Raw genomic sequence first — 57671 nt, 5'->3', positions numbered from 1 at the left:
CTCCCGCGACACGTCATGGGCGCCAGCCGCCGTGGCCATACGCAGACCGTCGCCATCGTGGCCTTCCACGCCGTTGTTGTGGGACCAGGTCAGATCGTAGCCGCGCTCGGCCATAGTATCCTCATTGTTGGCGTAACCGCCCGAGGTCAGAATGACCGCCTTGGCATTCACCTGCAAGATGCTGCCGTCCTCGCGCTCGGCATACAGACCGCGCACCGCACCATCCTCCACGATGAGATCTACCGCCGGCGTACGTGTCATCACCGTCGCACCCAGCTTTTCCGCTGAGGCCAGCATGGGATCGATGTAACAGCTGCCCGATCCATTGTCGTCGAACCAATGGAAGCAGTCGAACTTTCCCAAGCCATGGTAGTCGTCCACCACGCCGGAGAACTGCACGCCATGGGAGACCATCCAGTCGATGTTGTCGCCAGAAGCGTCCACCATGTCCTTCCACAGCAGGTTGTTGATGCGGTAGTTGAAGAACTCCTGCTCCGCGGCGATGATGTCGCGGAAGGTCACCTCGTCGCCCACGCCCAGATCCTTCTGCATCTGGGAGTTGATGGCGAACATGCCCTCGGTAAGCCGTCCGTTGCCGCCCGTCACGTCGGATTTCTCCAGCAACAGCGTGGTCGCGCCCAGCTCGGCCGCCTGCACTGTGGCCGCCACGCCCGAGGCGCCCGAGCCCACCACGACGATATCCACATCCATAGTCTCAGCCGGGTCGTAGGTACGCGGCGCCGCGCCCGTATCACCCAGCGTTTCGCCGCCGCCAGTCGCCGCGCAACCGGCCATCATACCCGCAGCAGCTACCGAAGCGGCGGCCAGACCCGCCCCCTGCAGAAAGCGGCGGCGGGACAGCCCCTGCTCGTTCGAAATACTCATGATTTCCCTCCATATCTCATGTCGATGTTCATCGATATTTGGGTTCTTGCGCTCGGATGCACCGTCCGCTAACCTCGATATCGCACGACCCACTTTAGGCGGCAAGCAGCCTGGATGCTATCCGCAATGACGGTGGATTTTACGGAGGGACCATAGGGGACACTGTCCTCTATTGCGGGGGACGGAAGTGATCATATGGCAGATTTACCTGCGAAAATACAAGAAAGTACCCGAGGTGGCGCAGCGGCGCGCTTCGAGACCGCAACCACGGCTACCCCCAGGCATCTGGCAACCGAGCATACCGTCGACTGGCTCTTTCTCCACTGCCTCGGTTTCGGCGCATGCTGGGGCTGGGTCCACATCGCCTTCTTCTCGACCGTGCTGTGGGGCGCCGGCGGCGAAGCGCTCAGCCTTGAGGCGTGGCTCGTGAACGCCTTCGCCAACGGTTGCGCCATGGTGGGCCTCGGATTCCTCTCGCTGCGCCTCGCTCCCCTGAGTGCACGGAACGGCCTCGTTGCGGCGCTGGCCCTTCTCACGGCGGCGGGCACTATCGGCCTGTCCTTCGGGCAGGCACTCGGCACCCCCTTCGTATACGTGGGCTCCATCGCATCGGGCATCGGCACTGCGGGCATTCTGCTGCTGTGGGCCGAGGCCTATCGCAGCATTTCCCCCACCATCGCCAAAAAGTACACCATTCCCTGGTCCATGGCGGTAGGCGTCCTGTACTACCTCGTCATCGGCATGCTGCCCACCTTATTGGCCGTCGCCGTTACCACAGCCCTGCCCCTCGCCTCGGTCGTCCTGCTGCGACAATCCAATCGATTGCGCGCCGCACGGACGCAGCGGGAAAGCGATGCCGAAGCGACCGCCGACAACCCCCGTAGCAGTCTTCGGGCCGCCCGCGCCACCGCGTCGGCAGCAGCCAGCGGCAACCCGAACGGCACCGTCAACCCTCCGAACACCACGGGGCAATCCGACCATCGCCATTCTTGGCGCGGGACCCTGCCGTTGCGCTTCGCCGCCTGCGCCGCGGTGTACTGCATTCCTGCGGGATTCATGCGCGGCTATCCCGCCGCTCTCCCCTTCGCCTCAGCCGGAGGCATCGGAGAGGCCGTGTTCGCGGGAGTGGCCGTGATCATGATCGCAGTGGCCGTCGCCAGTATTCTGCTGATGGGAAGCCAGAAGATCGACCTAGCCTACAAGCTAGTCGTACCCCTCATGGCCGCGGGGCTGCTGCTGCTTCCCTTCTTGGCGCCGGGCCAAGAAGCAGTCGCCGGCATCTGCATCATGTCGGGCTATATTCTGTTCGAGATGTACGTATGGGCATCGCTGGCCGACATCGCTGCCAACTTACCCGCCCCGAGCGCTCTCGTGTTCGGCATCGGCAAATCGGGCATGAACCTCGGCCTTCTGATGGGCACGTTCATCGGCATCTGGCTCGGTTCCAGCTCGTCGATGCTGCTCGTAGCCATCTCGCTCCTCATCGTGTACTTGTTCATCGTGGTGGAAAACGTGATCGGACCCAAAGGCGGCGTGGCCCTGCCTCTGCAAGTTCCCTCGAGCAGCCCCGCCGACGAGGCGATTCCTCCTCGCGAGAAAAAGGTCACTATTGCCGAAGCAGCCCAGATGGACCTCGCCGAAGTGTTCTCGACCATGCTGCATCAGCGGTGCAGCGCCCTTTCCGAGCGCTGCGGGCTATCGGCGCGCGAAACGGAGGTGCTCGAGCTATTGGCCAAAGGTCGCAGCCTGCAATCGATCGCCGACACCCTGGGTGTGGCCTACAGCACGGTGAAAACCCACACCGATCGCATCTACGCCAAAACCGACGTCCATTCCCGCCAAGAGCTCATCGAGCTTTTGGAGCACACCGAAAACCACGCCTAGGCAGACTCGGCGAGGGCATACGACTCAGCATTCGGGTGTTGGCGAGGAATGCGACATTGGCCGCGTTGACCGCATCGCCCGTCAGATTGGCTGAATTGAAATAAATATCGCTGAAAGTGGCACTGGATTGCGAAAAGTAGGTAGCGCCCTCCGCAAAATCGTCGGCATCCCCCGCTCGGGCAGTGCCCCACCAGGGAAAATGCCGGCTGCACTTCAGGGAAGTGGCACGGGATTTCGAAAAGTAGGCGGGGCGCGTTTACTTTTCGAAATCCCGTGCCACTTTCAGCGCCAAAAAGATCCGAAAGCTTGCTGCAGGAGCATAGCTCCGCCTTCCCCGCACCCTCCGCGCCCCGCCCTTCCCTGACTGTGCCGCCGCGGGATCGTGAGACCACAAGAAAAGGCGCCCCGGTGGGGCGCCTTGGGTGCTGGGATCAGCGGTAAGGCGTGGGGCTACTCGGCGGCCTGACCGGCATCGTCGGTCGCGCCGGTACCAGCGGCGGCCTCGGCGGGGATGGTGCCCTTCTTGAACTTCAGCGAACTGCCGTCCACGGACAGAACCAGCTCGTCGCCCTCCAGCTTGGCATCAGCGGTATCGCCCTCGAACGTGAGGGCCACGGTGGTGGCGTCCTTGGCCTCCCAGGTGCCGTCGGTGTTGGTGCCGAACAGGCTGATAACGGCCTGGCCGCCCTCGTTCAGCTGGATGTACACGTACAGGCCCATGTCCTCCATGGCCTTGATGGACTCAGCATCCAGCTCCTGGCCGTCCTGCTGGCCGCCGGAGAGCATCCAGTCGCCCTGGAAATTCGCGGCAGCGTCGCCGTTTTTGCCGCCACCCGCGCAGCCGACGAGGGCCACGCAGAGCGCCATAGCGCACACGGCTACCGCAAGAATCTTCGCCTTCAGTTTCATTCCCGCTCCTTTTGTCGATGGTCAAAACAGACCTGTCAATGATAATCCTAAGCCTGGCAATCATCAACAAGCCGCCGCGAGCGTTTACCGATGGGTTGCCAAAGGCTGGCTATAGATGGGTCCGCGCTCCCTTGAGAAAGGGCTCGATGTAGGCCAGCGGCGCCGTGCGGACGAACCCGCAGACAGCTGCGCCCGCAGGCGCAAACAAGCCCGGCTTGGGGACAATCATAGTGAGGGTCGCATCGGCCTGCACCGTGGTAGCGGCCGACTCCCCCGTTTGGGCGGACAGGCCGCTGGGGACATCGGCGGCCAGCACGAAAACACCCTGGCGGCGCGCCTCGTTGATGGCAGCGATCCAACGATCGAAGGGCGCACGCACGGTGCGGTGCGCGAAGCCCGTGCCGAGCAGCGCATCAACTGCGACCGGCGCGCCGCGCAACGCGGCCGCCACCTCCGCATCCGACGGGGACAGCAGCACGCGGCTTGCCGGGCCCAGGCTCGCTTGGGCCCGCAGGGCCGCCGTGCGGGCAGGCTCGGCGACGAGATCGGAGGCGTCTGTGGCAGTTATCAGGCAGACGGGAAAGCCCCACGCATCCAGGTAGCGGGCCGCCACCCATCCATCGCCGCCGTTGTTGCCGTTGCCGCAGAAGATGACCGTCGGGACGCCGGCTGGGGACCGTCTAGGACTCGTCTGCAAGTCGTCCGCGGGCCGCACCGCGACCGTTTCGGCACCGTCAGCCGCCTGCCCCTCCAGCACTTTGCGCACCTCGTAGGCGAGAAAGCGACCAGCGCGCTCCATCAGCTCGTCCAAGCCCGTGCCCGCCGCCGCGATGGCCGCTTCCAGATCCACCACCGCGGGCACGTCCAGCACGGGCGGCTCGAAGGGGGACAGCTCGGCAGCCAGAGGGCGGTAGGCCTCCACCAACCGGGGCAGCGACCAGGCGGCATTGGCGGGACTTGTGGACGGCAGTTTCACGGCGGCCAGCCCCGTAGCGGGCTCGCACAGCTTCCCATATAGGCGCGCCGAGGTAGCTCCGGTGCAGAACACGCGACGAATGGGCGCCGCGCTCAGGATGCGCCCCAGATCGTTGGGCCGTGCATTGGCGATGGAAGCGTCCGAGGCACCACGGATGTCGCAGGAAGCCAGCACGTCCCACAGCGCGATATGGTGGCGCAGCAGCAAGTCGGTGCGCTCGCCGTTGGTGACAGGCGCCGGCTCGTCGAACAGCGCCGCCAACACGCGCCAGAACCGATTCTGCGGATGACCGTAGAAAAACGCCGCCTCCCGAGACGCCGGCGAGGGCATCGTGCCCAGTACCAGCACCTCCGACCGACCGTCGAACACCGGCGCAATGCCGTGCTCGATGCGCTCTCGTTCTTGTGCGCGCTCCCCCATCGCGACCCCTCTCGCCCTAGCCCTCGCGCACCTTGCCCGTCACCGGACAGGTGATGCACCCGCTCCGGTGCGCGTAGTGCACGAGAAAGCCTACGCCCGCCAGGGCCAACGCTATGCCGAGCCCCGTGTAGAAGAACGCGATGAACCAGCCGGGCACCAGGTGGAAACTGCGCAGGGCCACACCGCCGCCCATCATAACGGCCATGATGATATAGCCCTTCACGTCGAAGAACTTCAGCACATGCATCTTCTCCTCCCCGTAGCTGCGGATGCGGGCGGCATGCTTGCCCACCAGCTTCGAGAACATCATATGGAAGACGAGGAACGTGGCGGGAATGCCGAGAAGCAGCAGCCACAAATTGCCCTGGCCCGCGGCTATGGCCTCGATGCCCATGCGGGCCACCTGGCTTCCGGCGATGAGCCACACCGCGGCCGCGATGAGCAGCAGGTACTTGGAACGGACTTTGAACATAACGAACCTTTCGGGGAAAGTGGCGCCGAGCACCGCGTGGTTTTCTCAGCGCACGATACCACCGCGCGCCCTCGGGAACCAGAAAATGCGCTATGCTGACAGCAAAACTTCAACGGGCGTCCACGGAAGGTCGGTCATGGGAGATTTCGCCAATCGGGTATTTGCGGTGGTGCGACGCATCCCCGCGGGGAAGGTGGCCACCTACGGCCAGGTGGGGCGTATGATCGGGGCGCCGCGGGCGGCCCGCTACGTGGGCTATGCCCTGCACGGCAACCCGGAGCCGGGCACCGATCCGGGATGCATCCCCTGCCACCGCGTGGTGTTCAAGGACGGCCGCATGGCCACGGGCTTCGCCTTCGGCGGCCCTGACGAGCAGCGCAAGATGCTAGCCGCGGAAGGGGTGGCCTTCGACGAGGAGGGCCGAGTGCTCATGGACGCCCACCAGTGGGACGGCCATCCCGAAGGCGCGACGGCCGGCGGCGACGGCGCGGCCGACGGGCCGCTTGGGCCGCCGCCCGACTTCGACTGGGAAGCCGAGCTAGCGGAACACCCCCTGCACCGCTGCGAGACCTGCGAGCGCCCCCGCGCCGACTGCCGCAAGAACGGCGCTTGAGCACCCGAGGAGCGCGCTCGAACGCCGTGAAACGACGCATGCCTACGTGAGCAGCAGCGTGGCCGCTACGAAGGCCGCGGTCACGAGCACAAAGCCGGCCGTGAGCGCCCATGCGGCCGGGCGGCCCCAGTTGATCGTCCAGCCGATGCCGAAGCGCTCGGGCAAAAAGAGACTCGCGTCGCCGCGGTTCACGTAGAGGATGCCGAGCTTCCAGAAACGGTCGTCGTCGCGGGCCATGACATCGCTCGCCTCCATGCGCGCGATGAGACGGCTGCCGTTCTGACCGTACACGACACTCACCGCGAGCGTTGTCACGAGGATGATCGCGACGATGGCGACAAGCGGCACGAGCGTCTGGGCCAAGGTGAGCACGCCGACGAACGCGAGCTGCATGAGCGGGCCGATCAGGCTCGCAAGCAGCCCCATTCCCAAGATGAGGATGCTCTGGGCGTGGGCGAACATGCCGTAGGCCCAGGTGCTGGCCGCCGGACATGTCGGATCGCTCCCCTTCTTCGAGCGCAGGATAGACCACTGCCCCAAGGTGAAGCAGGCGGCCATGAACATGGCGAAGATGACCGGAAACGCCACGACACCCGGGGACTTGTCAGCCCAGCGGGTCACAGCACCGTCGAGGCTCACCTGCATGGGGATGCGCTCGGGCATAGCGCCGTAGCCGGCAAGGCCGATGGCGAGCGTGAGCAGAATGACGGGCACGTACAGCAGGCACCACCACAGCGAGAGGGGCTTGGGAAACGACTCGTCCGCCACGAGCGCGGTCATCTGCTCCCCGGCCGCCTTCCAACCGCGCTCGCGCTTGTAGGTGCGCACCTTCGCACGGGAACGCAGCATGAGGGCGTAGCCTGCCACCATGAGCACGAGAAGCGCCGGGCAGAGCACCGCGAGGAAAGCCTGGGGCGAGGCGAAGGCCAGCGAGAGCGCGGAGAGCAGGGTGAGCGCCGCCGTGAGCCCGAGCACCTTCGCGGTAAAGGCGCGCTTGAGGCGACGCAGATACGGGTCGGCCTGGGCGGCATCGGGCACGGTGACGGCGAAGCACTCGCGCTTGGGCATCAGGTAGGGCGTGAACGCGAACAGGGCGCCGGTCAGGGGAAGGGCGATCACGATCACCCCCAGCAAAAGCATCATGGTCGGTTCGATGGATATCATGGTTTTCCTTTCGCTCAGTAGCACCCGGTGCAGATACAACGAGGCGTCACGGATCGAGTGGCGGACGGAATGCCCTCAGATGGCGCATTTTTTCGGTTTTGGTGCATCTCGAGTCGCCCCTAAACGTCGAATCGAGCCAAACTGCACCAAAAACGAAACCATGCGCCACGACTCGAGGGGTTCCCGCTTTTGAGAGGCCTTCAGAGCCGGGGCTTGCACCATTTCCGCAATTTTGCGCCCGATTACACGCTCGCTCCCTGCAGAGGCATTCCGCACGCCCCTGTTGCGAGGCGGTCCGCCGCGGAGGCGCCGGGCGTGGCGCTTTCGACGGAGGCGCCCATCACGCCGTAGGCGCGGGCGGCTTGGGCGGCCGCCGCCTCCAGGAAGGCGCCGCGCGCGCCCCCGCGGGCGCGGTGGGCCAGGGCGAGCTTGAACAACTCGTCTTCCATCTTCACCTGGGCACGCTCGTCCGCATCGGCGCGATCGGCCGCGGCGGGGTCGGCAACGACGGCGCCCGCGCGGCCCCGCATGCGCACGTAGCCCTCGTCGCGCAGGACGGCGTAGGCCTTGTTCACCGTGTGCAGGTTGATGCCCAAGTCGCTTGCCAGCGAGCGCACCGACGGCAGCGCCTGGCCGGGCTCCAGCTCACCGGTGGCGATACCGGCCACGATCTGGTTGCGAATCTGCAGGTACAGAGGCTCTTCCAGGGCCCCGTCCACGGCGAGCATCATGGCGCTCCCCTTTCTCTTGACTTTCTGTTCTATTCGTATTATAACAGAAATTGTTATAGCTTCAATAGAACAAAATTGCTCCAGGAGGTACCCCATGAAACGCGCTCTCATCTTCCTCGCCGTCACCTTCGCCATCACATACCTCTACGATTTCCTCGTGGTGTACCCCATTGCCCTGGGAGAGGCGCCCGACACCAGCGCCTTCGTCTCCCCCGAGTTGACCTATACGGTGGTTGTAGCCGTCACCATGTTCTTCCCCGCCCTCGGCGTGGTCATCACGCGCCTCGTCACCGGCGAGGGCTTTGCGAACTGCGTGATGAAGCCCAAGCCGGCACGTCAGTCGCTGCCCTGGTTCGCCGTGGCCTGGTTCGGGCCCACGCTGCTCGTGATCGCCGGCGCCGCCGTGTACTTCCTCCTGTTCCCGGGCGACTTCGACCCGGCGGCCTCGGTATTCATGGAGGCCCAGCGCGCGGCCGCCGTGCAGGCCGGCGCCGACAGTGCCTCCCTGTCCGCCTTCGATATGGCCGACGCCAACCCCCTCCTGCTGGTGCTGCCCCTGCTGGGAGCCTGCGCCATCGCGCCAGTTCTCAATATCGTCACCACGTTCGGCGAGGAATGGGGCTGGCGCGGCTACTTGCTGCCGAAGATGGCCACACGCCTGCCCATCGTGCCCACCCTGCTGATTACCGGTGTGATTTGGGGCCTGTGGCATGCGCCCGTCGTGGCGTTGGGCCATAACTACGGCACGGGCTATCCCACCGAGCCTTGGGGCGGCATCCTGGCAATGTGCGCCTGGTGCGTGGTTTTGGCCGTGTTCCTCAGCTATGTGACCATCCGCACCGGCTCCACCTTCGCGGCGGCCATCGGCCACGGCGCGCTAAACGGGTCGGTCAACCTCGCCGTGCTCTTCTCGCTCACCGGCGGCAGCCCCTTCGTGGGGCCCTTGTGCACGGGTATCGTGGGCGGCTTGCCCCTGCTGGCCGTGGCGGCACTCATGCTGTGGGACCTGCGCCGCCGCGAGAAAGCGGGCACCCTGCACATCCCCGAAGCGGGCCTTCCCGACAGGGTACGGAAGGGATAGGCAAAAAGAGGCCGAAGCTTTTTTGGAAATCTCTCTTGACCCTCAACTAGGTTGAGGGTTTAACCTCGGGTTGTGTCGATTTTGTGCACGTGATTGGAAGAAGATGCGCGAAATCTCAACCGAGAGAAGGAGGGATCTCCATGACCAAGAGCAATCTATCGCGGCGTGATTTCCTCAAAGGCGCGGGGGTCACCGGCATGGCCGGGGCCCTGGCGCTCGGAGGAGCTTCGGCGGCCTTTGCCGACGAGCCAGCTGCGGCCGGCGAGGCCGCGCCGGAAAACCCGTATTCGGGGGTCCTGGGCGAGGACGCCTCGCTGCTGCCCATGCGCAAAGCGGATTGCCCTGGCCCCCACGGGCCGGTAGCCTTCGAGGGCCGCACCATCGCCGACGACGAGATCGTGGCCACTGAGGACACCGAGGTGCTGATCATCGGCGCGGGCATCGGCGGCATCATGGCCAGCTTGAAGGCTGCCGAGGAAGGCGCCCAAGTGCTGATGATCGAGAAGATGACCGAGGGGCGCTCTGCCTGGGAGAGCTTCGGCGCCACCCAGGCCACCTTCCAAAAGGAGCAGGGCATCGAGATCGATGACGCCCAGCTTATCGACGAGATTCTGCGCGCGAGCGACTGGCGCGCCGATCCGGAGGTGATCACCTCCTACGTGAAGCACTCCGGCGAGGTGGCCGATTTCTGGCAGGCCATGTTCGACAAGACGGGCACCGGCTGGCAGATCTACAAGTTCGACCAGGCGCCCAACTTCAACGGTTTTCCCGTCATCGACTCCTACGTGAACTTCAAAATGCCCGAGGGCATCTCGAAGACGTGGCTGTTCGGCCTGCACGTGTGCGAGGACCTGCTGAAAGCCGGCTCCATGTACCCCAACTGGAAGGTGCGCTATTCAACCCCCGCCGTGCAGCTGGTGAAAGAGGGGGACCGCGTGACCGGCGCCATCGCCAAGACCACCGAGGGCTACACGCGCATCAACGCCAGCAAGGGCGTGCTTTTGGCCACCGGCGGATACGACGCGAATCCCGAGATGATGCAGGCCTGGGTGCGGCCCGAGGACTACCAGTACTCCTCATGGTGGAACCCCAGCTGGGGTACGACCGGCGACGGGCACATGATGGGGCTGGCCGTGGGCGCCGAGATGGACTCACTGCCGCAACCGGTGATGAACTTCAGCAACGCCACGCCCTCCACGTTCGTGGAAAAGCGCGTGTACTTCCCCGGAGCGATGAACTGGGGCATTATGGTCACTGAGGAAGGCAAGCGCTTCACAAACGAGAACAACCCGCGACAGTACGCCGGCAACGCCATGAACCTGCAGATCCGGCGCGGCCACACTTGCTTCTGCATCTTCGACGAAGCTATGATCGCCAGCGCCTTGGAAAAAGGCGGCGAGGCAGCGGCGGCCCAGCTTGACCGCGACGAGGCCAAGGGGCATCTGTTCCGCGCCGGCTCCATCGCCGAAGTGGCGAGCAAGGCGGGCATCGACGGCGCGGCCCTCGAAGCCACCATCAACGAGTACAACCAGCTGTTCGCCGATAACGTTGAGCGCGACCCGGAATACTACCGCTACACGGGCAACAACCAGCCCTTTACCGGGGGCACCTACTATGCGCTGCTCACGTGCAACGTGATTCTCGCCACCGTGGGCGGCTTGGCCATCAACGGGAACGCCCAGGTGCTCGACACCGCCGGCGCCCCCATCGAGGGCCTGTACGCCACAGGCAACGCTTCGGGCAGCTTCTATGCGGGGAACTATCCGCGCCACATTCCCGGCACGTCGGTCGGCCGCGCCGCCACCTTCGGGTACGTGGCCGCAGACCATATGGTGAACGGAGGCAGCAATGCGTAAATCGAACATGAGCACGAAGGCGCTTATCGCGCTGAGCACCATGGCCCTCGTGGCCGCCTTGGCTGCCGTGGGCTGCGCGCCGGCCGCCGACTCCAGCAAGACCAACATAGCCGATACCGGCGCCACCGAGCAGGCCGCCGACCCTACCGATCCCACCGGCCCCTACGTATCCAACGAGGCGTGCCTCGCCTGCCACGGCGGATCTTACGAGGCCCATGCCGCGCAAACGGCCGACCTGGGCCAATGGAACCCGCACGCCTCCATTCACGGCGGCTACAATTCCTGCGATAACTGCCATGAGAAGGGGCAAGAGGTAACGCGGAACTGGTGCGCGAACTGTCATGCCTATTCGGCCGAGGGATCCGATTACCACGAGGACTCGCTGTTCCTGTAGGCCGGCGCGCCGAGCCTTCCCCCGGAAGCCCCTGGTCGGTCTCTCACGACTGGCCGGGGGCTTCCCGCGCCAAGGCTCGGTCGCTCCATCACGGCTTATCCTAGCGCCTATGCGCTAGGATAAGCCGCACCATCCACGCGTCTTGGGGAGGAAGACCATGTATCGGATGAAACAATTCGCCGCCATGACCGGCATGACCCAATCGAAGATTCGCTTTTACGAGAAGCACGGGCTTGTGCTGTCCGATCGCATGGAGAACGGCTACCGCGTGTTCACCCCCGAAGACGCCTTTCGCTCCAACGCGTTTCGCGTGCTCCTGCAGTACGGCTTCAGCATCAGCGAGGCCATCGAGATGCTGGATGCCAAGCAGGATACGGCGGAATTCCGCCAATCGCTGCAGGAGCAGCAGGATCGTCTCGACCGCGAGCGCGTGCTTTTGGAATACCGCCAGCGTCGCATCGCCAGCGTTCTGGACGTACTGGAATCCGATGGCGGCATCGACTTCAAAATCGTATCCATACCCGACCAACTGTACGTCAACGCCTCCCACGGGCGCGACTTCACCGTCTCGTTGGAAAATGAGAAGCTGCTCGCCGAGTACTACGAACTGCTCAGCATCACCAGCTGCGCCCGCATCATCTCGCGCGAGAATCTTCTGGACGAAAGCCCGGCGGTCGACCCCGACTACATCAACATCGCCTCGGTGGAAGAGCGCCACTTCCTCTCCGACTATGCCCAGCAGCGAGTCAAACGCTTGGAACTGGGCCGCTGCGTGCGCTTCCGCCGCACCGTTACCCGCGAGGAATCCGTGCGCAAGGAAACCTTCGACGATCTGTTCGCCTATCTGAAGGCCCACAACCTCGCCATTCGCGGCGACATCCTCATTATGCCCATGCTCCTAAACCTCGACGGCGAGGGCTGCGACATCGAGGTGCTCTACGTGCCCATCGAGAAGCGGGAAGGGGACGGCGCGGCGCATGAGTCTGTCGAGCGGCGTGCCGACGGCGGCGATGGCCCGTTCCAGCGCCACCACCACGGACACGTCCAGCACCGACGGCTCGAAGCGAGTCACCGCCTCGGCCACGGGACGGTAGGCCTCAACGAGCCGCGACAACGACCAGGCGGCGTTGGCCGGGCTTGTGGAGGGCAGCTTCTGGGCCGCGAGGCAGGCGAGGGCATAGCGCCCAACACGAGCACCTCCGACCGTCCATCGAACACCGGCGGAATGCCGTGCTCGATAGGCTCCAACCCCTGCTTGCCCAAAGCCATCGAGCCCTCCTTCACCGAATCGGGAAACCGCGTCAAGCGGATGCGGCAATGCGCTTCAGGCGGGCAAGTTCGTGAGCTTCGGGAGCCGCGCGCAAAAGCGTCAGGCGCACCACCTCTTCGAAGAACGACAAGGCCGACAACGACAGTGGAACACGATCGTTCTCGCGAGATACCGTAAGTTGCCCTCCCTCGCCCCAATCGACCAACAGCAAACACGTGGCATCGTAGGCGTCGTCCTCCATCCGAAGCTTCTCCAGCATAGTGACGGCCTTCGCGAATATGCGCGGTTCATCGACAATGGAAGAATTCACTAGGAAGAAGAAGCCGAGCGTCGCCAAGGGGTGGCGCCCCTTGAGATTCTTGGCATCCCCGTAGGCCTCCTCGAACCGGTTTGACAAATTCTTCCCGAACGACGAGCCCATGGTCTTTGTGGATATGAGGATCTCGGGTCCCGTCATCCACGACGAAAGACCCACGTCAATCTGCTTGTTGTAGGTTGATCCGAGCACATTGGCGGCAGAACTGGCGAAGCGGGGTAGTGCCGCGCAGCACGCCTCGGCGGTACGCGGATCGAGGGAGCCGATGAAACGCAGCACCGAGGGGTCGAGCACGCGCGGCTTGGCGAGCCGCGGCCATACCGCCTGGTCGTCGAATCCGGCAGCTCTCAGCTCCTCGGCGATCCACATATCGAGCGCCTTCGCCAAACCCCCCGATTGCGTGCTGTCTCCATCTTGGACCGATTTGGTGAGAAGCTCTTCCAAAAGCGCCGTCTCCAAAAGGGGTGAGCCACCCTCGTCCCAATAGGAGCGATCGGCCGCGCACGTTCCTCGGGCCTCCCAATAGGCGTTGATAACGTCCTCGAATTTCCGATAGGAAGTCACGACCCCACCTTCTTCACTTGAGAGCGCTTCTTCCGTCGCAAGCGCATGAGGATGGCGCATGATTTCATCTGCGCAAAGGAGGCCTCATCCGCACCCGTGCCCGGGATGAGAATCGCGTCCACCAGTGCCACTGCGGCATCGAAGTCACGCTTCTCGAGAGCCTTCTCTACATAGGGGCGAATGGCCCGCAACTCGCTTGCACAGCGGGCCACCAGTTGGGGAGAGGGCACCGGGAGCGCCGCCGCCTCGCGGGGCTCCAGCTTCAGCATGCCGCCCCCATAGGAGCGGCCCTCTATCTCCGCCCCCAGCATCGTTGCGGAATTGAGGCACGCGATCGGCAAGAGCTCGCGCAGGGCCTGCTGGATTTCCCCATGGAAGTACAGCCCGTGGCACGAGTTCAAGAGCGCGACCCCGGCCCCATTGGCGCAGATGCTCGGCCCGTAGGCATTCATGTAGGTAACGAACGCATCGGGGATCGCCGGCAGGGGCACCCGCCACCAGGGAGAGCGCACTCTGCACTTGTAGGCTGTGTGCACGAGCTGCTCTTCCCCCCGTTCGATATAGCGAAGAGCGGCATCCGACGGCCTATCCGATGGGCGAAACAGATAGACGCCGCGCCCCTCGGCACAGGCGGCCCGATGGGCGGCGGCGGTGTAACTCAGGCGCCTCAGGTGCTTGGAGCCGGGAGGGCACAACGGCGCCACATCGGAATCGAGCAGGCCCCACTGCTCTTTCTCGGAAGCACTGAGCACAAAGAAGCTGTTCTTTCCCGTCACGCCGCCCAAGGCGATGCGGCCCCACTGCTCCAGGGAACCGAACAGGCCGTCCTCTTGCAACCGCGCGAGCGCTTGAAGCGAGTCTTTGGTGGCGAACAGGCCCGACCAACGGGCCCCAGCATGCAGCGGCGAGAACATCGCGAGCGATGGGGACGAGAGGCCCTCGAGGTCGGCGCACTGCTGCCAGGCTATGGCCGCTGACGAGCCGCAGTGCCACCCATCGGCCAAGAGCAACACCACTTCCTCCTGAACTTCCGGGAAGACTGCCTCCTCGAAGGTAACGAGCCTCACCGATGAGAAAGAATCCAGCAGGAACTGGCGCAGCGAGGCGGCGTAGTTGACCGACAAAAGCTCGGCGGGAAGCACCATCCCCAAACGACCACCGGGCTTCAGAAATGCGGCGGCATGCAGGACGAAGGGCATCCAGAGCGAGGTGAGAGCGCTAACGGCGACACCGCTGCGACGGGCGATGACGTCAATGGCCTCTCGCTGGTCGGCAGTGATCTTCTGGAATCGCACATAGGGCGGATTTCCGATGACCGCGTCAAACGTCGCCCGCGGCTCTTCGCAGAGAAAGTCCCCCACGCGCACCGTGCAGCTCACACCCTCAGACAACGCCCGGCGCCGGGCTGCGCGAGCGGTTTCCCCGTGCAACTCGCAGCCAACGAGCGTGATCGACCGACCCGAGGGGGCCCGATCAAGATCGGAGGCGTGCCGAGCCGCCTCGATGAGGAACTGCGCCTCGCCGCAGGAGGGCTCCAAGACCCTTTCATCACCCCGGCGGATCGCCCACCGCGCAATGTACCGCGCTATTTCCGGAGGAGTGAAGAAGGCGCCGCGCGCCTTGCGCGCCGCTGCCGAGTCGACAGCCGCATCGAGCGTCGCTCCGAAGGCCATGGTGCCTCCCCTCCTTCTGTCCGATCTTTTCATTTCAAGGTATTCTAGCGCATTGCATCCCACCCGCTGTCCCATCAAGGGCACACCAAGGAAGAAAACGAAGACTTCCGGTAAAAACCCCACCGCCACCGCAGCCGCTTCGCCTTCGCAGGCGTAGGGCACCCGGTAATTCCCGACCAACCACGACCGAAGGGGGCGCCTCCCCAACGTTTCGTCGACAAAAAGTCGACCTTTTCTACACCAGCTGCACAGTGCTCTTGCGCTGGACGCGCGGGGTGCGGCAGGCGAACAGGCCGTGGCGGTTGCAGTAGGCGAAAATGGTGCCGAGACCGCGGTAGGGGAAGTGGGCATCGGCCGTCTGCTCGGGGTACAATTTGCGGAAGAACACCTGGTCAGTGGTCACATAGGCCATGAAGCTGATGAAGTGGTCCTTGCCCATGGGGTGCTCCATCGTAAGATACACCTCGCCGTCGGCCACCTCTACCCGGGGCACGTGGGCGGACGGGTCGGCCGCCGCGCTCTCGGGAGCCGCGGGAATCCTCCCGTCGACGGCGTTCTCCACTTCCAGCACCGGCAACGCAATGCCGCAGCAGCTGATGGAGGCCTCGCCCGTAGCGTGGATGACATTGCCGCACAGCGGGCACACGTAGAACTTCGCCCGCAGCAGGTTGCCCGCGCGGTTGGCGTTCACGATCTGCTCGCCGGACAGAAGCTCGGCCACCGACACGCCGAGGGCGCAGGCCAGAGGCTCCACGAGCGTGATGTCGGGCAGACCGCGATCCGTCTCCCACTTCGATACCGCCTTGTCGGTGATGCCGAGCCGATCGGCCAGGTGCCGCTGGGTCATTCCCGTCCGCTCGCGCAGGGCGCGGATGGACGCGCCGCTGATGTATGAGGTCATGGGGTGCTCCTTCTTCCGAATGTTGAACGTTCTGAGTGTTGAACGCCGCCGATTATGGGCGCTCGCGACCGCCCTGGCAACCTACGCTCCGTAGACCCCACGTCCGTCTGCGAGCCGTGCGATCACCACCCGTCGGCCGCACGCCAACCGTCCTCCAGCCACACGGCAACCGAGCGCCCAGCGCCCGCGGACACCCTTACAGCCGCTCATCGCCTATACTGGCGAAAACGGAAACGGTGGGGAAAGGGCAACATCATGATGAGCGTGCTGTGCGTGGGGGCGGGCGGTTTCGTGGGCGCGGTGAGCCGCTATGGCCTCGGCCTCATTCCCCTGGCATCGGGCCTGCCGCTTGTGACCCTGCTCATCAACTTCACCGGCTCGGTAGTCATCGGCGCAGTCGCGGAGGCCGCATCCCTCGCCCCGACCGCCCTGCCCCGCGAAGCGGTGCTCTTCCTGAAAGTGGGACTGTGCGGCGGCTTCACCACGTTCTCCACCTTCTCCCTGGAAACCCTGGAGCTCATCGAAGGCGGCCAATGGGCCGTGGCTGGCGGCTACGCCCTGGCCAGCGTCGTCCTCTGCGTAGCCGGCGTGCTGGCGGGCAAGCTGCTCGCCCGAATGCTCATGCCGGCCGCGTAGGCGTCGAAGGCTTGCTTGACTTGGAGTTTACTCGAAGTTATACCGTTGAACCAAGCCCTCAACGGAAAGGATCCCCATGACCAAAGTAGTCCAGACCGCCGGCCGCGATGCGCTCGGCACCTTCGCGCCCCAGTTCGCCGCCTTGAACGACGACGTGCTGTTCGGAGAAGTGTGGAGCGATGACGCACTCAGCCAAAAAATGCGCTCCATTCTCACGGTGACCACACTGGTGGCCAAGGGAATGGCCGATGCCTCCTTCGAGCATCACGTGATCACAGCTAAGAAGAATGGCGTGACCCGGAAGGAAATGGCCGCCATCCTCACCCACGGAGCCTTCTACGCCGGCTGGCCCAACGCCTGGGCGGCTTTCCGCGTGGCGCTGAAGGTGTACACCGACGACCCGCAGGACCTTGAGAACCCCCACGCCCATGGCGGCATCTTCGGCTTGGGCGGCCCGAACGACGCCTATGCGCAGTACTTCACCGGGCAGTCGTACTTAAACCCGCTGACCGACCCGGAAAAAACCCAGTTCGTAGCCAACGTCACCTTCGAGCCTGGCTGCCGCAACAACTGGCACATCCACCATGCGGAAGAGGGCGGCGGCCAGATCCTGCTCGTCACCGATGGCGAGGGCTGGTACCAGGAATGGGGCCAGCCAGCTCGCAGGCTTCTGCCCGGCGACGTGGTGGTCATCCCCGCCAATGTGAAGCACTGGCACGGCGCGGCCGCCGACCATTGGATGAGCCACGTAGCTTTCGAGGCTCCGGGCACCGCCTGCGCGAACGAGTGGTGCGAGCCCGTCACCGATGAGGAGTATGCCGCACTTTCCTAAGCCGCGCCGCCTCTCGGTTATCGAACCACCCCAAAAATGCATGAGATTTCGAGTTATGAGCGTCTCCAGAGACGATTTCTTCGGAAAATCGGAAAAGCCCGAATACTGGAAACACTCTGACCAGGCATTTTCCGAAAGCCGTTTCTGGACATTGGGCACGACGCGAGAATCAGACGCTCATAACTCGAAATCTCGTGCAGAGAAGGGCCCTATAAGCTGAGCCCCAATAATGGGGTCGGAAGCTTTTGTTTCCAGTCCCCCTATCGGGGTCTCGTCCGTAACGCCGGACCTTCCCGGCAGTGGCACCCTGCGTTCGCGGAAGGTTGGGGTACACTACGAGCGTTGCCGATTTCAAGAAAGGGCGCCCCTTGCACGCCACCGTCTTCGCCCCCATCGCCTTTCTGCGCGAGCACGCCGTGCTTGCGGTATCGGCCGTAGCGGCGGTAGTCTCCATGGTGGCGGTGCCGCCCGACAGCGCGTATTGGGGATATTTCGACGGGAAGACGCTCGGCTGCCTGTTCTGCGTGCTGGCCGTGGCGAGCGCTCTCAGGCTCATGGGCGCTTTCGACCGCGCGGCCCGGACCGTCGTCGCGCGATTCGGGAGCCCGCGATCCCTTGCGCTTGCGCTCGTACTCACCACGGCGGTGCTCTCGTGCGTGGCCACCAACGACATGGCTCTCATCATGATGCTGCCGCTGTCGGCCGCCACCCTCGTGGGCGCAGGGCAGACACGACTGATACCGGCCGTCTTCGTGCTGCAGAGCCTGGCGGCGAACCTCTGCGGCATGATCGTGCCCTTCGGCAATCCGCAGAACCTGTACCTGTACTCGTACTACGGGCTGCACCTTGGCGACTTCCTGCGCACCATGGCGCTCCCCTTCGCTGTGTCCGCGATCGGCGTCGTTGCCGCTACTTGGTGGCTCGCAGAGCGACCCGGCAGGAAGAATGCGAGCGGGGAAGCCAGCACGCGCGCAACGGCCGGCGGAGAAACGACAGCGAGCAGGGGCGCGCCCGCCTCCGCCGCGGAAACTCCCGCCTCCCCTGCGCCGGCGACGACTCCATCGCCTTCGGCTCCGGCCGCTTCAGCACCGCCCGCAACCCCGCCGCATTCAGTTGCGGCCGCATTAGCGCCGGCCGCAACCGTTCCCATCATGCCGCTCAGTCGCCGCCGTCTCGGCGCCTACGGCGTGCTGCTGGCCCTCACGCTGCTGGCCGTGTTCCGCGTCCTGCCCATCGCCGTGGCCGTCGTCATCGTGGCCGTCGCCCTCGCCGCGCTCGACCGCCGGGCGCTGGCCGCCGTGGACTGGCCGCTGCTCGCCACCTTCGCCTGCTTCTTCGTGTTCGCGGGGAACCTGGCCCGCATCCCCGAACTGGCCGCGTGGCTCGGCCCGCTCATGGACGATCACGGCCTCGTTATCAGCGCCGGCGCAAGCCAAGTCATCAGCAACGTGCCCGCCGCCGTGCTGCTGTCACATTTCACGGACGCGTGGCAGCCTCTGCTCGTCGGCGTGAACATCGGCGGCGCGGGCACGCTTGTGGGCTCGCTCGCCAGTCTCATCACCCTTCAGCATTTCACCAGCGTGCGCAAGGTGTTTCCCCAAACGCGCACCATGCCCGAGCTGTCCACCGCCCGCTTTCTCGGTCTGTTCAGCGCCGTGAACATGATCTTCCTCGCGGGATTGCTCCTCATCTGCATGATCACCCTCCCCTGGTGACACTCCCCTGGCGTCGCCGCTCTTTCCGCACGCGGGCACCCCTGCGGATCGCCGCCCTCTCCCAACACGCCTAGCCGTCCTTCTCCGACACTCCCAACCCTTCCTATTATTCTCCCTTGCGAATAGTCCAGGAATTCGCTAGAATTTTCCCCACGCCGAAGTTTCCCCCTCTCGTCGTGCAGCGGGCCGGGGATATGTCCGATGCACCGGGCGGGTCGAGAGTGGCGCACGGCCTGTCGCCAGCGAGAAAGGTGCATCATGGGCGTTGTCAAAGCCGTATGCACGAGCAGCATCAAGGGAATCCAGAAAACCGAACAGGACGCCATCGAGCTGAAGCCCGATTGGGGCATCGAGGGCGACGCCCACGGCGGGCCGTGGCACCGCCAGGTGAGCCTTTTGTCCTACGAGCAGATCGAAGCCTTCAAGGCGCGCGGGGCCGACGTGGGCCACGGTTCCTTCGGCGAGAACATCGTCGTGGAGGGTTTCGACTTGAAGAGCCTCCCCATCGGCACGCGCTTCGCCTGCGGCGACGTGGTGCTGGAGCTGACTCAGGTCGGCAAGCAGTGCCACGCCCACTGCGCCATCTACCATCAGGTGGGCGACTGCATCATGCCCCGCGAGGGCGTGTTCTGCAGGGTCATCGAAGGGGGTGCCATCGCCCCCGGCGACACCATCGAGATCGCGGAGTAGCCCCCCCCCCCGCGACCAAAGGTCCTTGGGATTTCTGCGTACGCGCGAATTTGGAACATTTCGCCAGAAATTTCGTCGTACGCAGAAATTGAGAGAGCGCCATGAGTCCCGCCTGCACCTCGAAGGATCTCGGAGCGGCCATCCGCGCCGAGCGAAAACGCCAGAACCTCGCCCAAACCGGCCTGGCCAACTTATGCGCCGTCAGCCGCTTCCTCATTTCCAACCTGGAGAACGACCGAACAGTCATACCGGCTCGACCTTCTCGCCGGTCTGCAATCTTACGCGCTCCCGTTCCCTCTTCGTTACGATTTTGGCCGGGGCACAAAAGCGGGGCGCGTGCTATAGTGGCGGTGGCTTCATTCGCAGCTCAAACGACCCCAAGGAGCCCCCATGATTACCACCGAAGTGGCATTTGCCCGCTCGACGTGGCGGAAATCCCGCGAATTCAGCGCGGCCTTGCATGATCTGGCCCAGCGCATGCCCATGGAGCTGGTGCGCCTCTACGTTACCGAGGGCGTGCGCACGCCGCGGGTGCGCACCGACTACTACGATCGCATCGATGAGCTGCGCGCCCTGCGCCAGGAAGCCCTGTTGGGCGAGATGCCCCATATCGAGGCCCAGGCCGAGATCTGGCTGGACGAGCACCCCGCCGAGGCGGCCCGCATCGCCGCCGAGAACGGCCTCACCGAGGCCAACGCCGAAATGCTGTTGGGCACCGCCGTGATGAACGGCACGAGCCCCGCCTTCGGCTTCACGCCCGAAACCTACCTCATGGCCCCCAGCCTGCGCGTCTACGAGCTCTTCATCTGGTACGACGAGAGCGAGCGCTGGACCTGCGAGCCCTAGAGGCTGGTGCTCGCCCGAAAGCGCGCGAGCACCAGCCGCAAAAGGCGAGTCCCTTAAGCCTCGTGGCGCTTCGCGTAGAAGGCCTCCAGCTCGGGAATCATCTTCTCCAACGTGGGCAGGTCTTCATAGGCCATGTGCCCGTTCTCGTGCACTTTGTACTCGATGCGGTCCGTGATGGAGGCGGGCATGAACATCTTGGAGATGGAGTGCTTCACGTTCCAGAACGGCGTGGCCGCATCGTGGATGCCGCCGAAGAACAGCACGCGGCAGAACGGGTTGCGGCGCAGGGCCGTGCCCATGTCGTAGGCGGTGTTCGGGCACACGGGGCTGCCCATGGTGCCGGGGGCCTGGTGGGTCCAGTTCCATTCCTCGTTCACCTTCATGGACAACAGCATGTTGATGGACGAGCCCTTAAAGCCAGTTTCCTGCACGAGCTTCATCCACGCGGACTGGTCGGGGGTCATGATGGCGTCGCCCGAGGGATCCTCGCCGGCGAAGAACTCGTTGTCACCCTGGACGTCCATGTAGGCCGGCTCGGTGAAGCGGGTGTCATACCGGCCGCAGAACAGGCCCTCATCGGCCATGATGCTCTTACGGAAGGTGTCCAGCTCGATGCGCAGATGGCGCTTCTCGATGAACTCCGCGGGCAGGCCGATCAGCTCGCTCATCTCGACGGCCAGCTCGTGCTCCTCGGCCGGGGTGATGGAATCGCTCGCAATGAGGGCGCGGCCGTACTTCTCGTCCACGAACTTCCACGCCTTGTCAAACCACGCGAACTGGTCCACGCCGGCGCCGGCCTTCCCGAAGTAGTTGGCCGTGGCGGCGTACACCGGCAGCATGCCCATGTAGTACAGGTCGTTGCCGGCCAGGGTGGGCGCGTAGTCCAAGATGGAGGACTGCTCGATGACGCCCGTGAGCGCAATGCCGCGCTCGCCGAGCACGCGCATGAGCACCGAGTTGCGCATGGTGCCGTAGGACTCGCCATAGAGGTACAGCGGGGTGTTCCAGCGCTCGTGGGCAGTGAGCCATTGGGCGATGCCGCGCATGAAGGCATCCGCGTCGCCGTCGACGCCCCAAACCTTCTTCGGGTCGTAGTCCTTGGCCACCTGGGAGTAGCCGGTGCCCATGGCGTCCAGGTACACCAGGTCGGTGGTGGGCAGCAGCGAGTAGGGGTTATCCTCGGGCGCAGTGGGGCAGGGCAGCTGCCTCAAGCTGTTGATGGGCACGCGGCGCGGGCCGAGGCCGCCGATGTTCACCATGGCCGACGAGCCGCCCGGGCCGCCGTTCCAGCAGAAGGTGACGGGGCGGTCGGTCTTGTCCTTCTCGTCGCTGACGTAGGACAGGGCGAACATGTGCCCGATGAGCTCGCCGTCGTCGGTGTGCAACGGCAGCAGCTCGGCGGTGGTGGTGTACTTGACGGTCTGCTTGCCGTTGGTCCAGGTCATCGCCTTGCTGGCCGGCTCGGGCACCGGCTGGGCGGGCGCAGCGCCCTTTGCGCCGTCATTGATAGTGACCGTGAAGGATGGGGTTGTCTCTGCCATGGTTGGCTCCTTAGTCGCGAAAAGCGCCCCGAAAAGGTGCGCCGAATACGCTTCAGAGCCTACCCGCCGCCGCGCCCCTTTACCGCGTGCGCCGCATCCTTGTCACAAAACGAGGGGAAAGCCGTAGCCGGGCCGTGAACTGTCTAGCCGATGCCGGGCGGCGGTGCGCCTCGCGGGTGCCCCAGCGGCGCTCGGCCCGCCCGCGAGGGCCGTGGAGCACGCCACTCGCCAGCACGATGGCCACCACGATAAGACCCATGCCCGCCAGCGTGAACTCGTCGCAGGGCTCGCCGAGCACCGCGATGCCCAGGCCGCCGGCCACCAGCGGCGTCAGCGCGCAGAACAGTCCCACCTGGTCGGCGGACAGATGCTGCTGGGCCACGGGCTGCAAGGTGAAGCCGAAGCCCGTGCACACCACCACGAGCGCGGCCAGGGCACCCCACTCGGCACGACCCGCCGGCAGCGTCGGCTGCTCGAACGCGAAGGCGGCCACCGCGCCGAGCGCCCCCATGACCCCGATCTCCACGATGCCGATGGCCAGCGCATCGCCCTGGCCCGCGAAGTGCTTCGTCGCCAGAATGGATGCCGTATACGAAAGGGCCGCCGTCAGCGCCAGCGCCTCGCCCAGACCGAACGACCCCACGCCGCCGCGACCCAGCGTGAGCGCGGCCACCCCCGCAAGCGCCATCACCGCGGCCAGCATCACCGGCCACGGCGGCCGACGGCGCAGCAGCACCGCGCCGGCCACGGGCACGAGCACGATGGCCAGGTTCTCCAGGAAGGACACCGTGGATGACGGGGCCGTCACCAGAGCGTTCAGCTCCAAAGACATCGTCGTGAAGAAGATGACGCCCAGCACGCAGCCGGCCCGCAGTGCGCGCCGCGAGGCCCGCATCAGCGGCCGATGGAACACCACGGCCAGCACGGCGAAGGCCAGCAGGAACCGCAGCCCCAAAAGCGAGAACGGGCCCATATCGACCAACAGCATCTTACTGAACAGAAATGACGTCGCCCGCGCCGCGATGATCCCCGCAAGAAGCATCTCCGCCTGCCGCATGGTCATAACGACCCCCTTCATCGGAACACCTTGCCGCAAGGGTAACGCTCGACTATCATTGCGAAAAGCGCGAATAAATCAATGATGCTATGACAGAAACGCAAAGATAGGGAGCGCCGTGGACACCGAGAAATGCACCGTGCTGCTTACCGCCATCGACCAGGGCAGCCTATCGGGAGCCGCCGAGGTCTTAGGCTATACCCCCTCGGGCGTCAGCCGGCTCGTGGCCTCGCTCGAAGCCGACCTGGGGCTTCCCCTGCTCACGCGCAGCAAGGGCGGCGTGACCCCCACCCCCGAATGCGAGGCCCTGCGCCCGCGCCTCGCCGAGCTGGCCACCCTCGGGCGCGCCTGCCGAGAAGAGGCCGCCGCCGTGCGCGGGCTGGAAGCGGGCTCGCTCACCGTGGGCAGCGCCTACCGGCCGCTGTACCGCGCCCTGGCCGCCACCATCGCTGCCTTCAGCGCTGAGCACCCCGGCATCCAAGTGCGCATCGAGCACGCGAACAGCTCCACCTTGGCCGCGGGCATGGCCCGGCGTGCCATCGACTTCTCGCTCATGAGCCGCCGCGAGATCGACTGCCGTTGGACGCCGCTGGCCCAAGACGCCATGGTGGCCGTCGTGCCGCCTGACCACGCCCTGGCCCACGCCGATGCCTTCCCCATCGAACGCCTGCTCAACGAGGCGTTCATCGAGCTGTACCCCGGCGAGGACTGCGACAACTCGCGCACCCTTACCGCCGCCGGCATCCGCCCGCGGGCCGCCTACACCGCCCACGATACCTCCGCCGCCTTCGCGCTGGTAGAGGCGGGGCTCGGCATCGCGCTCATGAACGACATCTACGCCCGCTCGGCCCGCGAGCGGGTCGCCGTGGTGCCTCTGGCTCCCACGCGCATCGTGGAGATCGGTATCGCCGTGCCCCCGGGCCGCCCCTCGCCGGCCCTCGCCGCCTTCGAGGCCTTCGCCATCCCGCGCCTGCAGAAGGTCTCCGCCTGGAACCTGGAGGGCCGGGCGCTCTGAGCGACGGCGCAAAGCCCCTAATCGAGAAGGCGCCGAGAGCACCCGCACCAGGCCCGCGCACCAGCATCCGTGCCAGCACCCCCATGGCCGTGCGGCCGTGCGGCCGCGCGCTCCCGCGGCCGGCGCATCCGGCCAGGCACCCGGCCGTCCCCAGTCGCCGTCCACCCACCCGCTCGCGCCCCTATTCCCCGAACTGCATGCGGTAGTAGCGCGCATAGGTGCCGTTCGCGGTCAGAAGTTCGTCGTGGGTGCCCTGCTCCACCACGCGGCCCCCTTCCACCACGGCAATCAGCTGAGCGCTGCGGATGGTGCTCAAGCGATGGGCGATGATCAGCGTGGTGCGGCCGCGGGACAGCTCGTCGAGCGAGGCCTGGATGGCCCGTTCGCTCTCGTTGTCCAACGCGCTCGTGGCCTCGTCCAGGATGAGGATGCGCGGGTCGCGCAAGAACACCCGAGCGATGGCGATACGCTGCTTCTGACCGCCCGACAGCCGCGCGCCGCGCTCCCCCACCCGCGTGTCGAAACCCTGGGGCAGCGCCTCGATGAAGCTAAGCGCGTTGGCGCACCGCGCCGCTTCCACGATCTCGGCATCGGTGGCGCCGGGCCGCCCGTAGGCGATGTTGTCGCGCACCGTGCCTGCGAACAGGTACACGTCCTGCTGCACGATGCCGATGGCGCCCCGCAGCGATTCCAGCGTCACGTCGCGCACGTCCACCCCGTCGATGAGCACCGCGCCGCCGTTCACGTCGTAGAAGCGGGGCAGAAGCGAGCAGGTGGTTGTCTTGCCGCCGCCCGACGGTCCCACAAGAGCCACCGTGGCACCCGCCGGAATGTCGAGCGACAGCCCGCGCAGCACCGGATCGGCGTCGTAGGCGAACTGCACGTCGCGATATTCCACATGGCCGCGCTCGGCGGGATCAGCCTCAGCCAAGCTCGCGGCTCCCGGGCGGTTCGCCACATCGGGATGCTCGTCCAGCACCTCCATGAAGCGGCGGAAGCCCGCATAGCCCTTCTGCAGCGTCTCGGTGAAGTTGATCAGCTGCTCAACAGGCGAGATGAAGATGCCGATGTAGAGCGCATAGATAGCCAGGTCGGTCACGGCCAGCGTGCCCTGGGCCACGAAATAGCCGCCGCCCACGACGGTCACCGTGTACAACACGCCCATGAACAGCGAGTTCATAGCATGGAACGCGCCCAAGAACCGATAGGAGCGCTTCTTCGTGTCCAGAAAGGCCTCGTTGGCGTTGCGGAACTTCTCGCGCTCAGCCGCCTCGCCGCCGAAGGACTTCACCACGCGGATGCCGCCGAGGGAATCCTGCACCGTGGCGTTGATGCCGGCCATGCGCTCGCGGTTCTCGCGGAACACCGTGCGCCGCCGGTAGTTCAGCGCGAACGACAGGGCCGCCATCACGATGGTCGCCACCAGCATGATGGCCGTCAGGGGAACGTTGATCATGAACAGAAGCGCGAAGGATCCGATGATCTTCAGCGTGCAGATGAACAGATTCTCCGGTCCATGGTGCGCCAATTCCGAGATGTCGAACAGATCGCTTGTCACCTTCGCCATCATGGCTCCGGTGTTGTGGCGGTCGTAATAGCTGAACGACAAGCGCTGGAACTGGGCGAACAGATCGCGGCGCATGTCCGCCTCCATGTAGGCGCCCATGATGTGGCCCCAGCAGGTGATGAAGAACTGGCAGGCCGTGCGCACCGCATACAGCCCCAGAAACAGCAGCAGAATGAGCCCCAGGCCGCCCAGAATGCGCTCGGGCGTTTCCAAGAAGAACTCCTTGGTGAAGAAATTCAGGAACTGCGGGAAGGCCAAATCGATGGCCGCCAGCACGCAGGCGCAGGCCAAGTCGGCGAAGAAGAGCCCCTTGTAGGGCCCGTAATAGCCGATGAAACGCGCCCACACCCGCCGCGCCGACACCTCGGCATAAGACTCGCGCAATATATCGTCAGTGGTCGAAGACACGCTATCACCTCAGTCGGTTCCGTTCAAGCAGATGCCCCCATCATACCCCGCCGTACAGCCCCGGCCCCAAACCGTTCGGCAACGGGCATCCGCGCCGAAAGCCCCGGACAACCCGCACCCCAACGCCCGCGCCCCAAAGCCCGCGCCCGCCCCAAAACCGGCCGCCTACCCCTTCGCGGGCAGCGCGCCCTTTCCCGCGGCGCCGCGCACGATGACGTCCATGAGGCTCTGACGATCGCACACGCCGATCTTGCGGTAGATGCTGCTGATGTGGTGCTTGGTCGTGCTCTCCGCGATGCACAGCTCGCCGGCGATGTACGGAGCGCTGCGGCCCTCGGCCAAAAGTGTCAGCACCTCGGTCTCGCGCGGAGTCAGACCGCATTGCTGGGCCAGGGCCGCGCATCGGTCGGCCGCGCCGCTGCCCGACTCTTCCAAGGGACGCGCCTTGTACAGCTTCGCCAGGTCCACGGGCGTGAACACCACACTGCCCACCAGCACCACGACCACCACGCCCGCCAGATAGGCCACCGAGCTGGTCGCACCGTCCAACCATCCCGTCATCATCAGGCCGTACACCGCGCCGGAGGCCAGGGTGGTGCCGAAACGCATGCCGAACAGCGCCAAGCCGAAGCACAGGGCCACGGGGCGCCTCATGCGGAAGGCGATGTCGGTGGACGCGATCATCACGAGCATATCGGTGCTGTACACCGCCAGCAATACCAGCCCGTTTCCCATAAACGCCTCGCCCGACGGCAGCACTGCCAACAGCACAAGTCCCACCACGAAAAGGGGTACGATGGGCGTGTACAGGGAAAGCACCTCCACCGCCGGCTGCTTCAGCACCAGATACAGCACCAGCAGCACCATGCCCACCCCGGCCACCACGAGCGAGGAAGACAGCGTCGCCGACGTGGCGATGCCCGACACGTTCAAAAAGCGCTGGACGAACCCGTGCACGGCGCCGATGACCACCACGGCCACGGCCACGCGCACCACCGAGACGGACTCGATCTCGAAATCGATCTGCGAGGGCTTGCGCTTCGGCTCGCCCCGGCAGGCCCACAGTGCCGCAGCAGCCACCACCGGCAGTAGGCACGCGACCACGCCCGCCACCACCGAGGGCAGCGCCACCACCACGAAGTACACCACGAAGGCGAAGGCATAGGAGGCGTACAGCGACCGCCCCACGCGCCCCGTGGCCAGCGTAGACCACAGCTCGCCCCACATGATCAGCAGCAGGGCATTGCCCACGGCGAAGGGCACCGCGCCCACGAAGAACCCCGGAGCCACCGCCCCCGCGTAGAAGAACGTCTTGAATCCGAACAGCCCCAGCGACCCTGCAGCCGCCAAGCCACCGGCCACCGCGCAGCTGCCGCGATAGGCGCCGAACGAGCCGAAGCGCCGCCCCGCCCCCACGGCCGCCAGATAGCCCAACGTCGTAAGCACCGTGATGCAGAAGAAGCTGTTGAACAGCGTGCCCGATTCCGAGCGCTGCGGCAGCAGCAGATCAGTGCACATGGCCAACATCCACCAGGCCTGCCAGAAGCCGAAACCCACCAAGCGAAACGGAATGCCGAAGACGCCCGACGACGATCGCGTATTCAATACCATAGCGTTGTTCCCTCCCGAAACTCTCTTCCCCAGCATAGCAAACCGGCGCAAAAAGCGAGGTGAGACCTATGGCACCATTCGTACTATTTTAGGGTCTCCGCGCGGAAATAGCCCCTTTCGCCCGTCGCCGCCGCACCGGTGCCGCCCCTAAGATGGCCCCGAGTTCGGCGGAGCAAGACGACTGCCGACGAGGGAGCATTCAAAGGAGGAATCATGGAAACCAATCTCACCCGACGGGGATTTCTGACCGGTGCCGCCACCACGGGTGCCTTGGCCGCCTTCGGCGCGCTGGCCGGCTGCGCCCCGGCCGCCCCGCAAGCTGCGAGCAACGGCGGCGACCTCGCCCAAACCGGCGAGGCAGCGACCACCGGCTGGTCGTGGGAGACGGCACCGGCGCCCATCGCCGACGGCGACATCGTGGCCACCGTCGAGTCCGACATCGTCATTGTGGGCGCCGGTCTTGCCGGTGTGACGGCCGCTTGCCGTGCCACCGAGCTGGGGGCCAGCGTGACCGTGGTCGAGAAGATGCCCTTCCCCAGTAGCCGCGGCGGGCACTACGCCGCCTACCAGAGCCGCGCCATGACCGAAGCCGGCATGACCAACGACCCCAAGGACGAGATCGTGGCCGACTGGATGCGCTTCTCGGGCAACCGCACCAAAGAGGAGCTGGCATGGCTGTTCATGGATCGCTCCAGCGAAGTCATGGACTGGCTGGACGATCTGTCCGGCGACGCGCTGAACATCATCCCCATCTACACCCATTACGCGGGCCCGCAGTACTACGAGCACATCGGCACTCACGTCATCCGCGGCGACTTCCCCGACAACGAGAACAAGATCAGCGCCCCGGTCTACTTCATGTGGAAGCAGGCCGAGTCCCAGGGCGCCTCCTTCGTGTTCGACACCCCAGCAGAACAGCTGGTGAAGGAAGGCGACCGTGTGACCGCCGTCATCGCCAAGGGCGCCGACGGCTACGTGAAGTACGTGGGCACCAAGGCCGTCGTCCTGGCCACCGGCGACATTTCCGGCGATCCGGAGATGATCGAGGCCTACGGCGACAAGCTGGGCCTGAAGCCGGTCGTGAACGCCTACACCCCCGAAGGCGCCAACACTGGCGACGGCCAGAAGATGGGCATGTGGGTCGGTGGCCGCATGCAGGAATATCCCGTTCCCACCATGATCCACCTCATCCGCTATTGCGGACTCAGCTTCGGCTTCATGTACGTGAATCAGGAAGGCCGCCGCTTCATGAACGAGGACACCTGGATCCAGGCGAAGTCCATCCGCATCATGGAGCAGCCCGGCGGCGAGTTCGCCTGGAGCGTGTTCGACAAGAACTGGGCCGACGACGTGGCCCGCTCCATCCCGCTGGCCGGTGGCCAGTTCTGGGACGACATGTCGCGCACCACGCCCGAATGGACCCCGGAATCGGCCACGAAGGTGATCGAAGGGGCGCTGGAGGCCGGGAACGCCGTAACGGCCGACACGTTAGAAGAGCTCGCCGCGGCCATGGGCGTAGACGAGGCCGTCTTCCTCGCCGAGGTGGAGAACTACAACGCCCTGCACGCAGCCGGCGAGGACACCCAGTTCCACAAGCGCGCCGAGCTGCTGAGCGCCATTAAAGAGCCGCCGTTCTACGCGCTGAAGTTCGGCCCGTCGCTGCTCGCCATGCCCGGCGGTCTGGAGATCAACGAGAAGCTGCAGGTGCTCGGCGAGGGCGACGAGCCCATCGAGGGCCTGTACGCCATTGGCAACGCCTCGGGCGGCCGCTATGCCCTGGACTACCCGGTGTTCATCAATGGCAACAGCCACGGATCAGCCATGACCTGGGGGTACGTCGCCGCTGAGAATATCGTGAACGGCTAACCTTCCCCGCGCCCGGTTTGCGAGCCAAGCCGACCATGCGGAATGCGCGAGCTGCACGCACGAACCGCTTCTCCCTCCCAAGGCCCGCCAGCGCCCCTCCCCGCTGGCGGGCCTTCTTTGTTGTCAGCCGCACGCATTCGGCCGCGAGCTCGCGCCGGCGACTGAATAGCCCGGCTCTCCGCTGCGCCTCGCAGCCCCTACCCCAGAGCCACGTCCAGCACCATCATCAGGACGAAGCCGAAGGCCACGCCGATGGTGCCGATATTGGTGTGGCGACCCTGCTGGGTCTGGGGAATCAACTCCTCGGTGACCACGTACATCATGGCGCCCGCAGCGAAAGCCAGCACGTAGGGAAGAAGCGGGGTCACCAGCCCCGTGATGGCCACCATGAGCGCCGCGCCCACCGGCTCCACGGCCCCGCACAGGGTGCCAGCCAGAAACGCCTTGGGCCGCGACATGCCGTTGCTCGTCAGCGGCAGCGACACGATGGCCCCTTCGGGCACGTTCTGAATGGCGATGCCGATGGACAGCGACGCCACCGAAGCCAGCGTGATGGTGGGATCTCCCGCTAGAAAGCCCGCCAGCACCACGCCCACGGCCATGCCCTCGGGCAGATTGTGGATGGCCAGGGCCGCCAGCATCATCGTGGGCTTCTTCAGCGTGGAAGCCGGGCCTTCCGGCTCGTCGGCACCCACGTGCAGATGGGGCGTGAAATGATCGATGGCCAGCAGCAGGAACATGCCCGCCAGGAAACCCACGGCCGCCGGCAGCCACGACGGCACCGGACCACCCTCGGCCGCCTCCAACGCCGGCGCGATCAGGCTCCACACGCTGGCGGCGACCATCACGCCAGCGGCAAATCCCAAAAGTGCCTTGGTAAAGCGCTCGGACATGCCGCGGCGCATGAGGAACACGAGCGCCGCCCCCAGGGTATTCCCCAGAAACGGCACCACGAGCGCTATGCACGCGCCCACTGCAACCGGCTCTCCCATCATCTTCCTTTCCCGCCGCCAAATCAGTCCCCGACAGCATAGCGCTTCCCAAAACCCTCACCATACTGCAGTCTCGCCGCGTTTCCCCATCGTAGGGAACAGAATCCTGCCCCCTTGTGATATGTCGCGCTGCACATCAGGGCGTCCCTGCGCCAAGCACCGCGACGCACCACTCTGGGTCAAGGGGCAACCCACCCAGTCGATCTTATGCGTTCCGCTATCGAAATATGGAATATCTGCTTTATTAAACATTTTCTCTCATTGGTGCCTTTTCGGAAATCGAAAAAGCAGATTTTCCACCTTCCTTATTTTCCCGATAGCCACGGGAAGCGAAAAATTCCGACATAACCCCAGGTCAATAATTTCACCGACTTAGATGCTTTCTGGCAGAGCAAAGACAGTGCACAAAAAAGCAGATATTCCATCTTTGCAACGTGGAATATCTGCTTTTTGAAAATAGAGATGTGCCCTTCAAGCGAAAAATGCACGTTCTGTCACATTTTCCACGTTCTACCATCTGCTCTTAGGCGTACTGCCGCGCACTTGCGGCGCGCGGCAGTAACTTCCACAGCCTGATCTAACCGCGTTTGGGAAAGCGCACCAGAAAACCAGCGACCATGCCCACAAAGCAGATAACGGCCACCGCCGCGAACATAGGCGTGTAGGCCCCCGTGACGTCGAACACCACACCCGCGATGGTGGGCACCAAGCCCGACAGCACCGACAGCAACAAGAGCACCGTGCCGATGATCTTCGGAAAATTCATGATGCCGAAGTAATTGGCGAACGCCGTCGGCATGACGCTGGTATTGCCGCCGAAGCCAAGGCCCAAAAGGATGTAGTACACATACAGCATAGCCACATCCCCAGGTTGTGCCAAAACGGCGCACAGCGCGCCTGCCGCCGTAAGCAGCGCGCAAGCTCCCAGAATACGTGCCGGTTCGATACGATCGGCAAGAGGGGCGATGATCAGATTCACCGCCACTGCGGCGATGCCCTGCACGGCCACGGCACCAGCTACGATCGTCGGATCGATGCCCAACCCGTTGAAGTGCAGCACCGCCGAGGATACCGCCATATTCAGCGCAACGAAGATGGACAACGACGCCAACAGAATCAGCCAGAAGGCCGCCGAGCGAAACGCCTCAGCCTGCGTCATGGACGATGGGTTCTTGAACACGCCTCCCTTCTTGGGCTCCGATGCCCCCTCCGAAGATGCGACCTGCGCGACCGCGGCGTCCTGCCGCTCGGATACCGGCAGTCCGTCGGGGCTCTGATTCACATCAGCAGGCTTGTTCCGCATAAACAGGAATGCGATCACCAGCGAGATAACGCCCATTACAGAAATGAGGTAGAAGCCCATGGGCCAGTTGCCCTGAGTCCCAATGGCCGCATTGGCGATCAGCGGGAACGAGAACGCCACCACGCCGCCCAATCCCATGGTCACGGCCATCGCAAGACCGCGTTTCACCACAAACCAGTTGCCAATAGTGGTTTGTGTTGCCACCTGGCCGCCCAGCGTACTCGAGAAGCTGAGCAGGACGCCGAACAGCACGATATAGGCCGCCGTCGATGTCCCGGCGAACAATCCCATCAGGATGCCTGTCAGCACGATAAGCACAGAGCTGACAATGAACGCGTTTTTGGCGCCGTACTTCTCCACGAACTTGCCGATCAGAGGACCGGGCAGCCCCTGCATAAGGATGAACACCGAAAACCCAATGCCGATCATAGTGCGGTCCATGCCCACAGCCGGATCCAAGGCCATGACGGGAATGGTTATCTGCGCCGCCGCCAGACCGAAATTGCCGAGCAGCGCATACAGGGCCGCCGTAACGACCACGACTTTCCAGCCGTAAAATTTCTTCTCAGTCACGAGAACTCCTCCCTGGCGCTGCGGACCGCATCCGCAGCGCGCAGCAAACAGGAACCGAAACTACATGTCTAAATTGAGATCGACCGGATACATGGGGAACAGCTTCACCTTATGGGCACCCTTGAAGAACAGCACCGTCCAGGCGGCGATGCCCCCAGCGCAGGACAGCCAGGCCAGCGCCGCCAGCACCAGCGCGGCGGCGGGCATAGCGAACATGAGCCCGAGCGCCACCAGCGGCAGCGCCACACCCATAACCACCCACATGATGAACACGGAGCGGTAAGGCGGCTCAGTGGCGTTCACGTTCACCCCGTAGCCCACTGAGCGCATGCGGCGCACATAGGCCGCCTGGCACAGCGCGCACACCACGGTAGCCGCCAGCGCCACCGCCACGCAGGCCACCGGCACAAGCCCCCCGGCGACCAGCCACAGCACCACGACACCGATGGTGCCCGCCTCAAGCGCCGTCAGCAGGAACAGCACCAACACGAAGGGGGTGTTCCATGCCGGGCGGGAACCCATCTGATAGGCCAGGCCGGTGCATACGAGAAACGCGGCGGCCAGCACCGCGGCCACAAGCCCTACGACAAAGGTAGCGTCGCCGAGATCGTACAGCACCCCGTTCAGGCCGCAGGCCAGCAGTGCCAGCCCGAGAAACGGCGTGATGAAGGCTTCCTGGGTCAGGTGCGACTTGAAGTTCGAAAACGCGTTGAAGAAGCGCTGCGGGCGCTGCAAGTGAAAGATGGACGCAATGCCACCCACGGCGAGCAGGCCTAAGGTAACCCACGCCACCACCGCCAACGGCACCGGCGAGCCCATCACAAAAGCGCAGATGAACAGGCCCAGCCCCACACGCTGGCACGCGGTGGATACTACGAGCGGCCAATGGATTTGCATAGGGTCTCAGCTCCTTTCCGAGGCAGGAGGTACACCACCGAGGGCTGGTTGCCGAACTCGGGATGCACGCGGAACACACGGTCGGCGTTGGCGGCCAGGATGCGGGAGATCTCGCTGTCGGGGTCGTTCATGTCGCCGGCCACACGGCAGCCCGTCGTGCAGGTGTAGGCGCACATGGGCTGCTCGCCCTGCTCCAAACGATGCACGCACAAGATGCATTTCTCCACGGTCTTGGTGTTGGGATTGAGCGTGCGCGCCTCATAGGGGCACGCCCAAATGCAGTACTGGCAGCCAAAGCACAGGTTCGCATCTACCAGCACGATGCCGTCATCGGTCTGGTAGGTGGCCTTGGTGGGGCACACGGTGATGCAGCTGGGGTTCTCGCAATGCATGCACTGGTTCGGGAAGTAGAACATCTCCAGCTGGTCGGGGAACTGGCCGATGGGGCCCATGCGGTACACGCGCTCCCAGAACACGCCCAGATCCACGTCGTTCTCCATCTTGCACGCCACGGCGCACGCCTGGCATCCCGTGCATTTGTCCAGGTCGATCACCATGCCGTAGTGCTTCTGCGACGTCGATTCCATGCTACTCACCGCCTTTCTTCTTCACGATGCGGCACAGCGTGCTGCGCAGACCGGGAGTGAGGAACTCGTCGTTGTACACCCGATCGCTCGTGAGCGTGTTCGCGTTGCTCATACCGTCGGGATACCCTGGCAACCCCAGCTTCGCACAGCCCTGCCACCAACCGTGGGGAATGACGCAGACGCGGGGGTCCAAGCCGTCGGTCGGGCGCGCCTTCATGGTGATGCGTCCCGTCGGAGACTCGATCCACACCCATTCGCCGTAGTCGATGCCCAGCTTTTCGGCAATGGAGCGGTGGAAGATCACCTGGGGCTCGGGCACGATCTCGCGCAAATGCGGAATGCCGCGATAGGCCGAGTGGTAGTAGATGGGATAGCGGCGCCCCGTAATGCCCGTCAGCGGGTACTCGGCGGCGATCTCGGGAGTGGAGAACACGCTTTCCTTCGGCTCGTTGGCCGCCGGCAGCGGATCGGCGCCCATGATCAGCTCCACCACCGCGTACAGCTCGGCGCGGCCCGACGGCGTGGGGAACCCGTGCTCGCGGTAGTCGCGCGAGGGCATCTGCGGCACGTGGTGAATCCACTTACCCTTCAGCTCTTCCCAGGTCACGCCTGCATGAGTCTGCTCAAGCTGCCAGTCGAACAACTCCTCGTCGGTTTCCCACGGCCACCATTCCGGATTCAGGCGATGGCCGAACTCACGCCAGAACCACACGTCGCTCTTGCGCTCGTACAGCGGCTCCACGGCCTTCTGCTGGCCGAACACCCATTCGCTGCACACCTCGTCGGCCAGATAGTCCCGCTCGGTCCAGTGAGTGGAGGGCAGCACCAGGTCGGCCAGCTCGCAGGTGGGCGACATGTAGTAGTCCATGCACACCAGCAAATCGAGGCAGAGCAGCGATTCCTTCACAAGCGCCGTGTTCTCCGACCATGAGAGCGGATTGCCCTGCACCATGATGTAGCCGCGCACGGGATAGGGCTTTCCGGTGCGCATGGCCTCGAACACCGCCGTGGGGTTCGAGATGCCATAGACGCTGCCCGAGGCCTTGTCGTTTACGATGCGCAGTTCTTTCTGCGTCTCGGGCTCGGCACCGGTCAGCGGCCCCATCTGGTTCCAGAAGGGCATCGACAGGTTGCCGCCCTTCTTCTCCAGGTTTCCGCAGATGGCGATAAGGATGTTCACCAGCTGCAGCGTATCCTTGCAGTTGGTCTGCTCCTCAATGCCCTGAAACACGTTGATGGTGGCCGCCGGCGCCGTCGCGTAGGTACGGGCCGACTGCCGGATAACCTCAGCCGGCACCCAGCACATCTCGCTGGCATGCTCGGGCGTCCACTCGTCGACGCGCTGCTTCAGGGCGCTCCACACCGTGGTAACCGGCGCCTGGCTACCGTCGGCAAGCTGCACCAGACCGTGGTAGTTCATATCCTCGTCGATACCGGGCGTGTGGATGTCCACGAACTGGCCGGAGGCTTTATCGAACACGAGCATGCTTTGAGGGTTGCCGCCCTCTTCCACCAAAGCCCCGTTCAGCGGAACGTTCGCCCCCTCGATGAGCAGCATGGGGGCGTTGGTGAACTTCTGGGTGAACTCGTGGTCGTACAGATCCTCGTTCATGATGACGTTCAGCCACGCCATGGCCAGATAAGGATCCGATCCGGGACGCAGTCCCACGAAGTGATCGGCCTTAGCCGCCAACGGATGCTCGAAGAAGGGATCGATCACGATGAGCTTGGCCCCGCGATCGCGACTGCGGCCCACCTGGCCCGAGGTGTAGGTGGGCTCGGTCCACACCGAATTGGCGCCCCAGAACACGATGCAGTCGGCATTGTCGAAATCGCACCCGTCGAAGGTGGGGAACATGCCGTACTGCAAGAACGCCTGTACCATCATGGGCACCAGGCAGATGTTGCCCGGCGACAGGCTGTGGTGCACCCGACCGCCCGCGTTACCGGCCCGGCCCGTCCACTGGTTGGTGCCGCGGCCCGTACCTTGACCGTAGGCGATGGTCTCGGCGCCGTACTCCTCAGTCAGCGCCTCCACCCGCTCCTGAAGCCAATCGAGCGCCTCATCCCAGGTGATGCGCTCCCACTTCCCCTCGCCGCGCTCGCCCACACGCCGCAACGGCCAGCGCAGACGATCGGGGTCGTAGAGAATCCGCGTGGCTGAAAGCCCCTTGCCGCACATGCGGCCCTCGCTGCGCGGATCCTCCGGATTGCCCTTGACGCTGACGAGCTCGCCGTCCTTGTCCACTTCGCATAGCACACCGCATTTCGCGTGGCACTCGAAGCAGTTGGTCTTGACGATCTTGCCGCCGTCGGGCAGCGGAATAACCGAATCCATCCGTCCTCCTTTCTTTGCCAATACCCTTGCCCGCCATTGTGCGACCGGCGCGAGCACGACGCAAACAGCAAGGAGCGGTAGGAGGCACAACAAAAAATTGTAGGGGGGTTCTCAGTGAAACAGACCCTTGCGCTTCACGACGGCACGCAGCTTGCAGGATCCCGCGCAGGTTCCGCAGCCGTCGCAACGTTCCTGGATGATGACGAAACGGCGCTCGTCGTCCTGGTCGATGGCCGCTTTGGGGCACACCTTCGCGCAGGCGCCGCACGCACGGCACAGATCGGGCCGAATCTCGTAGCGCGAAAACCTCATGCCGGTGCCCCCGCTCCAACAATCGCCGTCTCGCGACCGCTCCAATGCCGCGCCATGTAGGAGGCGCAGGATGTCGCCAGGTAGCGCTCGAAGAAGCGAGCGAAGCGCGCCGCCGGACTACCCTGCTCGGGAACGCCCAGCACACCTACGCTCAACGTCACGCCGTCGCGAATGGGCACCACCACCGTATCCGGATTCGGTCGATCCAGAAAGACCGACAGAGAATCGGTGAAGGTGACCATCTCGCCGGCGGCCACCGCACGACCGATCATCGCCAGATTCGACGTGCGCAGCTGCACGTTCGGACGGCCTCCGCGCGTCATATGCCCCAGAATGTGCCCAAGGAATTCCTCGTTGTAGCAGGCCAGAGCCGTTTCGCACAGCTCGTCGGCGGTCACGAAATCGCGATCGGCCCACGGGTGCATCCGCGAGCAGACCGCCATAAGCTCGCAAGAGACGAGCGGCCTGAAGCGATCTCCCACCTGGCACTGCTCCGCGTCCATGAACGAGGGCAGCGCGATCAGGTACAGCGCGCCGGAGTCGTCGGCCTCGGAAGTTTCGATGATGTCGGCCAGACTGCGCTCCACGATGCGCAGACGCACGCCGGGCACCATGGACTCGTATTCCGAGAACAGGCTGTCCAGCCGATTTGTCACAAAGGGCATGGTCACGATAGTCAGCGGAGCAGCTGGCGTCCCCTCGGCTCCCAGAGCCGCAGCAATCTGCACGCGCCGATAGGCAGCCAACACCCCGGCGGCCTCCTTGGCGATAGCCTGGCCCGCCCCGGTTAACTGCAGCCCCGTCGGCGTGCGGTCGAACAGCGACACCTCCAGTTCCTGTTCCAAGCTCTTGATCATCGCCGAAGCGCCCTGCTGGGAGATGTAGTGCTGGCGCGCGGCGCAAGAAATCGAGCGATGCTGGGCCACCGAAAGAAACAATGCCAACGCCTCAATGCGCATGGTCACCCTCGCAAGACGAACGGAACATAACGCCGCCAGTCTACCACGACCCTCGCGCCCCACCAACCCACAAGGGCGCAGGGATGCTCGCCCGCACAAAGACGGGGCCCGCAGGGGCCCCGTCTCGAGGGAGGGTAAGGGAAGTCGCGAACCGCGGGCCACAAGCCGCAGCCGGCGCAACCGGCGCAACCGGCGCAGGTGCAATCCGCGACCCGCCGACCGGGGCTCGGCGCCGCGGGCCTACAGCACGTTGGCGGCGATCTCCTCGGCGGCAAGCACGCCGGAGGTGTGGGCCCAGCCCACCGTCTGGCCGAGTGCCCAGTAGTAGTCGTTGTGCATGGTGCCCACAGTCTCGGTGCCCACGGCGTACAGGCCCGGCACCGTCGTTCCCGGTTCGGTGCCCTTCACGGCCATGGCGGGCGTCACCGCGAGATCGCCGCAGGTGCCGAAGGGCGTGGGGGCCATGCGCACCGCGTAGTAGGGGCCGTCCCCGTAGGGCACCAGATATTTCGCGTCCTTGAAGAACACCGGATCCTCCCCCTGGGCGCACAGCTCGCCATAGGCCGCGAATTCCGCCGCGAAGACCGCCGGCTACCCGCTCGTCTTCCTCTGGATCGCGCGCGCACTCACCGTGGCGGTGCTCATCGTCGCCGTGATCGCGGCGCTGCGCGGGCACCGCTTCCTGCACCATCGGCTCGGCACGGCCACGGGCGGCGCGGTGCTCGTTGTCGGACTCGTCCTCATGTTCTATGCCGGCCACAGCCCCGCGCTGTACCTGATCTCCCAGTGCCTCATCGGCGTGGCACACCCATGGCTGCTCTTGTGCTGGGCAGAATACCTCACCGGCCTCGAGAAGGCCCAGCGCACGAAGTCCATCGCTGGTGCCGCCCTTTTAGCCGTGATCGTCTTCACCGTTATGGCCGCCCTGCCGCCGGTCGCCGCAGCCCCTTGCTACCTGGCCCTCGCCTGTGGAAGCGCCCTGCCCTTGCTGGTGGCGGCGCGGCCGACCGCGACCGACACCCTTCCGGCGGAAGCTCCTTCCGTGGGTGCAACCGACAGCCTCCTGGCGGGAGCCCCCTCCGCAGGGGCGGGCGTCAGGCCGCCCGCGAGCCCAGCCGGCCCCCTCTCCCCTTCCGCTTCCTCGGCAGGGGCGGCCTTCAGCCCCTCTGCAGCCCCCGACACCGCGCCCACCGCCGCGCTCGCAAACCCGTCCGCCACTACCCCGCGCGGCAACCTCGCCGCCCTCGCAGTCATCCCCTGGGAGCTTATCGTGCTCATGGCGAGCTACGCCCTCCTGTTCCGCATCCTCGTGTTCTTCGACCTCCCCGTGCCCCACGAGGGGCTCGAACAGCTGGCGGCCGCAATCATCCGCATCGGCGGCATGGGCCTGCTGTTGCTGTACCTGCGGCGCACGCACTTCACACCGAACATCCAGCAGATCATCGCCCCGCTGTTCTTCCTCACCCTGTTGGGTCTCGCGCTGCTGCCGGGCCCCCAAGAGCTGACCTCCACCCTGGCCGTTGCGCTCATCAGCTCCAGTTGGACGTTCTTCTATGCGCTCATGTGGCTTGTTCTACCGGAAATCGCCGACGAGCGCGGCGCCGACCCCTTTGTCGCCCTCATCGGCGGATGGGCGATCCTCAACGCCCTGTTGCTTCTGGCCGCCCCGCTTGCCTACTTCTTTAAAGTGCAGGTGGCCCAGGGCACGCTCTCGCTGACCGCCCTGGTGCTGATCGTCATCTACACCCTCACCGTCGCCCTGCTTCTCTACCGCCACAGCGCGAAGCGCATCACCGCACCCGAGGCCAGCGCCGGGGCCGAAGACACCTCCCCCGAGCCGCCGAGCCAGCGCGAGCGCTTCGAGGCCGCTGCCCGCACCCAAGGCCTCACGCCCCGCGAAACCGAAGTGTTCCTCATGCTCATCGAAGGCTACAGCCTACCCGCCATCGAGGAGCGCTTCGTGCTGTCCCACAGCACCGTGAAGACCCATGCCCGCCATATCTACGAGAAATTCGGCGTGAAAACCAAGCAAGAACTCATCGCCACCCTGAAAGAACCCCGCTGACGGCACTGCGCCAAAACACGAGCGCTCCGCAGCCACCGCGGGCCCGCACCCCATGCGCGGATACGGTGCGGGCAGTTGCCGCCGCAGAGCGGTTCCGCTAGGATTCGGGGGCGAACTGAAGGGAGCGCTGTGAACGAGTTTGTTATTTTGGACGCCATGCAAGGGCTGCACGGGCCGTGGCTGGACCCGGTGGTGGCGACGTTCACCCGCATGGGCGACAGTGGCGCGCTGTGGATCGCGCTGGGCTTGGTACTGCTGGGCATACGGCGCACGCGCAAGCTGGGTATCGCGGTGCTGGTGGCGCTGGTATTGGGCGCCATCGTGACGAACCTTCTGATAAAGCCGCTGCTCATGCGCCCGCGACCCTGCGACGTGAACGCAGCCGTGGCCATGCTCGTCCCGCGGCCCCACGGCTCGTCGTTCCCCTCGGGCCACACCACCGCCGCCTTCGGCGCGGCCGCCGCACTGTGGTTCGCCCGCAACCCGAAGGCCCCCTGGGAGCTCACCGCCGGAGTGACCGTTGCCGCCGCCCTCATGGGACTGTCGCGCATGTACTGCTACGTGCACTACCCCACCGACGTGCTGGCCGGCGCCATTGTAGGAACGCTGGCGGGACTGGCCGCCGCCCTCCTCGTGGACGCCCTCGCCCGTCGGAGCCGCCCCGCCCCCGATATCCCCCGCGGCCCCGGCTCGGCAGCGTAGGGGCGAAGCAAGCAATCCCGCCCGTCACCCGAGAGGTTCTCGTAGGGGCGATCTTGCTAGGTGGGTGGGTGGGCGGGCTGAAGCCCGCCCCTACGGGGGTAAACTTCTGCACCGCCGACCCTTGTAGGGGCGGCCTTCAGGCCGCCCGCAACCAGGTAAGCCTTACCGGGCGGAACGGGCGGGCTGAAGCCCGCCCCTACGAAGGCGTACGAGACGCGGGGACAAGCTTAGCCTCCAACCCTCCCGGCCATTCGACTCTGCGACCTCAACCGACACTCTCACGGTCGAGCTCTTCGAACAGAGCGAGCAGGTCACGGCGCTTGTGAACATCCAACTTGGCGTACAGACGCTTGACGTGAGTCTTCGCCGTGTTCTCGGAAATGGTGAGCTTCTTCGCGATATCGGCCGCAGTGTTTCCGCGCACCAGCAGTTCCATCACCTCCGACTCGCGCGTCGTGAGCAGGTAGCGCCTCGTGAGCACCTGGCACTGCTTCGAGACACGGTCCTTGATGGCCGGTGCCGCAGCCTCTCCGCGCCGACGACGGCCGCGATGCCTTTCGGCCTCAGCCGCCACCCCCGTCCCTCGCTCCGCGACCGCGACGGCACCCCTGGCATCAGCGCCCGATGCCTCTTCCAACCCGGCGTCCGAGCCCCGCCCCGCCGCCACGACTGCCGGTCGTTCCCAGGCCACAAACTCCGCCTGGCTCAGAGCCGGCGACGTTTCCCGCGACGGGCGCGCCGCCAAAGCGCTCGCCATGACGAATACCCAGGTCGACACCAGAGCGAACGTCGCCAACTGCGGAGATGCCCGCAGCCACAGAGCATCGGCCGAGTACCCCAGAACGAATCCGCAGGCCTGCAGCCCGTACACGATGCCGGCGAAGAATCCGTAGATGAACGTGGGGCTGATGCCGCCGTTGCGGGCCACCTGCATGCACTGCACCATCATGACCATCACGGCAAAGCTGAACACCATGTACATGATGCCCGAGAACCAATGCAGATAGGTCTCGTTCAAATAGGGCAGCAACAGGAAGGCCGTGACCACCACTGGCGACACCAGGCGAAACAGGGCCGAGGTGTCGAAGGAGAACGAGTGGCGCCGCCACAACCAGATCAGCGCCACGCAGGCCACAAAGATACCCGCCATCGCTGCCCCGTTCACAATGGCACCCATGGCCGGATCGCGCACCGCGATGGCCCGCGTCACCCCGCTGGCGAATCCAAAGGCGCCGACGCACAACGCGCTCTTGAGCGAGACTCCGAGCGCATGGACGTACACCCCGCGGTGACGGCGCGGCTCATCGGCGAACATCGGCTGATCAAAGCTCATGGACCGCGAGGCGTCCATGAGGCACACTTCGGAAAGCGGGATGAACACGAGCGGAATGGAAAATGCCGCCACCGCACCGGGGATCAGGTGCATCAAAGCGTAAAGAGGCGCCGCCAGCCCCATGCCCACGATGAGATCGAGGGCTCCGCGCTCCTCATCGCGCGATGCAAAATAGCGTTGCCACGATAGGAAGAACAGAGCCGAGCCGACGCCGAGCAGCGCGCCTCCCACCACCACACACAGCATCATGATAGGCTCGACATATAAAGGCGCGATCAGACAGAGGGACCCCGCCGTCATAAAGGGACTGCCCAGTACCGATGAACGGTGCCGCAAAAGCGCCGGGCGAAAATAGGACAACCCCATAGCCGCGGCGAGCATAGCGCAGAAGGCAAGCGACTCTACCAAGAAGAACGTGATGAGCACATCGTAGGTTTGGAAATCAGTCGGCAACAGGGGGAAAGCACCGCCCCACACCGACATGGCGTGGGTAGCGAAAAACAATCCGAAGCCGAACGAAGCCACGTTCGGTGAAAACATACCGCGCGCCATGGCCCGTCCTCCCCGCTTCTTCGTCGACAGCGCCCCTTCAGTGTATCAAAGCCCCTCGAAGGCGTTCACCCAATTAGAGTGAAATACCCTCCCCCTTTTACCCCCATGGCTCCTCTCCCGGCTCCGCCACCCCTCTTTTCCATGACACAGGTCGCTCTCTTCGCTTTTTTACCGCAGAAAAGTTCCCTATTTCACCCGTTTCACGGTATCAGTCGAAGGAGGGGATATGGCACAGTGACCCTATTGGTTCCGCAACGAAGACGAAGGGGGACATATGACCGAGACGATTGAGAAGACGAGCGGCGTTTCGCGGCGCACCTTTTTGAAGGGCTCGTCGCTAGCGGCTCTGGCCGGCGTCGGCGGTAGCGCGCTGTACGGCTGCAGCACGCCCGAGGAGGAGCAGCCGCTGAGTGAAACGGGGGCGGCACCAACTGTCGCCCATCCAGCCGAGCAGGACGAGGTGTTCTGGGGCACCTGCAAATCTGACGGCTGCGGCCAGACGATCTGCCCGCTGCGCTATCACGTGAAAGACGGCGCCATCACCTTGGTCGAGGCCGACGACCGTGGCGACGGAGAGTTCGGCGGCGTGCAGGCCCGTTGCTGCCTGCGCGGACGGTCCATGCGCCAGTGGCACCAGCATCCCGACCGCCTGAAGTGGCCCCTCAAGCGCACGGGCCCGCGTGGCAGCGGCCAGTACGAGCGCATCAGCTGGGACGAGGCAGTGCAGACTATCGCCGAGAAGCTGAAGTACACCATCGACACCTACGGCAACGAGGCCATCCACTCGGGCGTGACCGCCATCCGCAACGATCAGGCCCTCGAGCGTCTGTTGAACTGCCTGGGCGGCTACCTGGGCGGCTACGGCTCGGACTCTCGCGGCCAGCTCGAGACCATCATGCCCTACATGATGGGTTCCGGCGGACCCAACGGTTCCTCGATGACCAACACGCTGCATTCCGACCTGGTCATCCAGTTCGGCAACAACCCGGCCACCACCCGCATGGGCGGCGCCTCGGCCAACTACGACCTCGCTCGCGCCCGCGAGAAGGGCGTCGAGATCATCACCATCGACTACTGGATGAACGATTCTTGCGTGGGGCACCCCGAGGAATGGCAGCCCATCCGCTCCGGCACCGACGCGGCCCTCGCCTCGGCCATGGCCTACGTACTCATCAGCGAGGGCGCGATCGATGAGGCATGGGTGAACAAGTATTGCATCGGCTATGACGAGTCCACCATGCCCGAAAGCGCCCGCGGCAAGCATCTGTCCTACAAGGACTACATCATGGGCACGGGCTACGACATGATCCCGAAGACCCCCGAATGGGCCGCCCCCATCACGCTCATCTCCGCCGAGCGCATCACCGAGCTGGCCCACAAGCTAGCCAACGCCAAGGCCGCCTATATCAGCCAGGGCTGGGGCCCGCAGCGCCATGGCAATGGCGAGAGCACCTGTCGCGCCATCGCCATGCTGCCCATCATTACCGGCAACATCGGCCGTGTCGGCTGCAACACCGGTATGCGCGACGGCGTGTCGGTGGGCCTCGTGAACCCGTTCACCACCATCCCCGGCGGCGAGAACCCCGTCAAAACCATGATTTCCTGCATCAGCGTGGTGGACGCCGTGGACCACGGCCACGCCATGACCGCCACCCGCGACGGCGTGACCGGCGCCGACAAGCTCTCAACCGACATCAAGTTTCTCTGGCTCGACGGCACCAACCTGCTGAACCAGCGCGGCGACCTACGGCGCTCCCACGAGATCATGAAGGACGAGAACAAGTGCGAGTTCATCGTGGCCCAAGATATGTTCATGACTTTCACCGCCTCCTACGCCGACATCATCCTGCCCGGTATCACCCGCAACGAATGCGCATCGGTCATCGCCCTGGCCACGGCCGGCGAGTTCGTCGGTCAGCTGCACATCGACTCCATTGTGCAGCCGCCCGAGGAATGCCGTAACATGTACGACGTGTGCACCGATATCGCCCGCATTCTCGGTGTGGAAGAGGCCTATACCGAGGGCCGCACCTGGGCAGAATGGCAGCAGTTCTCCTGGGAGATGTACCAGCCCTACGCCGCCCAGATGCCCGGCTACGAGACGATGCCCACCTGGGAGGAGATCAGCAAGGACCACATCTGGACGAGCGAGATCGAAGTGACCAGCAAGATGATGGACTTCTTCGCCGACCCCGAGGCAGCGCCTCTCGACACCGAATCGGGCAAGATCGAGGTGTACTGCGAGCGTCTGGCCAACATCGCCGCCACCTGGGAGCTGGACGATCCCACCGACGTCATCAGCCCCATCCCCATCTACACCCCCGGCTTCGAAAGCTATGAGGCCTGCACCGAAGACTACCCGCTGTACCTATCGGGCTGGCATCCGCGCCAACGCTTCCACTCCACCTTTCACAACCTGGAGAATCTGCGCCAGGCCACGCGCCAGCAGCTGCTCATCAACCCGGCCGACGCCGAGCCGCGCGGCATCAAGAACGGCGATATGGTGAGCGTGACCAACGAACGGGGCGAGGTGCACGTGGAGGCCCGCGTGACGCCGCGCATCATCCCCGGCCAGGTGGGCATGCCCGAGGGCGCCTGGGCGCAGATCGACTTCGACGGCGACGGCATCGACCGCGGCGGCAATATCAATGTGCTGTGCAACAGCCATCCCTCGCCCCTCTCGAAGCACAACTGCTCCAATTCCGCCATCTGCCAGGTTACGAAGCTGTAGCCGCGTTTAGTCAACAAAGGAGACCCCTATGACGCAATATGGCTTTTACATCGACAGCTCGCGCTGCACGGGATGCAAGACCTGCGAGCTGGCTTGCAAGGACTATAACGATCTGGGCCCCGACATCGCCTTCCGCAAGGTGATGGATTTCGAGGGCGGAATGTGGACATCGGACGCCAACGGGTGCTGGACCACCGACACCTTCGGCTATGCGCTGTCCGACGGGTGCAACCACTGCGACAACCCGGCTTGCGTGGAGATCTGCCCCACCGGCTCGCTCATCAAGGACGAGAAGACCGGCTTCGTAGGCGTAGATACCGCCACGTGCATCGGCTGCGGCAGCTGTACCACGGCCTGCCCCTACGGCGCTCCGAAGCTCGACGACGCGGCGTCAGTCTGCGTGAAGTGCGACGGCTGCAAGGAGCGCGTGCTCGCCGGCGGGCGCCCCATCTGTGTGGACGCCTGCCCGGTGCGAGCCCTCGACTTCGGCGTCATCGACGAACTGCGTGCAGCCTATGGCGACCTGAGCGATCTGGCCCCGCTGGCCGACTCGGCGATGACGGGCCCAAATCTGGTCATCAAGCCGCCGGCGGCAGCGGACTCCCCGTCCATCGATACGGGCTTCTTGGCCAACCCGCTCGAAGTAGCCTAGAAGTCGACGTTTTCAGGGCCCCTCCCCAGAGGGGCCCCTTGCCATGAAGGGAGGGCGACGGTGGAGTACGGATTCTTCTTCGACGGGACGCGCTGCACGGGATGCAAGACCTGCGAGGCCGCTTGCAAAGACTACCACGATCTGAACGCCTCCCTAACCTACCGGCGCATCTACGATTACGAAGGGGGCCGCTGGGACACCTGCGACAACGGCAGCCTGACCCATCGCGCGTGGGCTTACAGCGTTTCGCTATCCTGCTGCCACTGCGGAGAAGCCGTCTGTGTGCAGGTGTGCCCCACCGGTGCCATGCATAAAGAGCCCGAGGGACTCGTGCGCGTCGACCACCACGTCTGCGTCGGCTGCGGCTACTGCGAGATCGCCTGCCCCTACCACGCACCCCACGTGAGCGCCGAGACCAAGCAGAGCGAGAAGTGCGATGGCTGCTACGACCGCCTTCAAGCGGGAAGGGCGCCGGTGTGCGTGGCCGCCTGCCCCGTTCGGGCCCTGGGCTTCGGGCCCTTTGAAGAGCTGGGCGCCCAGGCAGGCTGCGTTCGCGCCGTGGCACCGCTGCCTGTGGAGACCTTCACCGATCCGCATCTGGTCATTCGTCCCGCATCCTGCGCCCAGCCGTCCGACGATCGCACGGGGTTCGTCGCCAACCCCCAGGAGGTGTAAGGCCTGTGCCCACCGGCTTCCATATTCAGTTGCTCTTGTTCACGGCCCTCTCGCCGGCGGGGGCCGTGGCCTTCATCCTGGTCGCGATGCGCATCTTAAGCGCGCCGCGCGACGCACCCTGGCTGTTCCGCCTCCAGCGCAGCCTGCTTATTCCCATCGCCCTGTGCATGCTGGGGCTTGTGATCGCGGCTACCCACCTGGGCACACCGCGCAACGCGCTGTACGTGCTGCTCGGCGTGGGGCGCTCGCCGCTCTCGAACGAAATGGCGGCCATTCTGGCCTTTCTCTCCCTCGCCTGGCTGTTCTGGCTGAGCCTGGCTACCCGCCGCCTGCCCCTCAACGTGGGGAAAGCGTGGCTTTCGATCACCTGCGTCGCGGCCTGTGTCATGATATACGCCGTCTCGGTGGCCTACTCCATCCCCACGGTGCCCGTGTGGAACCTGCCCATCTCGCCAGCGCTCTGCTGGTTCTCGGCCCTCGTGCTGGGCGCGCCCCTGGCCCTGCTCACCTTGAACGTTGCCCGAGCTCCCCTTCCCCGCCCAGCCGCACGAGCCATCGTGGGCATCCAGATACTCGGCGCCATGGCGGAACTGGGGGCCATGGCGCTGCTCCACCGGTCGCTCGCCCCCGTCAGCAGCGCCCTCGTCAACGCCGACGCCCTCGTGCCCCACTTTTGGTGGTTCGTGAGCGCTTTCGCCATCCTGTCCGGCCTCTCCATCGCTCTCGCGCTGCGCGCCCAAGCGCCCCGCATCAGCGAGCAGCCGCGAACAGCCCGGCGGCGCCTCGCCGCAGCAACTGCGCTGGCCGCCGGTGCCGTCGTATGCGTGCGCGTCCCATTCTATGTGCTGTCCCTGACTGTGGGAGTATGAGAGGCCTCAGATCTTCCGTGGAATTTTCCCGCGGGACGGCTTCGCAGGAAAGCCCTCGCAGGGCATGCGCACCCTCATGGGTTCGCCCCCCCCTCCCGCGCTGCTCGCCCTCTGGACTGTTCGCCTTTTGCGCCGCTCGGCGCGGGAAGGCCCCGCGGCAACCGTCCGCATCCCCGCCCGCAGCCCGCACCCCCCAGTTAGTACGACAGGGCGTGGGGGATGAACAGGCGCTGGTAGGTGGCGGTGGCGTAGCGGTCGGTCATACCGGCGATGTAGTCGGTCACCGCGCGCAGGTCATCGCCGTCGGAAATGGCACGGTAGTCGGCTGGCACCTCTTCGATGTGCGCGGCGTAGTAGTCGAACAAGTCCCCGATCAAGTGCGTCGCCTTCTCCACTTCCGTCATCACTGGCTCGGCCGTGTACACGTTGGCGAACAGGAACGCCCGCAGCTCCATCATGGCATCCCACACCGCCTCGCTCATGCGGATATCGCCCGCAGCCGCCGAGGTTTCCACCATGTCGCGCACGAGCGTCTCGATGCGCGCGGAGTGATCGGTGCCGAGCACCGCGTGGGTGCTGGACGGCAGGTCGGCCTCGCGCAGAATGCCCGCGCGGATGGCGTCATCGATGTCGTGGTTCACATACGCGATGCGATCGGCCGTGCCCACGATGCGGCCCTCCAGGGTTTCCGCCCGCAGATTCCCCGTGTGGTTCAGAATGCCATCGCGCACCTCGAAGGTGAGATTCAGGCCCGCGCCGCCGTTCTCGATGCGCTCCACCACGCGCACCGACTGCTCGTTGTGGCGGTACAGCGCCGCAGCCGCCGGACTTTCCGGATCGATGCCCGCATGCCGCGCCAAAGCTGCCGACAGCGCCGCCTCGCCGGTGTGGCCGAAGGGGGTGTGACCCAGATCATGACCGAGCGAGATGGCCTCGGTCAGATCCTCATTCAGCCCGAGGGCCCGCGTGATGGTGCGGGCGATCTGCGCCACTTCCAGCGTGTGGGTCAGCCGCGTGCGGAAATGATCGCCCTCGGAAGCGAGGAACACCTGGGTCTTGTGGGACAGCCGGCGAAACGACTTCGCGTGCAGGATCTTGTCGCGGTCGCGCTGGTAGTCGGTGCGCAGCACATCCGGGTCGCTCGAGCGCGCCCGGCCCTCGCTCTCCTCGGCGAATGCAGCGTCTTCCGACAGCGCCATCCGCTCGCGCTGCTGCTGATCCTCGCGGGTGATGATACGCATAGGGTCTCCCTTCCCGTCCGAGCCAAAGCTCGCGCCGTCCCGTCGCCTTCAGTGTAGCAGAGCCAGAGCCATCGGCGCCGAAACGCGCAGCGACGACCTCGCCACCAGTTATCGCGCTCTTCTGCACCAAATGCACGATTATCAGAACCTTCGTGATGAAAAATCGGCTTTTATCGCCACTTCAGTTCTGAAAATCGCACTTTCGAGCCCTCTTGGGGGCATCGGGGTTCTGATAATCGTCATTACGGTCATTTTGCGGAAGCGCCCGCGGAAGCCGCGCCCCCTCCACGCCGCCGCGCGCGCTCGCGACGGCCGAGCACAAACAGCACCAGAGCCGCGCTGACGAGGCTGCCCGCAGCGAACACGGCGAAGGCCGCCTCGTAGGTGCCCGTGACCGCCTTCAGGGCCCCGGGCAGGGCGTTGAAGGCGAAACCCCCGAAGGCGTAGGCGATCATGAAGTCGCGCACGTTGCTCATCTTCTCGGCTGGCGCCGATAGCTCCAACGCCCACACCGACAGCCCCGTGGTGGAAAGGGAGCAGCCGGCCCCGAAGAGCACTGCCGCCGCGCAGGCCACCCCCACGCCGCCGATGCCTACGAAGGCGCAGAGTGCCGCCCCGGCCACAAGCGCCGCGAAGAACAGGGCCGACGCCGCCCGGGTGCCGATGATGTCGAACAGCTTCCCCGACAAGAACTTGCCCAGGGCCAGTGAGGCCCCGAGCAGGGCCGTCACCGCAGCCGCCGTGGACAGGTCGATGCCTGAGGTGGACAAAAGCACCGAGAAGTACCCGCTGGCCGATACCGCGTCGGCGCCGAGCAGGGCCAAGGCCACCCCCATGAGCCGCCGCTGAGATGCCGGCAGGGGCGCGGGAGCCTCGAAGGCGCGGGCCGCCGCCTCCCGGGCGGCCAGCCTTCGGCTGCGCGGGGGCTTCTTGGATACCTGAAAGGGCTTCATGCCCAGCTGCTGGGGCTCAGATCGCACGAAGGCGAACATCACCAGGCCCAGCACTGCCGCTGCCGCCGCCACAACAAAGAAGGCGTCGGCCAGCGACGCATAGCGCACAAGCGGTGCCACCGCCAAGGGGACGAGCATGCCCGCCGCCCCGCTGCCCACGCCGGCAATGCCCGCGGCCGTGCCCACGTCACCAGCGAACCAGTTCCCAATGAGCGCCGTAGAGGCCACCACGCCGCCGAGCCCATAGCCCGCGCCGGTCAGCACGCTGCCCGCACAGTACAGCCACAGCCGATCGCCCGCCGAACCGTACAGCACGAACCCGGCCACGGTGAGCAGAGTGGCCGCCGCCACGCCCCAGCGCAGGTCGAGCCGCTTGTAGTAGGGCGTCACCGCGAAGATGGCCAGAAATGACACGGCCGTGCGCGCCAGAAGCACCGCCGCCACGCCGCCGTCGCCCACGCCCGGCACCTGCACCAGATAGGATTGCCACACGTTAAAGGAGGTGGACGGCAGCCCCTGGTTCACGAACATAATCAGAAAGCAGCACGCCACGATAACGGCCGAGTAATGCCTCTTCACTATCCACGCTCCCCTTCCATCCGCACCCGCTGCAGATCGGCGCCAACGGCCCGAAGCCGTTTCCTCCGTTATACAAGATCGGCGCCCCAGGAACCTCCCAGAGCGCCGATCGGATGCGCGTTTGTTATATGCGGGCGCGATGGGCCCGGATGCGTCGCTGCCCTCGCGTCAGCAGCGGGGCATCCTAGTGATGGAACAGGCGCATGCCCGTGAAGGCCATGGCGATGCCGTACTTGTTCGCCACCTCGATGACGTTGTCGTCGCGGATGGAGCCGCCGGGCTCGGCGATATATTCCACGCCGGACTTACGGGCGCGCTCCACGTTGTCGCCGAAGGGGAAGAAGGCGTCCGACCCCACGGTCACGCCGCTCATCTCGGCGATCCAGGCCTTCTTCTCCTCGCGGGTCAGCGGCTCGGGGCGCTCGGTGAACACGCGCTGCCACGCGCCATCGGCCAGCACGTCCTCCCACTCGTCGGAGATGTACACGTCGATGGCGTTGTCGCGGTCAGGCCGGCGGATGCCCTCCACGAAGGGCAGCCCCAGCACGCGCGGATGCTGGCGCAGCCACCAGTTGTCGGCCTTATTGCCCGCCAGGCGCGTGCAGTGGATGCGGCTCTGCTGGCCGGCGCCAACGCCGATGGCCTGGCCGTCCTTCACGTAGCATACGGAGTTGGACTGGGTGTACTTCAGCGTGATGAGGGCCACGATCATGTCGATCTTGGCCGCCTCGGGAATCTCCTTGTTCTCGGTCACCACGTTCTCCAGCAGCGCCTCGTTGATCTCGAAGTTGTTGTGGCCCTGCTCGAAGGTGATGCCGAACACGTCCTTCAGCTCGGTCTCGGCCGGCACGTAGGCGGGATCGATCTGCACCACGTTGAAGGAGCCCTTACGCTTGGTCTTCAGAATCTCGAGCGCCTCGTCGGTATAGCCCGGCGCGATGATGCCGTCGGACACCTCCTTCGCCAGGTAACGGGCCACGTCGGCGTCGCACACATCGGACAGGGCGGCCCAGTCGCCGTAAGAGCACAAACGATCGGCTCCGCGGGCGCGGATGTAGGCGCAGGCGATGGGCGACAGCTCGCCCTCCTCTTCCACGAAGTACATGGCGCGGTCGGTGTCGGTCAGCGGATGGCCCACCGCAGCACCGGCCGGCGACACATGTTTGAACGAGGCGGCGGCAGGCAGCCCCGTGGCCTCCTTCAGCTCACGCACGAGCTGCCAGGAATTGAAGGCGTCGAGGAAGTTGATGTAGCCGGGCTTGCCGTTCAGCACCTGAATGGGCAGGTCGCTGCCGTCCTTCATATAGATGCGCGAGGGCTTCTGGTTCGGATTGCAACCGTACTTCAGTTCCAGTTCGTTCATGATTCTCCTTTTCGTTGTTGGAAATCACCGAGGGCGAAGCTACGCGGTATTCTGATTCGCTCAGACAGTCCTCGCTTTGTGGAAATGCCCACTGGGCATTTCCAGTCGCTGCGGAACTCGCTCGGTCAGAACACCCCGCATCTTCGCTATGCTCAACCTCCGTTGAGATGCGTGCAATTAATCCCCGAGGTTCTTGTTGTAGAGGGTGACCTCGCCGTTCACGTTGGCGTACAGACTCACCTTGTTCTCGTCGTTGAGCGCGCCCCACAGCTCGTCGGCGGTGGGCAGCGCAACGGGAATGGGCTCGCCGGCGAAAGTGGGCAGCGGGTTGCCGTCGCCCTGGTAGGTGCTGATGAAGTAGCCGCAGCCCTCGTCGACGCCCTCATGGGCGAAGAACTCGCGAATGCAGCGATCGTCGGCCCCGTGCTTCAGGATAGACAGCTCGAAGGAGCCGTCGGGGTTCACGATGGCCGAGATGCGCGGGGTGAAGTTCGGCGCATCGGGCTCATATTCGCGGGCCATGCAGCCGGCGCGGAAGTCGCCCGCCTCCACGATAGTGTCGGTCTGGTCGCCGTTGGTCACCACGAGCGCCTCGCCCATGGTGCGCACCGGATGGTAGATGATGAGGCTCGGATCCTCCAAAAGCGCCGGGTCGTGGGCCTCGGTGCGGATGCCGTCGGGCTCGATGGCGAAGATGCGGTTGCGGCTGTTAAGGCTTCGGCCCATGATGAAGTAGTACACGGTGTCCTTCCCCACCACGATGCCGCGGCCCGGGTAGGGGTTGTTCTTCAGCAGTTCGACGAGATCTTGCACGGACTTCCCTTTCTCTCACGTTGCTCAACGCTGCGCGGTCGGCGCTTGCGGCCTCCGCCCTTCTCCGCATTCCGCCCATGAAAAAGGGCAAGCCACCCTTGCGAGTGAGCTTGCCCAGACGGTCGGCGGAAATGGACGCGCTGCTCCCCCGCGGTTCCCCGCGATTACCCGTCAGTCACAGCACGTTTGCTTCGCCGAGCAGCGTACCACGCCCCCCGCCGCCGACGGAAGAGGCCGCCCCCATTCCCCACGGCTTTTCCCGTCGGCGGTCACCGCTTCCCGCTGCAGCTGCCCTGCACCTCCGATCGCCCTTACCGCGCGACGGCGCTCTGCCGATCGCCGCTTCCCATCGGCGCCTTGATCCGGCACCCTGTAGCGGTTGCCGCGACCCGACAGCCGCGCCCCATGATCGCCTCCACCTCCGGCCGCGCCGCGTTGCGGCGCCGATGTGCGCAGGTTTTGCGCAAGAAACTCCGATAAGTAGACATCAGCGGACCACCTCTGCGCCTTCGGTCCTCTTTTTCGCCGACGCCAGCGCCATGTACCAGGCATTTCTTTCCGCGGTCTCATGCGGAAAGCTTCCCACGCTTTTCAGGATGTCTATATATCGGAGTTTCTTGCACAAAAAACCACCTTACGGAAACCCAGCGGCGAGTTCGTCGCATCCACGCGCGAAGCAACCCCTTCCCCGCGGCGCGCGTCGGCCACCCCGTCCCCCACGGCGCGCAAGACGTCCCTACCCCGCCCCGTCGACGGTGCGCTACCCCCCCAACAGCCTCTTCAGCAGCCCCCTCGGCAACATAGCGGCAACGGTGAGTCAAAGACTCGGGTATGGCGCGGCGAAACGACGCGCGAGGGAGTAACCTGAGTCCATCATCCGTCCGAGAGAAGAAGCCTCCATGGCCATCCTCAAGTTCCATAAGCCGACCGAGAAAGACGAGATCGGCTATTTCGCACCGCTCACCTGGCCGTTTTGGCGGGCAGTGCTGGTGTGTTTCTGCCTGTGCTGCCTGGTGGGGCACTGGCTGGAGATGCCCTACTGTTGGCTTATGGATCAGTGCTTCGGCATCGTGGCCGACGACTACGCCGTGTGGACCGACCCGTGGTACCACCCCTACTGGGTCTACGGCTTCGGCGCCGTGTTCATGACCCTGCTCATCGAGCCCTTGAAGGAGCGGCTGATCCTGCGTCGCAAGACCCTCTGGGGCGCGTTTCTGGAGTCGCTCGTTCTGGCCATCGTCATCGCCATGGTGCTGGAGCTGGTCATGGGCTGGCTCATCAACCAGCCCGATCCGGCCACCGGCGAATACCCCTTCTGGGACAACTCCCAGCTGCCGGGCAACGTGTTCGGCCAGGCGTGGCTCGTGAACGACTTCTTCATCGGCCTGGCCGCCATGCTCTACGTGTGGGTCATCTTCCCCGTGGTCTGCGAGGGTTTTGCGCTCTTGAGCCCCAAGGCCGCCAATGTCGTATTCGCCCTCATCGTCGCCGCCTTCATCGCCGGTGTCACCGCTTCCTACCTGGAACTGAAGCTCTGGGAGAAGTACTAGCTGGCGCCTTTCGACGACAGATGGCAGACGACAGACGACGGCCCACGGCTTCCTTGATGAGCGCCAGGCCCGTCACGCCACCCCGTCACGCCACCCCGGCCATCCTCGTCCTCTGCAGCGCTGCCAGCGCACCCGCCCTCGGCCGGACCGGCAGCTGCAGCCCTTGCCCCCCCGGGGCCGCAGCTGGCATGCATCGCAGGCCGCATCCACGTCCCACCGGCCCCGAAGATTGGGGCCGGTGGAGGGAGAGGGGGAGGGACATTGGTGGCAAGGATCCGCATCGGATGCTGCTGCGCCAGGACGCCACTCCGGCAGGCGACCTTGTTACCCGAGCAGAGCACCAATCGGCACAGCCCGGCGCCGCGACAACCCGGTCGGTGCAGCCCGGCCCGTCGCAACAGTAAGCTCGCGCCCTAGGAGGCCTTCGCCAGGGCGGCGGCGGATTCGCCAGCGATGAGGCCCGAGGCCTGGGCGAAGCCGTTGGCGCTGCCGCCGGCAATATAGGGAGCGCAGAACAGGTCGGCGTCGGCACCGGCGATGAACAGCTTCTCCACGGGCTTGTTGTCAGCGTCCACCACCTGGCAGCTGGCGTCGCACTTCACGCCGCCCAGGGTGAGCCAGCCGGCCGGGAACGACTGCACGATGTAGAACGGCGGCGTGGCCACCTTGTGCAGGAACTCGGGCGCGTTGTAGAACTGCTCGTCCACCCCGGTCTCGCAGTAGCCGTTGTAGGTCTCGATAGTGCTCTCCAGATCGGGCAGGTCGTAGGCCGCGGCCAGCTCGGCGATAGTGTCGCCCTTCGCCACCCAGCCCTCGGCCAGCGCCGCCTCCAGGTCGTCGTCCAAGGTCTCGATCATCACGTCGGCGAACATCTTCTTCATGCGGCCGTCGCCCATGGTCTCGCCCAGGGGCTTCGACTTCACATAGTCGATAAAGTCCTGGTCGACCACCGTGTAATAGGTCTTGGCGCGGATGAACGGCTCAGCGCAGTGCATGGCCTCCTTGTTGGCGATCTCCTCGCTCACAAAGCGGTTGCCCTGGGAGTCCACGATGATGCTGCCCAGCAGCACCAGGCGCAGCGCCTCGTTCGACCCGCTGCCGGGACGGAAGGCGAACATGGGCGATGCGTCGAAGTTGGCACCGCCATACTCGTTGCTGCTCAGCGAGAACGCCTTGCCCATCTGGCCCTTTGCCGAGAGCGCCATGGTGATGCCCGCGCCCTTGCAGGCCGGATTGCCCATGGGCACCACGCGCGATCCGGCGAAGTACTGGGCCACCATGTCCTCGTTGCCGAGAAAGCCGCCGGTGCACAGGCAGATGGCCTTCGCATTGACGTCGACGGCCTTCCCGTCTTGAGTGCAGCGCACGCCGACAATCTCATCGCCGTCGAAGACAAGCTGCTCGGCCGTGACCCCGTAGCGCGAATCAACGCCGGCCTTGTCCAGGGCGGCCTGGAAGATGTCAGCGCGTTCTTGGCCCTTGCAGTCGTAGGCATGGCCGCAGATCTGGCCGAGGGTGGGGCCGGTCAGCTCCTTGCGCTCGGGCAGCTCCACCACCTTCACCGGCAACCCCGCGTCGATGAGGTTGTTCGACGAGCGCGACGACGCGTCCAGGATGGCCTTCAGCACCTGGGTGTTGAAGCAGTAGTTGGAGTATTCGTTCAGCTTGTCGAACACCTCGCGCACCTCGTAGTGGTAGGGCTGCGCCATCTGCAGCTTGTCTCCCACGCACAGATACCCCGAGGTGGTGATATTGGTGGTGCCCACCATGTCCGGCGCCTGGTCGACGGCCAGCACGCCCACGCCCTGGGCCGCAGCCCCCAGGGCCGCCTGCAGGCCCGAGGCGCCCAGACCGATGACGAGCACGTCGGTCTCCCAGGTCTCATCGGCCGGCGCCAGCTCGGGCGCGGCGCCGTCGCCCGCATCGGCCATGGACTCCTTCGCCGCCGGTTGAGCGCAGGCGGTCAGCCCCACGGCGGCCAAGCCGGCAGCACCCAGCGCGGCGCCCCGCACGAAATTGCGACGACTGCACGTAGTGATTTCCCTCATGATTGACTCCCCTTCCTTGAAGTTCCGTGACGCTTCGCGACGGCCGGAACCGCCCTTGCGGCGCGTCGAATACCCTGCTATTTTTAGTCGTCGGGAGGCGTCTCGTCATCGAAAACGGAATCTGATTTCTGCGGGAAACCATCAGATTGCGCGTCTGATAGACAGCGCCTACCTGGGAAAACACGGGGAGGGAGTCCGCATGTCGAAACGAATGGCGCCTTTGGGAGCCGCCCTGGCGGTGGGGCTGTGCCTGGCCGCGCGCGAAACGCGGCTCTACACCGCCGTCTACAACTACCCCGGTCTCACCCTAGAAGCCATGCTACTGAACGTGGCCGTATGCGCGCTTCTGTTCGCCGCGGCCTTCCCCTTGCTGCGCCGGGAGGGCGACAGGCGATCGCTCGTGGCGCTTTTCGCCGCGCTGACCCTGCTGCAGGAAGTGGCCGTGGCGGCCCAGAGCGCCCAGGCAGCGGGCCTGCTGCCGGCCGAGATGAGCGCCATGTTGGGGTGGTGCGCGCCCTGGGGCGAGAGCTACACGGTCGGGCTCGTGGTGATCGCCGTGGCCGCCGCCCGCGCGTTCGGCGAGCGATCCATGCGCGTATTCGTGGCGGGCTTCGCCGTCAGCGGGCTCTTGCAGCTGGCCTGCGCCCTGCTGAAATGGGAAGTGGCCCTGGCATTGATCAGCCTGTTTCCCCTGGCGGCCCTGGCATGCTTCGCCCTGTTCGCGGAAGCGCTGGGGAAGGAAGCCGCGGAAGAGGCGGCTGGCAACAGAGCCGCCGGCGCCGCGAGCACCAGCGCCACCGGCCCTGACGAGGCCGCCGGCGCCCCCGCGACCGCCGGCATCGCCGACATCCCCGCCTCGGCGGCCGCCCCCGCGACCGCTGGCACCGGCCTCGAGCTGTTCGGCTGGCGCTCGTCGCGCAGCGAGACCGGTGCGTTGCTGACCAGTTTCTTTCTCATGGGCGCCCTGCTCATCTCCACCCACGCCACGCGCATGGGATATCAGGACGGCGGCGCCTACTCCATGGCCATCCAGGTGCTCAGCGGCCTGGGCGGCATCACGGCAGCCGCGCTCCTGAGCGTGCTGCACCGGCATTTCGCGGGCATGACGCGGCTGGCCCTGGTGTACTTGCTGGTCCTGCCCGCGCTGCTCGTGGCCTTGTACGCCACCTCCCTGTTCCAGAACATCGCCGTGCTCAGCCTGCTCGTATTCTTCCATCGCTTCGTGTACGGACTCGTCTACTACTTCCTGTGGCTGCTCTGCCTCGCGCCTCGCGGCACCACACGCCTGTCCGATCGCTTCGTGCTGTCGTTTTTCGTGCTGAAAATGGGGTGGGCCGTCGGCGTGCTCTTCTTCATGATCCTGCCCACACTGTACGGCGACGGCCCTTGGTCAGCCCTGCTCATCGGGTTCTTCTTCGCCTTGGGGGCCGTGGACGCCTTCCTCCTTATCGGCATGCTGCGCACCGCCGAGAAGCGCGCCGGTGCCTCGGACCCCATGGGCGGCGACGGCATCGACGCCGTGGCCCCGGCCACCACCGACGGAGTCCCCGAGCCGTCCCTGACCTACGAGGAGGCCTGCCGCCGGGTAATCGCCACCTACGCTTTAACCAAGCGCGAGGGCGAAGTGCTGGCCTATCTGGGAAAGGGCCGCACAGCCGCCTACATCATGAAGCAGATGTACATCTCCGACG

General features: G+C 65.1%; 46 protein-coding genes, 2 pseudogenes and 1 riboswitch (2 of these 49 cut by a window edge). Of the genes and pseudogenes, 21 read left to right on the top strand and 27 right to left on the bottom strand.

Annotated elements, in window-relative coordinates; all coding sequences use genetic code 11:
* A protein-coding gene (locus G503_RS0105605; RefSeq protein WP_035021913.1) for an FAD-dependent oxidoreductase crosses the window boundary here: on the bottom strand, positions 1–885 show its 5' portion. The gene continues 699 nt to the left of window position 1, outside the view; the window shows 885 of its 1584 coding nt (coding positions 1–885); the start codon lies at positions 883–885; its stop codon lies off the left edge, out of view.
* 195 nt (positions 886–1080) lie between these two features.
* On the opposite strand from G503_RS0105605, the gene G503_RS0105600 reads away from it, so the two are divergent.
* Positions 1081–2769, top strand: a complete 1689-nt coding sequence (locus tag G503_RS0105600) for a helix-turn-helix transcriptional regulator (protein WP_028026802.1) — start codon at positions 1081–1083, stop codon at positions 2767–2769.
* 450 nt (positions 2770–3219) lie between these two features.
* On the opposite strand, the gene G503_RS0105595 is transcribed toward G503_RS0105600, so the two are convergent.
* The 3 genes from G503_RS0105595 to G503_RS13940 all read right to left on the bottom strand — a co-directional run bounded on the left by G503_RS0105595 (position 3220) and on the right by G503_RS13940 (position 5546).
* Positions 3220–3678 (bottom strand): hypothetical protein, encoded by a 459-nt coding sequence (locus G503_RS0105595; RefSeq protein WP_028026801.1) that lies wholly within the window; start codon positions 3676–3678, stop codon positions 3220–3222.
* Positions 3679–3787: 109 nt separating this feature from the next.
* Positions 3788–5074: a DNA-deoxyinosine glycosylase gene (locus tag G503_RS15985; protein WP_084636311.1), complete on the bottom strand. Its 1287-nt coding sequence runs from the start codon at positions 5072–5074 to the stop codon at positions 3788–3790.
* A gap of 16 nt (positions 5075–5090) precedes the next feature.
* Positions 5091–5546, bottom strand: a complete 456-nt coding sequence (locus tag G503_RS13940) for a hypothetical protein (RefSeq protein WP_035021982.1) — start codon at positions 5544–5546, stop codon at positions 5091–5093.
* A gap of 136 nt (positions 5547–5682) precedes the next feature.
* Here G503_RS13940 and G503_RS13935 point away from each other — a divergent pair, with 136 nt between their 5' ends.
* The gene (locus G503_RS13935; protein WP_084636310.1) at positions 5683–6159 is read left to right on the top strand and encodes an MGMT family protein; all 477 of its coding nucleotides are present in this window, start codon (positions 5683–5685) and stop codon (positions 6157–6159) included.
* 42 nt (positions 6160–6201) lie between these two features.
* Here G503_RS13935 and G503_RS0105575 read toward each other — a convergent pair whose 3' ends face one another.
* Together G503_RS0105575 and G503_RS13930 are read right to left on the bottom strand one after the other, a co-directional pair.
* On the bottom strand, positions 6202–7323 hold the full coding sequence (locus tag G503_RS0105575) for a DUF1648 domain-containing protein (protein ID WP_028026800.1): 1122 nt from the start codon (positions 7321–7323) through the stop codon (positions 6202–6204).
* A 242-nt stretch (positions 7324–7565) separates the two neighbouring features.
* Entirely contained in the window at positions 7566–8054 is a 489-nt protein-coding gene (locus G503_RS13930) for a GntR family transcriptional regulator (protein WP_051190966.1), read from the bottom strand.
* A gap of 94 nt (positions 8055–8148) precedes the next feature.
* On the opposite strand from G503_RS13930, the gene G503_RS0105565 reads away from it, so the two are divergent.
* From G503_RS0105565 to G503_RS16860, 4 genes and pseudogenes are all read left to right on the top strand, one after another.
* Positions 8149–9135: a CPBP family intramembrane glutamic endopeptidase gene (locus tag G503_RS0105565; protein WP_028026799.1), complete on the top strand. Its 987-nt coding sequence runs from the start codon at positions 8149–8151 to the stop codon at positions 9133–9135.
* Positions 9136–9275: 140 nt separating this feature from the next.
* A complete protein-coding gene (locus G503_RS0105560; protein ID WP_028026798.1) occupies positions 9276–10991 on the top strand; it encodes an FAD-dependent oxidoreductase in 1716 nt (571 codons plus the stop codon).
* Entirely contained in the window at positions 10984–11385 is a 402-nt protein-coding gene (locus G503_RS0105555; protein ID WP_028026797.1) for a cytochrome c3 family protein, read from the top strand. The genes G503_RS0105560 and G503_RS0105555 overlap by 8 nt, the downstream gene beginning before the upstream one ends.
* 157 nt (positions 11386–11542) lie before the next feature.
* Positions 11543–11737, top strand: a pseudogene (locus G503_RS16860) (MerR family transcriptional regulator); the annotation flags it as partial.
* A 949-nt stretch (positions 11738–12686) separates the two neighbouring features.
* Here the strand turns inward: G503_RS16860 and G503_RS16855 are convergent.
* The 3 genes from G503_RS16855 to G503_RS13915 all read right to left on the bottom strand — a co-directional run bounded on the left by G503_RS16855 (position 12687) and on the right by G503_RS13915 (position 16109).
* Positions 12687–13535 (bottom strand): hypothetical protein, encoded by an 849-nt coding sequence (locus G503_RS16855; RefSeq protein ID WP_051190965.1) that lies wholly within the window; start codon positions 13533–13535, stop codon positions 12687–12689.
* A complete protein-coding gene (locus tag G503_RS13920; RefSeq protein ID WP_035021909.1) occupies positions 13532–15208 on the bottom strand; it encodes an HsdM family class I SAM-dependent methyltransferase in 1677 nt (558 codons plus the stop codon). The genes G503_RS16855 and G503_RS13920 overlap by 4 nt, the downstream gene beginning before the upstream one ends.
* Positions 15209–15443: 235 nt before the next feature.
* Complete coding sequence (locus G503_RS13915; RefSeq protein ID WP_035021906.1) at positions 15444–16109, bottom strand: helix-turn-helix domain-containing protein; 666 nt, start codon at positions 16107–16109, stop codon at positions 15444–15446.
* 255 nt (positions 16110–16364) lie between these two features.
* On the opposite strand from G503_RS13915, the gene crcB reads away from it, so the two are divergent.
* The 5 genes from crcB (at position 16365) to G503_RS0105505 (ending at position 20828) form a co-directional block, all read left to right on the top strand.
* Entirely contained in the window at positions 16365–16745 is a 381-nt protein-coding gene (crcB, locus tag G503_RS0105525) for a fluoride efflux transporter CrcB (protein WP_028026794.1), read from the top strand.
* Positions 16746–16821: 76 nt separating this feature from the next.
* A complete protein-coding gene (locus tag G503_RS0105520; RefSeq protein ID WP_028026793.1) occupies positions 16822–17577 on the top strand; it encodes a carboxymuconolactone decarboxylase family protein in 756 nt (251 codons plus the stop codon).
* A gap of 368 nt (positions 17578–17945) precedes the next feature.
* Positions 17946–19292 carry an SLC13 family permease gene (locus tag G503_RS0105515; protein ID WP_051190964.1) on the top strand — a complete coding sequence of 449 codons (1347 nt, stop codon included), beginning with the start codon at positions 17946–17948 and terminating at the stop codon, positions 19290–19292.
* A gap of 258 nt (positions 19293–19550) precedes the next feature.
* Positions 19551–19982 (top strand): MOSC domain-containing protein, encoded by a 432-nt coding sequence (locus G503_RS0105510; protein ID WP_028026791.1) that lies wholly within the window; start codon positions 19551–19553, stop codon positions 19980–19982.
* A 390-nt stretch (positions 19983–20372) separates the two neighbouring features.
* Positions 20373–20828, top strand: coding sequence for a hypothetical protein (locus G503_RS0105505; protein ID WP_028026790.1), 456 nt, complete (start codon positions 20373–20375; stop codon positions 20826–20828).
* A gap of 53 nt (positions 20829–20881) precedes the next feature.
* Here G503_RS0105505 and G503_RS0105500 read toward each other — a convergent pair whose 3' ends face one another.
* Positions 20882–22369: a S10 family peptidase gene (locus tag G503_RS0105500; protein WP_028026789.1), complete on the bottom strand. Its 1488-nt coding sequence runs from the start codon at positions 22367–22369 to the stop codon at positions 20882–20884.
* Positions 22370–22448: 79 nt separating this feature from the next.
* Positions 22449–23432, bottom strand: a complete 984-nt coding sequence (locus G503_RS13910) for a DMT family transporter (protein WP_051190963.1) — start codon at positions 23430–23432, stop codon at positions 22449–22451.
* 112 nt (positions 23433–23544) lie between these two features.
* Between G503_RS13910 and G503_RS0105490 the strand changes: the two genes are divergently transcribed.
* A complete protein-coding gene (locus G503_RS0105490) occupies positions 23545–24441 on the top strand; it encodes a LysR family transcriptional regulator (protein WP_028026788.1) in 897 nt (298 codons plus the stop codon).
* 181 nt (positions 24442–24622) lie between these two features.
* On the opposite strand, the gene G503_RS0105485 is transcribed toward G503_RS0105490, so the two are convergent.
* Together G503_RS0105485 and G503_RS13905 are read right to left on the bottom strand one after the other, a co-directional pair.
* A complete protein-coding gene (locus tag G503_RS0105485) occupies positions 24623–26416 on the bottom strand; it encodes an ABC transporter ATP-binding protein (RefSeq protein ID WP_084636306.1) in 1794 nt (597 codons plus the stop codon).
* 165 nt (positions 26417–26581) lie between these two features.
* Positions 26582–28027, bottom strand: a complete 1446-nt coding sequence (locus G503_RS13905; RefSeq protein WP_051190962.1) for a response regulator transcription factor — start codon at positions 28025–28027, stop codon at positions 26582–26584.
* Positions 28028–28240: 213 nt separating this feature from the next.
* On the opposite strand from G503_RS13905, the gene G503_RS0105475 reads away from it, so the two are divergent.
* Entirely contained in the window at positions 28241–29893 is a 1653-nt protein-coding gene (locus G503_RS0105475; protein WP_028026786.1) for an FAD-dependent oxidoreductase, read from the top strand.
* Between the two features lie 197 nt (positions 29894–30090).
* Here G503_RS0105475 and G503_RS0105470 read toward each other — a convergent pair whose 3' ends face one another.
* The 8 genes and pseudogenes from G503_RS0105470 to G503_RS0105435 all read right to left on the bottom strand — a co-directional run.
* Positions 30091–30888, bottom strand: a complete 798-nt coding sequence (locus tag G503_RS0105470) for a ZIP family metal transporter (RefSeq protein WP_235715500.1) — start codon at positions 30886–30888, stop codon at positions 30091–30093.
* 574 nt (positions 30889–31462) lie between these two features.
* On the bottom strand, positions 31463–32761 hold the full coding sequence (locus G503_RS0105465) for an MFS transporter (RefSeq protein ID WP_028026784.1): 1299 nt from the start codon (positions 32759–32761) through the stop codon (positions 31463–31465).
* 60 nt (positions 32762–32821) lie between these two features.
* Positions 32822–33658 carry a DmsC/YnfH family molybdoenzyme membrane anchor subunit gene (locus tag G503_RS0105460; RefSeq protein WP_028026783.1) on the bottom strand — a complete coding sequence of 279 codons (837 nt, stop codon included), beginning with the start codon at positions 33656–33658 and terminating at the stop codon, positions 32822–32824.
* The gene (locus G503_RS0105455) at positions 33634–34245 is read right to left on the bottom strand and encodes a 4Fe-4S dicluster domain-containing protein (RefSeq protein WP_028026782.1); all 612 of its coding nucleotides are present in this window, start codon (positions 34243–34245) and stop codon (positions 33634–33636) included. Before G503_RS0105455 ends, G503_RS0105460 begins: the two co-directional genes overlap by 25 nt.
* 1 nt (position 34246) lies before the next feature.
* Positions 34247–36583 (bottom strand): molybdopterin-containing oxidoreductase family protein, encoded by a 2337-nt coding sequence (locus tag G503_RS0105450; RefSeq protein ID WP_028026781.1) that lies wholly within the window; start codon positions 36581–36583, stop codon positions 34247–34249.
* 111 nt (positions 36584–36694) lie between these two features.
* A complete protein-coding gene (locus G503_RS0105445; protein WP_028026780.1) occupies positions 36695–36895 on the bottom strand; it encodes a 4Fe-4S binding protein in 201 nt (66 codons plus the stop codon).
* The gene (locus G503_RS0105440; RefSeq protein WP_028026779.1) at positions 36892–37854 is read right to left on the bottom strand and encodes a LysR family transcriptional regulator; all 963 of its coding nucleotides are present in this window, start codon (positions 37852–37854) and stop codon (positions 36892–36894) included. The genes G503_RS0105445 and G503_RS0105440 overlap by 4 nt, the downstream gene beginning before the upstream one ends.
* Positions 37855–38094: 240 nt before the next feature.
* Positions 38095–38427, bottom strand: a pseudogene (locus tag G503_RS0105435) (FAD-binding protein); the annotation flags it as partial.
* A gap of 58 nt (positions 38428–38485) precedes the next feature.
* Between G503_RS0105435 and G503_RS15975 the strand changes: the two are divergent.
* On the top strand, positions 38486–39919 hold the full coding sequence (locus G503_RS15975) for a response regulator transcription factor (RefSeq protein ID WP_084636305.1): 1434 nt from the start codon (positions 38486–38488) through the stop codon (positions 39917–39919).
* Between the two features lie 129 nt (positions 39920–40048).
* Positions 40049–40621 carry a phosphatase PAP2 family protein gene (locus G503_RS13895; protein WP_051190961.1) on the top strand — a complete coding sequence of 191 codons (573 nt, stop codon included), beginning with the start codon at positions 40049–40051 and terminating at the stop codon, positions 40619–40621.
* A 265-nt stretch (positions 40622–40886) separates the two neighbouring features.
* On the opposite strand, the gene G503_RS0105420 is transcribed toward G503_RS13895, so the two are convergent.
* Positions 40887–42494, bottom strand: a complete 1608-nt coding sequence (locus tag G503_RS0105420; protein WP_169628145.1) for a helix-turn-helix transcriptional regulator — start codon at positions 42492–42494, stop codon at positions 40887–40889.
* A 286-nt stretch (positions 42495–42780) separates the two neighbouring features.
* Between G503_RS0105420 and G503_RS0105415 the strand changes: the two genes are divergently transcribed.
* Genes G503_RS0105415 through G503_RS0105400 form a run of 4 tightly spaced genes read left to right on the top strand, consistent with a single transcriptional unit; the run spans position 42781 to position 47433 of the window.
* Entirely contained in the window at positions 42781–45237 is a 2457-nt protein-coding gene (locus G503_RS0105415; RefSeq protein WP_028026776.1) for a DMSO/selenate family reductase complex A subunit, read from the top strand.
* A 28-nt stretch (positions 45238–45265) separates the two neighbouring features.
* The gene (locus G503_RS0105410) at positions 45266–45889 is read left to right on the top strand and encodes a 4Fe-4S dicluster domain-containing protein (protein ID WP_028026775.1); all 624 of its coding nucleotides are present in this window, start codon (positions 45266–45268) and stop codon (positions 45887–45889) included.
* A gap of 60 nt (positions 45890–45949) precedes the next feature.
* The gene (locus tag G503_RS0105405) at positions 45950–46564 is read left to right on the top strand and encodes a 4Fe-4S dicluster domain-containing protein (protein WP_028026774.1); all 615 of its coding nucleotides are present in this window, start codon (positions 45950–45952) and stop codon (positions 46562–46564) included.
* Positions 46565–46569: 5 nt separating this feature from the next.
* Positions 46570–47433 carry a dimethyl sulfoxide reductase anchor subunit family protein gene (locus tag G503_RS0105400; RefSeq protein WP_028026773.1) on the top strand — a complete coding sequence of 288 codons (864 nt, stop codon included), beginning with the start codon at positions 46570–46572 and terminating at the stop codon, positions 47431–47433.
* Between the two features lie 197 nt (positions 47434–47630).
* On the opposite strand, the gene G503_RS0105395 is transcribed toward G503_RS0105400, so the two are convergent.
* From G503_RS0105395 to G503_RS0105380, 4 genes are all read right to left on the bottom strand, one after another.
* Positions 47631–48674, bottom strand: a complete 1044-nt coding sequence (locus tag G503_RS0105395; protein WP_028026772.1) for a deoxyguanosinetriphosphate triphosphohydrolase — start codon at positions 48672–48674, stop codon at positions 47631–47633.
* Positions 48675–48922: 248 nt separating this feature from the next.
* The gene (locus G503_RS13890; protein WP_051190960.1) at positions 48923–50206 is read right to left on the bottom strand and encodes an MFS transporter; all 1284 of its coding nucleotides are present in this window, start codon (positions 50204–50206) and stop codon (positions 48923–48925) included.
* A gap of 184 nt (positions 50207–50390) precedes the next feature.
* Positions 50391–51569, bottom strand: a complete 1179-nt coding sequence (locus G503_RS0105385) for a phosphoribosylaminoimidazolecarboxamide formyltransferase (protein ID WP_028026771.1) — start codon at positions 51567–51569, stop codon at positions 50391–50393.
* Positions 51570–51746: 177 nt separating this feature from the next.
* On the bottom strand, positions 51747–52382 hold the full coding sequence (locus tag G503_RS0105380; protein ID WP_028026770.1) for an IMP cyclohydrolase: 636 nt from the start codon (positions 52380–52382) through the stop codon (positions 51747–51749).
* Between the two features lie 105 nt (positions 52383–52487).
* A riboswitch (ZMP/ZTP riboswitch) is annotated at positions 52488–52571 on the bottom strand.
* A gap of 710 nt (positions 52572–53281) precedes the next feature.
* On the opposite strand from G503_RS0105380, the gene G503_RS13885 reads away from it, so the two are divergent.
* Positions 53282–53932 carry a putative ABC transporter permease gene (locus tag G503_RS13885; RefSeq protein WP_051190959.1) on the top strand — a complete coding sequence of 217 codons (651 nt, stop codon included), beginning with the start codon at positions 53282–53284 and terminating at the stop codon, positions 53930–53932.
* Positions 53933–54345: 413 nt separating this feature from the next.
* Here G503_RS13885 and G503_RS0105370 read toward each other — a convergent pair whose 3' ends face one another.
* Positions 54346–55980, bottom strand: a complete 1635-nt coding sequence (locus tag G503_RS0105370) for an FAD-dependent oxidoreductase (protein ID WP_028026769.1) — start codon at positions 55978–55980, stop codon at positions 54346–54348.
* A 199-nt stretch (positions 55981–56179) separates the two neighbouring features.
* Between G503_RS0105370 and G503_RS13880 the strand changes: the two genes are divergently transcribed.
* Positions 56180–57671: the 5' portion of a response regulator transcription factor gene (locus G503_RS13880; protein ID WP_156891940.1), read on the top strand. The gene runs 95 nt beyond the window's last position; only the first 1492 of its 1587 coding nucleotides appear in the window; the start codon lies at positions 56180–56182; its stop codon lies off the right edge, out of view.

The sequence above is a fragment of the Adlercreutzia mucosicola DSM 19490 genome (genome assembly GCF_000422625.1).
Classification (GTDB): domain Bacteria; phylum Actinomycetota; class Coriobacteriia; order Coriobacteriales; family Eggerthellaceae; genus Adlercreutzia; species Adlercreutzia mucosicola.
Note: the sequence above shows the minus strand (reverse complement) of the source record. Positions and strands in the feature narration are given on the sequence as shown.

Coding starts and splice junctions, on each gene's coding strand:
- G503_RS0105455 (WP_028026782.1), bottom strand. CDS start 34,245: ATGGAATCGACGTCGCAGAAGCACTACGGCATGGTGATCGACCTGGAC.
- G503_RS0105600 (WP_028026802.1), top strand. CDS start 1,081: ATGGCAGATTTACCTGCGAAAATACAAGAAAGTACCCGAGGTGGCGCA.
- G503_RS0105510 (WP_028026791.1), top strand. CDS start 19,551: ATGGGCGTTGTCAAAGCCGTATGCACGAGCAGCATCAAGGGAATCCAG.
- G503_RS13920 (WP_035021909.1), bottom strand. CDS start 15,208: ATGGCCTTCGGAGCGACGCTCGATGCGGCTGTCGACTCGGCAGCGGCG.
- G503_RS0105475 (WP_028026786.1), top strand. CDS start 28,241: ATGGAAACCAATCTCACCCGACGGGGATTTCTGACCGGTGCCGCCACC.
- G503_RS0105595 (WP_028026801.1), bottom strand. CDS start 3,678: ATGAAACTGAAGGCGAAGATTCTTGCGGTAGCCGTGTGCGCTATGGCG.
- G503_RS0105415 (WP_028026776.1), top strand. CDS start 42,781: ATGACCGAGACGATTGAGAAGACGAGCGGCGTTTCGCGGCGCACCTTT.
- G503_RS0105370 (WP_028026769.1), bottom strand. CDS start 55,980: ATGAGGGAAATCACTACGTGCAGTCGTCGCAATTTCGTGCGGGGCGCC.
- G503_RS15985 (WP_084636311.1), bottom strand. CDS start 5,074: ATGGGGGAGCGCGCACAAGAACGAGAGCGCATCGAGCACGGCATTGCG.
- G503_RS13935 (WP_084636310.1), top strand. CDS start 5,683: ATGGGAGATTTCGCCAATCGGGTATTTGCGGTGGTGCGACGCATCCCC.
- G503_RS0105395 (WP_028026772.1), bottom strand. CDS start 48,674: ATGCGTATCATCACCCGCGAGGATCAGCAGCAGCGCGAGCGGATGGCG.
- G503_RS13930 (WP_051190966.1), bottom strand. CDS start 8,054: ATGATGCTCGCCGTGGACGGGGCCCTGGAAGAGCCTCTGTACCTGCAG.
- crcB (WP_028026794.1), top strand. CDS start 16,365: ATGATGAGCGTGCTGTGCGTGGGGGCGGGCGGTTTCGTGGGCGCGGTG.
- G503_RS0105505 (WP_028026790.1), top strand. CDS start 20,373: ATGATTACCACCGAAGTGGCATTTGCCCGCTCGACGTGGCGGAAATCC.
- G503_RS0105500 (WP_028026789.1), bottom strand. CDS start 22,369: ATGGCAGAGACAACCCCATCCTTCACGGTCACTATCAATGACGGCGCA.
- G503_RS13940 (WP_035021982.1), bottom strand. CDS start 5,546: ATGTTCAAAGTCCGTTCCAAGTACCTGCTGCTCATCGCGGCCGCGGTG.
- G503_RS0105450 (WP_028026781.1), bottom strand. CDS start 36,583: ATGGATTCGGTTATTCCGCTGCCCGACGGCGGCAAGATCGTCAAGACC.
- G503_RS13885 (WP_051190959.1), top strand. CDS start 53,282: ATGGCCATCCTCAAGTTCCATAAGCCGACCGAGAAAGACGAGATCGGC.
- G503_RS13910 (WP_051190963.1), bottom strand. CDS start 23,432: ATGACCATGCGGCAGGCGGAGATGCTTCTTGCGGGGATCATCGCGGCG.
- G503_RS0105555 (WP_028026797.1), top strand. CDS start 10,984: ATGCGTAAATCGAACATGAGCACGAAGGCGCTTATCGCGCTGAGCACC.
- G503_RS0105445 (WP_028026780.1), bottom strand. CDS start 36,895: ATGAGGTTTTCGCGCTACGAGATTCGGCCCGATCTGTGCCGTGCGTGC.
- G503_RS0105410 (WP_028026775.1), top strand. CDS start 45,266: ATGACGCAATATGGCTTTTACATCGACAGCTCGCGCTGCACGGGATGC.
- G503_RS0105440 (WP_028026779.1), bottom strand. CDS start 37,854: ATGCGCATTGAGGCGTTGGCATTGTTTCTTTCGGTGGCCCAGCATCGC.
- G503_RS0105470 (WP_235715500.1), bottom strand. CDS start 30,888: ATGATGGGAGAGCCGGTTGCAGTGGGCGCGTGCATAGCGCTCGTGGTG.
- G503_RS0105420 (WP_169628145.1), bottom strand. CDS start 42,494: ATGTTTTCACCGAACGTGGCTTCGTTCGGCTTCGGATTGTTTTTCGCT.
- G503_RS0105560 (WP_028026798.1), top strand. CDS start 9,276: ATGACCAAGAGCAATCTATCGCGGCGTGATTTCCTCAAAGGCGCGGGG.
- G503_RS0105460 (WP_028026783.1), bottom strand. CDS start 33,658: ATGCAAATCCATTGGCCGCTCGTAGTATCCACCGCGTGCCAGCGTGTG.
- G503_RS0105385 (WP_028026771.1), bottom strand. CDS start 51,569: ATGAACGAACTGGAACTGAAGTACGGTTGCAATCCGAACCAGAAGCCC.
- G503_RS13915 (WP_035021906.1), bottom strand. CDS start 16,109: ATGACCTCATACATCAGCGGCGCGTCCATCCGCGCCCTGCGCGAGCGG.
- G503_RS0105575 (WP_028026800.1), bottom strand. CDS start 7,323: ATGATATCCATCGAACCGACCATGATGCTTTTGCTGGGGGTGATCGTG.
- G503_RS13905 (WP_051190962.1), bottom strand. CDS start 28,027: ATGGTATTGAATACGCGATCGTCGTCGGGCGTCTTCGGCATTCCGTTT.
- G503_RS0105520 (WP_028026793.1), top strand. CDS start 16,822: ATGACCAAAGTAGTCCAGACCGCCGGCCGCGATGCGCTCGGCACCTTC.
- G503_RS0105565 (WP_028026799.1), top strand. CDS start 8,149: ATGAAACGCGCTCTCATCTTCCTCGCCGTCACCTTCGCCATCACATAC.